This is a genomic window from Mesorhizobium sp. M0074 (genome assembly GCF_040322975.1).
Lineage (GTDB): Bacteria > Pseudomonadota > Alphaproteobacteria > Rhizobiales > Rhizobiaceae > Mesorhizobium.
Window position 1 is genome coordinate 115,343 of record NZ_JAMYUM010000002.1, and the last position, 57,160, is coordinate 172,502.

The following is a 57,160-nucleotide window of genomic DNA, read 5'->3' on the forward strand; positions in this document are numbered from 1 at the left end:
CTCGCGCAACGCGCTGAAGGCCAATTTCGTCAGCCGCACGCTCTCCGAAGCCGCGACGCGCTATCTGTCCGGCGGGGCCGCGCGCGCCGACCTCGACTACGCCACAGCCATCAGGGACTATGAGTCCGTGCTCGCGCTTTATGACGAAGCCGGACAGGTGGTGCTGTCGCTCGACGACGCCGACCGCTTGATTCGCACGCTGGACGAGCTCGGCAAGCTCTATACCACGGTCGGCAATATCGATGCGGCTGGCCGTGCCTTCGAGGCGCTGCAAGCCGATCTCGAGCGGCGGTCGCATCATGAAACCGATCCCAACGTGAAGCGCGACTTCACCGTCAGCCACGTCAAGCTCGGCAACGTGCGGATGGCGCAAGGCAATCTGCCGTCAGCGCTGCAGAATTATGAGACCGCCAAGACCATTCTGCAGGGCCTGACCGAGGCAGAACCGGACAATCTGGAGTGGTTCGGCGACCTCGCCATGGCCGACGACAAGATCGGCAACGTATTGGCGACGCAAGGCGATCTGGCCGGCGCCGCAGAGGTCTACCAGGAAAGCCTGTCGATCAAGAAGCAGCTCGCCGCCGGAGAGCCCGACCGTGCCGAACTGCAGCGCGACCTGACCATCACCTACGATGAGATCGGTCACCTTGCCCATATCGCAGGCCAACTGGACAACGCACAGGCGGCCTATGAAGAGAGCCTGAAGGTGCGGCTGGCGCTGGCGGCGGACAAACCGGGAGACGCCGACCGGCAGCGTGACGTCTCGGTCAGCCACGATACGATAGGCGACCTGCTGCGCGAACGCGACGACGCCGCCGGGGCGCTGGCGGCCTACAAGGAAGGTCTGGCGATCGTCAAACAACTGGCGAAACGCGATCCGGACGACACCGAGTTGAAGCGCGACCTGTCGGTCGGCAACGCCAAGATCGGCAATGCGCTGAGCGACCAGCAGAATTGGCCGGCGGCACTTTCGGCTTATCGTGAGGCACTTTCGCAGGCCAGCGCGCTCGCCGCCGGCGACCCGAACAACACCGAATGGCAGCGCGACCTGTCCGTGTGCATCGAGAAAGTCGCCGGCGTCCTGGCGATACAGGGCGACCACAAAGGCGCGCTGAAAGCCTATCTGGACAGCTACGCGATTGCGCAGAGGCTGGCCAAGCTCGATCCCGCCAATTCCGACTGGCAGCGGGACTTGTCGATAACGCTGTCCGAAGTCGCCACGCTGCGCCTCAGGCAGCGCGACGTCAGGGGCGCCCGGCAAGCCCTTCAGGACAGCCTGGCCATTCGCGAGAAACTTGCCCGGTCCGATCCGGACAACGCCACCTGGCAGCGCGACCTGGTGGTCGCCTATATCGACTACGCCCAAGTCGCAAAGGACCCGAAGGCTGTGCTTTCCAAGGCGCTCGACATGACGCTCGAGCTCGACCGGAGCGGGCGGTTGGCACCGCGCCACAAGTTCATGATCAAGTTTTTACGTGAGCGGCTGGCCAGGATCGAAGCCAGGCGCCGGTAGCCGGCTCACGCGATGGTCATTCCGTTCCGAAATGCCTGCAAACCTTGGAAAAACCGCCTTTTGCGCCTATATCTACGACATTAGAAATGCGCGATTCGAAGCCGATTTTTCGCGCTCTGCACACGGCATCAATCAGACAGGTTTTCATGAGCGACCAGACCGACATCGCCAACGGCGTTGAAGCCGAATACGGCGCCGATTCCATCAAGGTTTTGAAGGGCTTGGATGCCGTTCGCAAGCGGCCGGGCATGTATATCGGCGATACCGACGACGGCTCGGGCCTGCACCACATGGTGTATGAGGTGGTCGACAACGCCATCGACGAAGCACTGGCCGGCCATGCCGACCTGGTGACGGTGACGCTCAATCCGGACGGATCGGTGACGGTCATCGACAATGGCCGCGGCATTCCGACCGATATCCACACCGGCGAAGGCATTTCAGCGGCCGAAGTGATCATGACGCAGCTGCATGCCGGCGGCAAGTTCGACCAGAACTCCTACAAGGTCTCAGGCGGCCTGCACGGCGTCGGCGTGTCGGTCGTTAACGCCCTGTCGGCCTGGCTGAAACTGAAGATCCGCCGCAACGGCCATATCTACGAGATGAGTTTCACGCATGGCAATGCCGACGCGCCGCTGCGCATCACCGGCAGTTATGAACAAGACAAGGTCCCCGGCACCTATGAAGGGCGCAGCGGCAGCGAAATCACGTTTTTGCCGTCGTCCGAGACTTTCACCATGGTCGAATTCGACTACGGTACGCTGGAGCATCGGCTGCGCGAGCTCGCCTTCCTGAACTCCGGCGTGCGCATCGTTTTGACCGATGCCCGCCATGCCGACATCGTGCGCCATGAACTGCACTACGATGGCGGGCTGGAAGAGTTCGTCCGATATCTCGACCGGACGAAGAAGCCGTTGCTCGACAAGCCGATCTCGATCCGCGCCGAGCGCGACGGCATCACGGTCGAAGTCGCCATGTGGTGGAACGACAGCTACCATGAAAACGTGCTGGCCTTCACCAACAACATCCCGCAACGCGACGGCGGCACGCATCTGGCAGGCTTCCGCGGTGCGCTGACGCGCCAGATAACCGGCTATGGCGACTCCTCGGGCCTGACCAAGAAGGAAAAAGTGGCGCTGATCGGCGATGATTGCCGCGAAGGGCTGACCGCGGTGCTGTCGGTCAAGGTTCCCGACCCGAAATTCTCCTCGCAGACCAAGGACAAGCTGGTGTCGTCCGAGGTCCGCCCGGTGGTCGAAGGGCTTGTCAACGAAGCGCTCGGCACCTGGCTCGAGGAGCACCCGACCGAGGGCAAGGCGGTCATCGAGAAGGTCATCCAGGCCGCTGCCGCGCGGGAAGCCGCGCGCAAGGCACGCGACATCACCCGCAAGAGTTCGCTCGGCGTCACCTCGCTGCCCGGCAAGCTGGCCGATTGCCAGGAGCGCGATCCGGCGAAATCCGAGATCTTTATCGTCGAAGGCGACAGCGCCGGCGGCTCGGCCAAGGGCGGCCGTTCGCGCCAGAACCAGGCCATTCTTCCGCTGCGCGGCAAGATCCTCAATGTCGAGCGCGCCCGCTTCGACCGCATGCTCGGCTCCGACATGATCGGCACGCTGATCACCGCGCTCGGCACCTCGATCGGCAAGGACGAGTTCAACGCCGACAAGCTGCGCTACCACAAGATCATCCTGATGACCGACGCCGATGTCGACGGCGCCCACATCCGCACCTTGCTGCTGACCTTCTTCTTCCGCCAGATGCCGGAACTGATCGAACGCGGTCATCTCTACATCGCGCAGCCGCCGCTCTACAAGGTGACGCGCGGGAAGAGCTCGCAATACATCAAGGACGAAGCCGCCTTCGAGGAATTCCTGATCGGCTCCGGGCTGGAAGAAGCGTCGCTTGCGCTCAGCACAGGCGAGGTGCGGGCCGGGCAGGACCTGCGCAGTGCCATCGACGACGCCTTGGCTGTCCGCCAGCTCATCAACGGATTGCACACGCGCTATAACAGAGGCGTGGTCGAGCAGGCAGCGATTGCCGGCGCGCTCAACCCGGAGATCTTCACCGACCTCCGCCGCGCCAACGAGACGGCCGAGCGTGTTGCCCGTCGTCTCGACATTATCGCCGAGGATACCGAGCGCGGCTGGATCGGCCGCATGTCGACCTCGAACGAGGGCATTGGCGGCTATGTCTTCGAGCGAACGGTGCGCAGCGTCAAGGAGTTCGCGCATCTCGACCTGGCGCTGATCAATTCCGCCGACGCACGCCAGCTCGACCGCTATGCGCCGCGCCTGGCGGAAATCTACGGCGAGCCGCCGGTGCTGCGCCGCAAGGATGTCTCGGAAACCATTTCGGGGCCGCTGGCACTGCTCAATGCCGTGTTTGCCACCGGCCGCAAGGGCCTGACCATGCAGCGCTACAAGGGCCTTGGCGAAATGAACGCCGAGCAGCTCTGGGAAACGACGCTCGACCCGAATGTGCGCTCGCTGTTACAGGTCAAGGTCAATGACGCGACTGATGCGGACAGCTTGTTTTCACGGCTGATGGGCGACGAGGTCGAGCCAAGGCGCGAATTCATCCAGGAAAACGCACTGTCGGTCGCCAATCTGGACATCTGAGCCGCCATCCAGATACCCAGCCAGCAGGCATGAAGTGTATTGGTGCGCCAAGGCGCACCAATACGACTGCTGCAACGCAACAAAGATCACCAGGACCGCCGGAACGGAAAGGCTTTCAAGGCATTGTAGTCGATCACAATCGCCGCAGGAGGCATCCATGGGACGTGGCATTTTGCTCTGGCTTCTCGGAGTCCCAATTCCGATCATTATTCTGATCATGCTGTTCGCACGGTAGGGAGGCTTCGATGCAGTCCACCGTAACAGCTGTCGACGTTTCCGCCCCGACGGAATCCGCTTCCACTGCTGTCAGCTGGGGGCCAATCGTCGCCGGCGCCTTTGCTGCGTCGACGCTTACCTTCATCTTGATGCTGCTCGGCTCCGGGCTTGGGCTGAGCATGGTGTCGCCATGGTCCGGCTCGGGTGCGTCAGTCACCACTTTCGCCGTTTCCACCGCCGTCTGGCTGATCGTCGTGCAGTGGCTGTCGTCGGCCCTGGGCGGCTACCTCGCCGGACGCCTGCGCACCAAATGGGTCGGCATCCACACCGATGAAGTCTTCTTCCGCGATACCGCTCACGGCTTCCTGGCCTGGGCGCTGGCGACGCTGCTCGTCGCCGGCGTGCTCGGCACGGCGCTTTCGGCCGCGATAGGTACCGGTGTCCAGGCTGCTTCGACTGTGGCATCGGGCGCGGCAATGGGCGCTTCGGCAGGTGCTGCTGCAAACGCGGGTAGCGCCTCGACTGACAACGCCACATCGTATTTCGTCGATACGCTGTTCCGCCCGGCCGATCCGGCAAGGCTCGCTGCCGCCAATCCGGAGAGCGACGCCGCGGCAACGGCGCAGGCATCGCGCATTCTGATCGCGAGTGCCGCAGCAGGCGAAATATCGGCCGACGACAAGACCTATCTGTCGCGGCTGGTGGCCGCCCGCACAGGCCTGTCCGAAGCGGATGCCACCGCTCGCGTCGATGCGGTAATCGCCAGAGCGCAGGACGCCAAGGTCAAGGCCCAGCAGGCGGCCGACACCGCCAGAAAGGCAGGCGCCACCTTCTCGCTGATTGGCGCGCTGTCGCTGGTCGTCGGGGCCTTCATTGCCAGCGCGGCTGCAGCACTTGGCGGCAGGCAGCGCGACGACGAGGAAGCGATTTTCCTGACCAGTCGTTGATCGGTGACTAAGCGAACTCGGTCCGCTTCGGGAAGATTACGCCCGAAGGGGACCTTGCTTTGAACTGCCGCCGCGGCATTGTCGTGCGCTGCTCGCCGCCTACAGCTCAGCTTCCAGTTTGCGGCCGAGATCGACCGCATCGCGCAGCACGGCAAGGTGCGAGCGCGGCTGTACGCCGGCCGGCGCGTTGACCTCGACGCCGCTCGCCGTCAGCGACCAGTAGAGCCTGTGCGTGAAGACGCGGCCGCCCGAGCCGCGCAGCTCGACCTGGATGTTTTCCACGCCGGGACCAAAATTTTCCGTCATCCGCCCTGAAATCGGGTCGCCGGTCAGCCAGCCATTGCCCCTGTCGAAAATATTGGTCCAGCGCGTCGCGGCAAACACCGCGCCATGATGCACCGCCCGCTGCGGCTTGCCGGAATGGCTGCGCCCTTCCTGGTAGAGCATGGTCCCGCCCGCCGCCCTGTCGGCGATCGGCGGGCATGCCGAAAACAGGCGCTCGGCGATGCCGCGCCTGAATTCGGCGAGGTTGTAGGTCACCAGAAACTCGCTGTGGGTCAGCGGACTGCCGAGCGTGACGAAATCGCTGATCTTCCACGGCAGCGGATGATCGGCGTCGCCGTCGCGAAGCTGCCGGCAGAGCTCCCATTGGCTGCGCCGGAATGCGGGGAGGTCATCGAGGCTGTCGGGCCAAGCGGAGGCATCGGCGGCCAGCGTCGCCTTGTCGACGGCGTGGATCGCCTTCAGCCTCGCTTTGTCGCGAATGGCTTCCAACTTTCTAGGCCTGAAATCGGCCCACAATATCTGCAACAGATCATAGGCGATGATCGACCCGAGGCTGTGCGAGACCAGCACGATGCGGTCATAGGCATCGTCCATCATGAGACGCTTCAGCAGCTTGAGGCCACGCTCGCGGACCAGCGCCCGCTTCTCGACCGTTGCCGCTTCGGCCCGCACATAGGCGGCGACGTCGCCGAAATAAGGCAAGCCAAACTGGTCCACCGACCAGATGACGAACGACGCCAGAACCGTGACAAGCACACCGGTCGTCCAGGAGATGTAGCCTTGCCAGGTCGACGTTGCGAGCGCCAGCGCCGCGCCGAGGACGACGATGGTGGCCAAAAGCGTGACGACATAGAGTTTGAGCACATCGCGCGGAATATCGGCCGGCTTGCGCCAGAGCAGGGTCGTCACCCAGGCAGCAAGGCGGCTTCGGGTCGTGCCCTGGGTGATGTCAGCCCAGTAAAGCTCGTAGAAATCGGTGCGGCGGCCATCGACATCATAGGGCGTGGTGATCCGGCGGAGTTCGTGCGAATTGGTCCGGCTGTCGGGCGTGATCCAGCTCTGGTTGATCTTCGCACCCATCGGGTCGGCCGGATCGGGGACATGGGTATAGAACGGTGCACGGGCCGGATCGTGGCTCCATACGGCCTGGACAAACTCCCTCAACGTGTCCATGGGCCGCTGCTCGCCCATGCCGTGCACGACCACTACCGCCTGGCTGCGCTTACGTGGCGCCTTCTCTGCTGCGGTCAGATCGGCGGCCGGCGATGCAGCAGAACCAGGGTCGGGCACCAGCACCTCCACGATGACGCCGTTAGCAAGACGACGGGTCGGCATCGTAGCTTCAGAACCGGTAACAGCCAAGAAAAAGCCCGGCGCGGAGCCGGGCTGTATTCGACGATCGGCAGTGCGTTGGCAGCGACGCCGTTTCAGTGATCCATCGCTTTGACGATCTCCTCGGTCATCTTCTTGGCGTCGCCGAGCAGCATCATGGTGCCGTCCTTGTAGAACAGCGTGTTGTCGATGCCGGCATAGCCGGAGCCGAGCGAGCGCTTGACGAACAAGCAAGTGCGCGCCTTGTCGACGTCGAGGATTGGCATCCCGTAGATAGGTGAGGACTTGTCGTCACGAGCCGAGGGATTGGTGACGTCATTGGCCCCGATGACATAGGCGACGTCGGCCTGCGCGAACTCAGAGTTGATGTCCTCCAGCTCGAACACTTCGTCATAAGGCACGTTGGCTTCGGCCAAGAGCACGTTCATGTGGCCGGGCATGCGGCCGGCAACCGGGTGGATGGCGTATTTGACGTCGACGCCGTTGGCCTTGAGCTTGTCGGCCATCTCGCGCAGCGCGTGCTGCGCCTGGGCGACGGCCATGCCGTAGCCCGGCACGATGATGACCTTTTGAGCATTCATCATCAGATAGGCGGCATCCTCGGCCGAGCCCTGCTTGACCGTGCGCTCGATGCCGTCGTTGGCAATGGCTGATGTCTCGCCGCCGAAGCCGCCGAGGATGACCGAGATGAAGCTCCGGTTCATGCCTTTGCACATGATGTAAGACAGGATGGCGCCCGACGAGCCGACCAGCGCGCCGGTGATGATCAGCGCCAGATTGCCGAGCGTGAAGCCCAGGGCGGCCGCGGCCCAGCCCGAATAGGAATTCAGCATCGACACGACCACCGGCATATCGGCGCCACCGATCGGGATGATGAGAAGCACACCCAGCACCAGCGAGGCGGCAACGATCAGCCAGAACACCACCTTGGACTCGGCGGTGACGAGCAGCACGATCAGCACGATCAGCGCAATTCCCAGGGCCGCGTTGATGAAGTGGCGGCCACCGATCATGATCGGCTTGCCCGACATGCGGCCGTCGAGCTTCAAAAAGGCGATGACCGAGCCGGTGAAGGTGATGGCACCTATGGCAACGCCGAGGCTCATCTCGATCAGTGCCTGGGCATGAATATCGGCGACGGTGCCGATGCCGAAGCTTTCCGGTGCATAGATGGCGGCGGCCGCCACCATGACCGCGGCAAGACCGACCAGCGAGTGGAAGGCGGCGACCAGCTGCGGCATCGAGGTCATGGCAATGCGCCGTGCCGTGACCGCACCGGCCGAGCCGCCTATCAGCAGCCCGAGCACTATGAGGCCGAAGCGCCCGGCCGAAGGGGTCGCCAGCGCCAGCGTCGTGGCGATGGCGATGCCCATGCCGATCATGCCGTACATGTTGCCCTGGCGGCTGGTGGTCGGATGCGACAGGCCGCGCAATGCCAGGATGAACAGGATGCCGGAGACCAGATAGAGAAAGGAGGCGAAGTTGGCGTTCATAGCGGCCTACTTTTCCTTCTTCTTGTACATGGCCAGCATGCGCTGGGTGACGAGGAAACCGCCGAAGATGTTGACCGATACCAGCATCAGCGCAACGAAGCCGAAGCCGGTGGCAAGCCCTGAGGCCGAGATGCCGACGGCCAGCAGCGCGCCGACGACGATGACGGAGGAAATGGCGTTGGTGACCGCCATCAGCGGCGTGTGCAGTGCCGGCGTGACGGACCACACGACGTAGTAGCCGACGAAGATCGCCAGGACAAAGATGGCGAAGCGAAAGACGAAGGGATCGATGGCACCGCCGGACAGCGCGTGAGCGGCGTCACCCGCCGCCTCGGTGCCGGGCGCGGCCGCCAGGTTCTGCACCGCGAGCCGCACGGCAGCTGTCGCCTGGTCGAGCTGGTCGAGGGCTTTCTGCAGAGTCTGATCCATCACGCGATCCCTCCGGTGGTCTTGGGCTTCCTCGAAGCGGCCGTTTTCTTCGCAGCCGGCTTCGCCGAAGCCTCGGCAACCATCGTCCTGGCCGGAATGGCCGGTGGTTCGACATATTGGCCCTTTGGCGGCTCCTGCTCAGCCTTTGCGAAAGCCGGATGCACGATCTTGCCAGCATCGGTCAGCATCGTCGCCTTGACCAGTTCGTCGTCGTGGTTGATGGCAAGCGTCTTCGCCGCCTTGTCGACCAGCGTCTCGAGGAAGGCATAGAGGTTCCTGGCATAGAGAAGCGAAGCGGAGGCGGCGACGCGACCGGGAACGTTGAGATGGCCGACGATCTTTACCCCGTTGGCCGTGGTCACCACCTTGCCGGCTTCGGCGCCCTCGACATTGCCGCCGCGCTCGACCGCGAGGTCGACGATCACAGAGCCGGGTTTCATCGAGGCGACCATCGCCGCCGAGACCAGCTTCGGCGCCGGACGGCCGGGGATCAGCGCCGTGGTGATGACGATGTCCTGCTTGGCGATGTGCTCGGCGGTCAGCGCCGCCTGCTTGGCCTGGTATTCCTTCGACATTTCCTTGGCGTAGCCGCCGGCTGTCTCGGCCGCCTTGAACTCCTCGTCCTCGACGGCCAGGAATTTTGCGCCGAGCGAGGCGACCTGCTCCTTGGCGGCCGGGCGCACGTCGGTGGCGGTGACCACGGCGCCGAGGCGGCGCGCGGTGGCGATGGCCTGCAGACCGGCGACGCCGACGCCCATGACGAACGCCTTCGCCGCCGGTACGGTGCCGGCCGCCGTCATCATCATCGGTAACGCCCGGTCATATTCGGCAGCCGCGTCGATCACCGCCTGATAGCCGGCGAGGTTGGCCTGGCTGGATAGAACGTCCATCGACTGGGCGCGGGTGATGCGCGGCATGAACTCCATGGAGAAGGCAGTAACACCGGCCTTGGCAAGGGCAGCGACGGCAGCGTCGTTGCCGTAGGGATCCATGATCGCGATGATAGCGGCGCCGGACTTGTAGCCCTTCAGCTCGGCGTCCATGGGCCGGCGCACCTTCAGCACGACATCGGCCTTGGCAGCATCGCCGACCTTGCCGATCGCGGCGCCCACCCGGGCGAACTCCTGGTCGGGAATGCGCGACGCTGTGCCGGCGCCGGTTTCGACAATCACGTCGAAACCCAGTGCCGCCAGCCGCTTCACCGTGTCGGGGGAGGCCCCGACGCGCGGCTCGTTTGCGTCGAGCTCACGAGGGATGAAAACCGTCTGTCCCACCGCATGATCCTTTCGGCCGGAACCCTGTTACCGCAAGACACCGACCGACCCCGGCGGCGCCTTCGACAAAGGTTGGAGGAGTTATCGGAGAATAAAGGCGCCGATGGCCAGGATCAGCACGAACAGGATAGTCCCCGAGAAGAAGCCGCCCACAAAGAAGCCGAACGCCATGGCAAGAAGCACGGCGGCGCAAAATAGCGACCCATATTTGGCCAGCATCACAAAGCCGGCATAGGTGCGGTCGTGCTCGGCATAGTCCATCTTCGCGCCTAGTTCGACAGGACCGGTCGGCGTGTGTTCAGCCATTGGAATACCCCTTCGAAGACATCTTTCAGGCACATAGCGAAAAGCCGCGTTAAGGGCAATGGCGCTATTGCCGCATCGCCGCAGCCAACAATCTCAAGCAAAACTTGAAATCGCTGCGCGAAGCGCGGCGATACCAATCCCAATGGACGGCAGGTCCGCTACTGCCGATGTCGTTAGCCGGCGAGATGCGGGAACAGACCGAGCAGGCCGACAACGATCAGATAAAGGGCGACGATATAATTGAGCAGCCGCGGCATCACCAGGATCAGCACGCCTGCAATCAGCGAGATAAGCGGGGTAAGGGCGAGCGTGGAAATGGTCATATCGGTTCCTTTGATCGGATCGCTATCGAAGCGATGCTTGGCGGATGCCGGCCATGCCGACCTACCACCAGCACCCTTGCCCAGAACGCCGAAGCGACCGGAAGGCTCCATGGGCTCGTTCAGGCGGCTTCGCGAAAATACTTGGCGGTGGGCAGGATGGTCAGCGGGGCGAGTTCGCCGGCACCGGGCGTATCGAACAACATGCGCTGCTCCATCGGCGTCGAACGGAAAAACGGAAAGCGAGCGTAGGTTTCATTCTTGATCGCCAGGACATCGGCTTGATAAAGCAGCGCGAAACAGTTGATCACGCCGGCATAGGGCCGCGCATCGCCAATCGGTCGCGCCCGATAGATGCGCTTGTAGAAAGCCGCATGGTCCTCGCGGATCATGGATATGCAATAAGGCGCGCCGAAATGGAAGCAAGCCATGCCCGCAAGGCGCAGCGTCACATACGGGATCTGCGGGTAAAGCCGTGACCATTCGGCGTCCACGGCAAAACGGCTCGGGTCGATAAAGACTTCGCCGGCCGCCAGACGCGGCATCAACAAGTCCTTGTAGACGCTGAGCGCTGGTGATGTGGCGTTATCAGCAGACACGTTATGCAGGCGCATTGTGCTGACCAGCCGCCCCTCGATGTAGATTCCGAACGTATGGCAATTGGGCAGTTCGTCAAACTCGTCATGGACCTGACGGGACGCATTCTCGGGCACCAGATCGTTCATCCGATAGGAATTGTAGCGCAGCCTGTAAATGCTTTCGAAGTCCTCGCCGCTTTCACAGCGTCGGTACTCCGTCCGGTCAAGCAGCGCATAAACATGTTGCGCGAAGCTGGACATGGTCTCGGACGCATCTTTCCCACCAGCGCCCGCCGCATGGCCGAGCGAACTCAACTGGGCACACATGAACTCTATTCCCCGCGATTACCGCCACCAGCCGACACTACGGACGGGTCATGAGATGTAAAGATGAAAATAAATAGGAGCTCGTTTACCGCTCGTTAGGGTTAACAATTAATAAAATTATACTAAAATACGCGGTTTTTCAGCGCGAAGTCAGCGCCGCGGCGCCTTCCTTGCCGTCTGGATGTCCTTGGCGAAGGGCCAGACGGTGCTCGACATCGTCTCGATGCCGGACGCGCTGAGTGCCGACCCGAACAGAAAGCCCTGGACCAGGTCCGGCTTGACCTGCAATGCCAGGATCTTGAGCTGTTCGAAGGTCTCGACACCTTCGACGGTAACCGAAAGTCCCAGCGGCCGTGACAGGTTGACGATGCCCTTGAGCAATTCGAGCGACCGGCTGTTCTGAGTGACATCCATCAGGAACGAGCGGTCGATCTTGATTTTGTCGAGCGGCAGTTTGTGGAGATAGCTGAGGCTCGAATACCCGGTACCGAAATCGTCGAGCGCAATGCGCACGCCGAGCCGCTTCAACTCCTCGATATATTGGCGTGTCAGCGACTTGTCGTCGAGCAGCGCCGTCTCGGTGACCTCGATCTCCAGACGTCCGGCCGAGAGACCGGATTCAGCCAGCGCGTCGCGAACCTTCTGGATGACATCACGGTTGCGGAAATCCTTGGCCGAGAGATTGACCGACACGCTGGTCTGGGCCGGCCATTTGGCGCATTCCGTGCAGGCCGCATGCAGGACGAAGGTGCTGATGTCGGAAATAATTCCCATTTCCTCCGCCAGCGGAATAAAGATACCGGGGGAAATCGGCCCGAGATCGGGATGATCCCAGCGGCACAGCGCTTCGCAACTGGCGATACGCATCGTGCTCATCGCCACGATCGGCTGATAGACCACCCGCAATTCGTTGTTTTCCACGGCGCTGCGCAGGTCCGCCTTCATCAGCTGACGGCTGCGGAAGGCAGCATCCATGGAGGCCTCGAACAGCCGCCAACCGTTCTTGCCAAGCTCCTTGGCCTTGTAGAGTGCAAGGTCGGCTTTGACGATCATGGCGTCGACGTCGGTATCCTTGACCCGCGACAGCACCGCGCCGCCGCTGGCCTGGATGCGTAATCCGTGGCCGGCGACATCGACCTCGCCCTGTAGATTGACAAAGATCTCATCAACCTGGCCGGTCAGGTGGCTTTCATCCTCGATGCGCTCGAAGAAGATCATGAACTCGTCGCCGCCGAAGCGGCTGACGGTGATGCCTGGCCCAGCGACTGCCGCCAGCCGCTCGGCAACGGCGTAGATCAATCCGTCGCCGACCGGATGGCCGAGCGTGTCGTTGACGCTCTTGAAATCATCGAGATCGAGCACCACCAGCCCGCAGAGACGCTCGGGATCGCCTGAGGCCATGGCTTCCACCACCAACTCGTGGAAGTAGGCGCGGTTGGGCAGGCCGGTGAGACTGTCGTAGCGCGCCATGAAGCGGATCTTGTCTTCCGCCTCGACCCGGGCGGTCACATCCTCGAAAGTGACGACGCCCAGTTCCTGGCTGCCTTCGCGTGCCGAAAATTCATAGTGCTGGCCGTTGGTGAGCGAGACCAGGACCTTGCGGTCGCGGCCCTCGCGCAACGCACGCGTCAGCTGGGCTTCGATGTAACGGCAATCTTTCGGCGCCAGCATGCCGCCTGCAGCGCCGCGCATCAGCAGACCGTGGATCGAGCGGCCTAGCAGCGCATCGGCCGATTTGAGCGACATCAGGTGCGCGGCTTCGGCATTGGCCACCGCCACCCGGCCGTCGGGACCAAGCATGACAAGGCCATGCGACATGGTGTTGAGCGCGCGGTTGAAACGCTGCGCGATGCGGTTCGCCTTCTTTTCCTCCGACAGGGCGGTAAACAGGACTTCGCGGACGATGTCGGCGAACCGCTTGATCGCAAACAGAAAAGGGGCCGACATAAGACCGAGGATGATGTGGTAGATATCGCCGCGCAGGATAAAGCCAAGCGATATGGGCCATGTGGTGGTTATGATAAAAATCATGACCATGCGCGGCGACCCATAATTGCGGCCGGCAATCGACGTGACCGATGCCAGAGTGACGCAGACAGAGGCTATTTCGGCATAGTTGTCGTGGCTGTCATTTGCCAGATAGATACTGACGAAACAGAACGCGCCAAGCATGAAACCATGCATCGAACCGAAAATTATGTAATCGTTTTCGCGATCATGGGCTTCTTCCCACGTCGTCGGGGAAGGAAGTCGCCCGTATTTTCGGATGTTGCGAAGGCGCAGAGTACCGACAATGATGAGCCCAGCGGCAACTAGAAGATACGCCAAGTCCATGGTCTTCCAATAGACCAGAATGACGAGGAGCGTCTGCGCAACAAGGCCGATCGACAGCGTGAACCCGTCGCGAAACAGCGTTTCCACGAACGGAATGTAAACGTCGACCGGAATCTCGTTTTTTCGTCTCAGATTCACGCCTGGATCCCAACCCTGGGGAACCCAGCAGTGTCACATTGGCCTTAAGAAAGGTTTAGAGCAGCGGTTCGGGCTCTATTGGCATTCATTGGTGACGCAGCGGAAGCAGGAAAACTACAGTTCAGGTAAACAAGGCGTATCACAGCGCTGAATTATTCGGCGGCTTGAAGTTGCGGCCGCAGCGGCGCCGTCGAGAGGCGGTCGAGCAGACGCTGGCGTTCGCCGGCGGCTTTTTCGGCACTGGCCTGCTTGACGTGGCCAAAGCCGCGGATGAGCGCCGGTACCGAAACAAGCGCGGCAGCAACCTCGATCTTGCCCGGCGCCAGCGCGCCGGCGACAAGCTCCAGGTCGGCTTCATAGAGGGCAAGAAGCTGCCGCTCCATACGCCTCTCGGCGCTGTAGCCGAACAGGTCGAAAGCGGTGCCGCGCAGGCCCTTCATCGCCGCCAGCAGTCGGAACCCGTTCATCATCCACGGGCCAAAGCTCGATTTCTTCGGCTTCCCGTCACTGCCGCGCCTGCCCATGATCGGCGGTGCGAGATGGAATTCAAGCTTGCCGTAGCTCTGGAACTGCTTTGCGAGCTCTGCGGCAAAGGAGCCGTCCGTATAAAGCCGCGCCACCTCGTATTCGTCCTTGATCGCCATCAGCTTGAACAGGTTCTTTGCGGCAGCCTCGGTCACCACGGTCGACCCGGGCACAGCATTGGTTTCGGCCTTGCGCAGCGCCGCCAGTCTGTCGGCATAGCGCTTGCCATAGGCGGCGTTCTGGTAGGCGGTCAGGAAGGCGACGCGGCGAGCAATGATATCGTCCAGCGTCTCGGCAATGGCGGCATGCTGCGTGGCCTTGCCCGGCTGGGCAAGAAGGCTGCGCACGAAATCCGGCTGGTGGGCGGCGCGGCGGCCCCAGCGAAATGCCGCGATATTCATCGCTACCGCCTCGCCGTTGATCTCGATCGCCTTCTCGACCGCCTCCGCCGACAGCGGCAAGCCGCCATGCTGGAAGGCGAATCCGAGCATGAACATGTTGGCACCAAGCGAGCTGCCGAACAGCGCAGTGGCGGTGCGGGTAGCGTCGAAGAAATGCGTCCTGTCGTCGCCCGCGGCCGTTCTTATCGCTTTCTTCAGCCGCTCGACGGGCAGCGAGAAATCGGCCGAACGGGCGAACTCGCCCGGCATGATCTCGGCAGTGTTGGCGAGGAAGATGGTATGGCCTTCGCGCACCGCGGCCAACACCTTCTTGGCACCCGAAACGACGAGATCGCAGCCGAGCACGAGATCGGCCTTGCCGGCCGATACCCGAATGGCGTGGATTTCGTCCGGCGTGCGGGCGATGCGGACATGGGTGAACACCGAGCCGCCCTTCTGGGCGAGGCCGGCCATGTCGATCATGCCGCAGCCCTTGCCTTCCAGGTGCGCGGCCATGCCGAGCACCGCGCCTATTGTGACGACGCCGGTGCCGCCGACACCGTCGATGATCGCCGCCCAGCCTTGTTCACCGAGGGTGAATTGCGCCGGCGCCGGCACCCCCGCGAGCGGGTCGGCCGCGCCGGCTATGCCTTCGGCTTTCCTGATTTTGGCGCCGTGGACAGTGACGAAGGAGGGGCAGAAACCGTTGACGCAAGAGAAGTCCTTGTTGCAACTCGACTGGTCGATCTTGCGCTTGCGGCCGAATTCGGTCTCGACCGGCTGGATCGAGACGCAATTCGACTGCACGCCGCAATCGCCGCAGCCTTCGCAGACCAGCTCGTTGATGAAGATACGCTTGTCGGGATCGGCGAAGGTGCCGCGCTTGCGGCGGCGACGCTTCTCGGCGGCGCAGGTCTGGTCGTAGAGCAGCACCGAGACGCCTTTGACCGAACGCAACTCGCGCTGGACGAGATCGAGATCGTCGCGGTGATGGATGGTGGCGCCGGCGGGAAATTCCACCTTGCCGGTATATTTGTCCGGCTCGTCGGTGACGATGGCGATGCGCTCCACGCCCTCGGCGCGCACCTGTCTTGCGATCATGTCCACCGTCAGGCCGCCCTCGTGCGGCTGCCCGCCGGTCATCGCGACGGCGTCATTGTAGAGGATCTTGTAGGTGATGTTGGCGTCGGTCGACAGCGCGAAGCGGATCGCCAGCACACCCGAGTGGTTGTAAGTGCCATCGCCCAGATTCTGGAAGATGTGCTCGCGCTTCGAGAACGGCGCCTGGCCGACCCACTGCGCGCCCTCGCCGCCCATGGCGGTGAAGCCGACGGTGTTGCGGTCCATCCACAGCGCCATGAAATGACAGCCGATTCCGGCGGCGGCGAGCGAGCCGTCCGGCACCTTGGTCGAGGAATTGTGTGGGCAGCCGGAGCAGAAGAAGGGCGTGCGCGAGGCGATGTCTGACGTGTCGGCCAGCATCGCCTGGAACTGGCGCAACTTCGCCACCCGCGCGGCGATTTCTTCCGACGGGCCGATCGTTCGCAAAATCCTCTCGCCGAGCGCGATGGCAATATCGTTGGGGTCGAGCGCGCCCTTGGCCGGGAACAGCCAGTCGCCGCGCTCGTCCTTCTTGCCGACGATGACCGGCTGCGTCGCGGTGCCGTAAAGGTTCTCGCGCAGTTGCACCTCGATCAGCGAGCGTTTCTCCTCGACGACGACGATGGTATCGAGGCCGCGAGCAAAGTCGGCGATGTGTTGCAGGTCGAGCGGCCACGGGCAGCCGACCTTGAACAGCCTGATACCGATGCGACTGGCGGCCGCTTCGTCGACGCCGATATCCTCCAGCGCCTGGCGAACATCGAGATAACTCTTGCCGATGGTGACGATGCCAAGCTTGGCGCTGGTGCCGCCCGAATAGACGATCCGATTCAGCCCATTGGCGTGGATGAACGCTGAAGCGGCGGCGCGCTTGTGTTCATGCAGCCGCTCCTCCTGGCCGAGCATGTCGATCTCGTTACGGATATTGAGGCCGCCGGGCGGCATGTCGAAGTCCGGCACGATGATGTTCAGCCGTTCGAGCGCGGCATCGACCGAGGCCGTCGATTCGATGTTGTCCTTGACGCATTTGATCGCCGCCCAAGTGCCGGCAAAACGCGACATGGCAAAGCCGTAGAGGCCGTAGTCGATGATCTCCTGGACGCCGGCCGGATTAAGGATCGGCACCATGGTGTCGACGAACAGGAACTCGGTGGCATGCGCGTTGGTCGAGGATTCGGCCATGTGGTCGTCACCCATCAGAGCCAGCACGCCGCCATGTTTCGACGACCCGGCGAGATTGGCGTGACGGAACACGTCGCCGGAGCGGTCGACGCCCGGACCCTTGCCGTACCAGACCGAAAAAACGCCGTCATGGGTACCCTCGCCCAGCAATTCGGCCTGCTGCGAGCCCCAGCAGGCGGTGGCGGCGAGCTCCTCGTTGAGACCGGGCTGGAAGACGATGTCCGACTGCGCGAGCTGGTTCCTGGCCTTCCACAGCTGCATGTCGAGGCCGCCGAGCGGCGAGCCGCGATAGCCGGAGACGAAACCGGCGGTGTTCAGGCCAGCCCGGCGGTCGCGCTCGCGCTGCATCAGAAGCATGCGGATGACTGCCTGGGCACCCGACAGGAAGATGCGCTCCTTTGCCAGGTCGAACTTGTCGTCGAGCGCGACATTGTGCAGCGTCATCAGGCATTTCCTGTGCGGAGGCCGCGCCTGGTGGTGCGCGGCCAACGTCGGAGTCGAGTGCCCACAGTCTTTCTTCCCTTGCCGGGGAGGTCAAACAAAATCGAAGGTGCCAGGCGGTCCGCAACAAACGATCCGTGCGCGGCCGTGTGGCGCCACGAAACGCCTGTCGGGGAGGATGGCCGAGCATGAAAAATTCCGGCGGCGGTCAGTGCCGCTGGTGATGCATCATGCAGCCTTTGGGCAACTGGGCTTCGGTTCACCGGGCAGCTTGCCGTCGACATGGCCGGCCAAGTCCTTGTTGAGCTCGTAGACTGGCCCGACCACCAGAGGCCGGTCGGGCAGGACCGACTGGTCGAGCGAGGACGTCAGAGTGGTCGCGAAACTCTGCAGCAACTTGCCGCTGGAATCCTCGATGCGGATCGACACCGCATAGGGCTTGTCCTTGACAACGCAGGTAAGCGGCGGGCTGGTGAGCGTCACATGCGGCAGCTTCGGCCATATTTTCTGGGTGACGATGATCGGATCACCACCGGCCGGGTTCTGGAAGGAGACCACAGCGACCTGCCCCTCACCCACCGGCCGCAGCGGATTGAGGGTGATGACATAGGTGGCGATACCCAGCCGGTAGTTGAACTCGAACAGCTTCCCGGAAATGGCGAACAGCTGGTCCTTGCCGGAATCACGGCAGGCGCCGAGCGCGGCCGCCGCGAACAACGCCGCGACGACAATCATCGCGCGTGAGAATCTTCTAGACATTGGTGACCTCCCTGGCCGCGGTCCGGCGGCGATAGTGTCGGTTTGCCTTCTGGCGGTTGCCGCACACCGCCATGTCGCACCAGAGGCGGCTGGAATTGCGGCTTTTGTCGACAAACAGCCAGCTGCAGTTCGGACATATCCGCAGCCTGGCGATGGTGTCGCTACGCAGCAGCGACAGCGCCGAGACCGCAAGCGCGGCCTCGAAGGCAATCGGCGTCGCCGGATCACCGAACGGTTTTCCAGGCGTGCCGATTTCGGTGCGGCTATGAGCAAGGCCATCGGCGCAGGCTTCCAAGAATTTCGGCATATCGCCGGTCGCGATCGCACCTTTCGATACCGCGCCGCGAAACAGCCGATCGGTCGTCTCCCGGATCGACAGCACCACCGGTGCGATCTTTTCAGGCGCCGGCGCTACGAGCCGCCTGCCGCCGAGCTCGGCGGCGCGAAAGGCACTCGCGGCTTCGGCAAAGCGGGCGATCTCGGCCGGATCGTCGAAACGGTCGAAAGTTTTCTTCGGATCGTTCCGCAAAACGACGGTGTTCGCCGTATCGAGCGCCAGCATGCCACCGGTAAAGCGGTGCGGAGTCCAGGATACTGTCATATGGCGAATCTAACTGATAACTCGCGTTTGACAAGTTAGATTCCGGGTGCAACGCTCGTCACTGAGGCGATCGCCGTACTGAGAATATCGTTCGTCCCAAACCTCTGCCCCGATTGCGGGGCATGCATAGAGGGTCTTGCATGCTCTATTTCTTCCAGCAGGTTCTGAACGGGCTGCATTCGGGCGCGCTCTACGCATTGCTTGCCTTCGGCTACGTGCTGACCAACGGCATCCTGCACCGTACCAATCTTGCCTATGGCGCGCTGTTCGCCTTTTGCGGGCATACGATGATCCTCACCGCGGCGTTCGGCTATCAGGCGCTGTGGCTGACGCTGTTTGCATCGGTCGCGCTCGGCGTAGCTGCGGCATTCCTTTATGCGGCGCTGCTCAGCCATGTCCTGTCGCGAAGTATCTTCGAACCGCTGGCCGACCGCTCGCCCAACGCCATCGTGGTGACGACGCTCGGCATATTGCTGGTCTTGTCGGAAGCCAGCCGCATCGCCGCCGATACCCATGACCTATGGTTGCCGCCAATGCTGGCCCAGACCATCGTCTTCGCGCAGAATGCCAGCTTCAAGGCGACGTTGACGCTGATCCAATTGCTCGATTGCGCCGCCGTACTGGCGGCCATAGCGCTGGCTGCTTGGGGCTTCGCATATTCGAGCTTCGGCCGGAGCTGGCGCGCCGTATCCGACGATCCCAAGGCGGCTGCGATGTGCGGCGTCGATGTCCGTGCGGTGTTTCGGCGTGCGGTGCTTTTCGGCGGCCTTTGCGCGGCACTGGCTGGCGTGCTCGCCGCCTTCTACTACGGTAACATCAGCTTCGGCACAGGGTTGGTCTACGGGTTGAAAATCCTGTTCGTGACCGCAGTGGGCGGCTATCTTTCGCCTTTGCGGGCGGCACTGGGCGCCGCCGCTTTCGGCATGGCCGAATCGCTATGGGCCGGCTATTTTCCGCTCGAATGGCGGGACGGCTGGATGTACCTGTTCCTCGTCGCCATGCTTGTGCTGATCGGCGCCGGCCGCGACCAACAGAAGATCGCCTGAGCCGCACCCGACTTTGCTTGGGTGAAAGCGCCGCATGTCCTTGGACATGCAAAGGATGCGGCAGCATTTTGCCGCCCGTCATCTCACAACTGTGTTTATGCGGGCTGTCCCGTGTTGACCCGCCGGACCACGCACTGCATACCGTTGGTCCACAGCGACGCGACGGACAGGGAACCGCCGCGCTCTGACACAAGGGAGGAATGCATGGCAGGGCTTCTCGCTCTTTCCAGAACCATTGACCGTTTGAACGAATTCATCGGCAAATGGGTTTCGTGGCTGATCCTGCTGGCGATCCTGGTAAGCGCCGCCAACGCCGTCATCCGCAAGATGTTCGACATGTCCTCGAACGCCTGGCTGGAATTGCAATGGTATCTGTTCGGCGCCGCCTTCATGCTGGCCGCCGCCTACACGCTGAAGCAGAACGACCATATCCGCATCGATATCGTCTACGGCATGTTCTCGCGCCGCGTGCAGCACTGGATCGACCTTTTCGGTCACGTCTTCTTCCTGATGCCGTTCGTGACGTTGATGGTGGTCTATTTCGTTCCCTATGTGTCGCTGTCGTATCGCAGCGGGGAGATGTCGAACAATTCCGGCGGGCTGATCATCTGGCCGGCGAAGGCGATCCTGCTGGTCGGCTTTTTTCTGCTCGCACTGCAGGGCATTTCCGAAATCATCAAGAAAATCGCCATCATGCGCGGTCAGATGGACGATCCCACCCCGTTCATATCGGCGCATGAGCAGGCCGAACTCGAAGCCAAGGCGCTCGCCGAAGAGGTGCGCTCGTGATCGAGTTCATCGCCCAGAACATGGCGCCGATCATGTTCGCCTCGCTGGTCGTCTTCCTGCTGATCGGCTACCCCGTCGCCTTCTCGCTCGCCGCCAACGGCCTGATGTTCTTCTTCATCGGCGTGCTTCTGTCGCCCTATTCGGGCGGCTCGATCAATCTCGCCTGGCCGTTGCTGCACGCGTTGCCGGATAATTTCTATGGCAGCCGGGTGATGTCGAACGATACGCTGCTGGCGATCCCGTTCTTCACCTTCATGGGCATCGTGCTCGAACGATCCGGCATGGCCGAAGACCTGCTCGACACGATCGGCCAGTTGTTCGGACCGGTCCGTGGTGGCCTCGCCTATGCCGTGATTTTCGTCGGCGCGCTGCTTGCCGCGACGACCGGCGTGGTGGCGGCCTCCGTCATTGCCATGGGTCTGATTTCGCTGCCGATCATGCTGCGCTACGGCTACGACCGGCGGCTGGCATCCGGCGTCATTGCCGCGTCCGGGACGCTCGCCCAGATCATCCCGCCGTCACTGGTGCTGATCGTCCTGGCCGACCAGCTCGGCCGCTCGGTCGGCGATATGTATAAGGGAGCGCTGATCCCCGGGCTCATTTTGACCGGCATCTACATGCTCTACATCCTGCTCATGTCGATCTTCCGGCCGAAGTCGATGCCGGCCCTGCCGCTGGAGGCCCGCACGCTCGGCCACGGTGTGCTGTCGCTGCTGGCGGCGCTGCTGGCGGCGGTGGTGGTTTCCTATGCGGCGTATCGCTACCTTGCGCCGAACCATGGCGGCAACGCCGATATCCTCGGCGCCACCATCGGCGTCATCTTCATCTATGTCGTGGCGATTGTTGACCAGCGCCTGAAGATCAACCTGATGTCCAGACTGGCACAGCAGGTGATCATCGTGCTGATCCCGCCGCTGGCGCTGATCTTCCTGGTGCTGGGCACCATCTTCCTTGGCATCGCCACGCCGACGGAAGGCGGCGCCATGGGCGCCGTCGGCGCGCTGGCAATGGCGGCGATGAAGGGGCGGCTGTCGCTCGACGTGGTCAAGCAGGCGCTGGCCTCGACGACCAGGCTGTCGTCCTTCGTTCTGTTCATCCTGATCGGCGCGCGGGTGTTCTCGCTGACCTTCTACGGCGTCAATGGCCACATCTGGGTCGAGCACCTGTTGACGTCGCTGCCGGGCGGTGAAGTCGGTTTCCTGATTGGCGTCAACATCCTCGTCTTCGTGCTCGCCTTCTTCCTCGACTTTTTCGAGCTTGCCTTCATCATCGTACCGCTTTTGGCGCCAGCGGCTGACAAACTCGGCATCGACCTGATCTGGTTTGGCGTGCTTTTGGGCGTCAACATGCAGACCTCCTTCATGCATCCGCCCTTCGGCTTCGCGCTGTTTTATCTGCGCTCGGTCGCCGCGCGCGTGCCCTATCTCGACCGACTCACCGGCAAGCAGATCGCGCCGGTCACCACAGGGCAGATCTATTGGGGCGCAGTGCCCTTCGTCTGCATCCAGGTGATCATGATCGGCCTGACCATCGCCTTCCCGCAGATGGTGATGCACTACAAAGGCACTGTCGTCGATCCTGGCACCATCAACTACCAGGTGCCGGAAACGCCTGGCATCGGCTTGTCGCCGCTTGGCACGCCGCCGGCCAACGGCGGCACTGCCCCGGCCTCACCTTCCACACCGGATTTGTCGCAGCCGCCGAGCTTCGACGAAAAGCCGCCCGCGAAACCGGCGGCGCCGGCAATCGATCTGTCGCAACCACCGAGTTTCAACTGAGGAAGGCCCGGCAGCCATGAAGGCGGTTCGGTTGGAGCGAGTGGGCAGCCTCGCCGTGTGCGAGGTCGAGAAACCGACCGCCGGGCCGAACGATCTGCTGGTGCGCATCGAGGCGTGCGGCGTCTGCGGCACCGACAGGCATCTTTTCCATGGTGAATTCCCGTGCACGCCGCCGGTGACGCTCGGGCATGAATTCTCCGGCATCGTCGAGGCGGTCGGACCTGCCGTATCCGGCTTTTCCGTCGGCGACCGCGTCACCGGCGATCCCAACATTGCCTGTGGCCGATGCGAGCATTGTCAGGCCGGCCGGGTCAATCTCTGCGGCAATCTACGCGCCATCGGCATCCATTGCGATGGCGGCTTTGCCGAATATCTTGTCCTGCCACAGAAACAGGCCTTCGTCTTGCCAGGCGATCTGAAGCCTACGCATGGTGCTTTCTGCGAGCCGCTCGGCTGCTGCCTGCATGGCGTGGACCTTGCCGCGATCAAACCAGGCTCGTCGGTCGCGGTGCTCGGCGGCGGCGTGATCGGCCTGCTCACCGTTCAGCTGGCAAAGCTCGCCGGTGCGACGACCATTATCTTGTCGACCCGTCAGGCCTCGCGGCGGGCTCTTGCCGAGCAATTTGGCGCAACGGCGACGCTCGATCCCAGCGCCTTCGATGTCACCGATGCGATCGTCGGCCCGTCGGGTTTCATGCCGGGCGGCGTCGACGTGGTGTTCGAATGCGCCGGCGTGAAAGACACTGTTGAGCAGGCGATGCGGCTGGCCAAAGCGGGCGGCACCGTCGTCGTCGTCGGCGTGATGCCGCAAGGCATGAAAGTGGCGTTCGAACCGTTCGATCTGCTGTTCCGTGAGTTGAAGGTCCTGGGTTCCTTCCTCAACCCCTTTACCCATCGCCGGGCCGCCGATCTTATCGCCTCGGGGGCGATCGAAGTAGATCGGCTGATATCACGACAAGTCAGCCTCGACGAGGCGGTGGCGATCATTGCCAACCCGCCGGCGCCAGGTGAGGTCAAAGTCCTGGCAGTGCCTCAGAGCTGATCCATCGGGCCAGTTGCCACCGGCAGGCTTCGCGGTTCTGCGTCGCATCGATGGCTTCATCCTCAATCTGATAAAGCCGGGCTGATGAAGCCGGGGAAAGGCGACCCCGCCACCTATGCCGACGCCGGCTTACAACCGGGTGAAGGTCCAGCAACTGATGCGTGGCCGCATCAAGTCGACAGTGTTCTATTGCCATGCTCCGGGCGGGAATACCGGTGGAAGTCAGTGCGTCCGAGGCTGACAGGAAGGAACACAGGGCGTGCTCAGGGTCCTTTGACAAGAACCACGTCTTCCTGGAGCGGAATGCATTCAAATAAAACCGGGCATCCGCTTTGTTTTAGCCCATTTCTGCGACGCCGAGTGGAGCCACTCGGCGTCGCAGAATGTTCTAGAGCTTGCTGTTGCGCTGCTGGACCATCATGAAGGTGTCATAGTTGTACTCGGCCACCTGCGCCCAGAGATAATGCTCCTTGCGGAACGCCTTGATCGAATCCCAGATCTTCTTGAACGGCGCGTTCGAGGCTTCCATCTCGGCATAGACTTCGTTGGCCTTTTCGAAACAGGCGGCCATGATCTCCTGGCTGAACGGGCTCAACTTGGCACCGCCGGCAACCAGCCGCTTAACCGCCGCCGGATTGAGATAGTCGTATTTCTGCAGCATGTTGGCGTCGGCCGCTTGAGCGGCAGTATGCACCAGCGACTTGTAAGCCGGCGAAAGTTCGTCGTATTTCGCCTTGTTGAACATCAGATGGACAGTCGGTCCACCTTCCCACCAGCCGGGATAGTAGTAATAGGGCGCAACCTTGTAGAAGCCGAGCTTCTCGTCGTCATAGGGGCCGACCCATTCGGCGGCATCGATCGTGCCTTTTTCCAGCGCCGGATAAATGTCGCCACCGGCGATCTGCTGAGGAACCACGCCGAGCCTTTGCACCACTTTGCCGGCAAAACCACCGATACGCATCTTGAGGCCGGAAAGGTCGGCGACCGTTTTGATCTCCTTGCGGAACCAGCCGCCCATCTGCACGCCGGTATTGCCGCCCGGCAGCCCAAACAGACCCTGCGTCGCCAGGAACTCGTTGAACAGATCGATGCCGCCACCATGATAGTGCCAGGCGTTTATGCCGCGCGCGTTGAGCGAAAACGGAACCGCCGCTCCCAGCGCCCAGGTCGGGTCCTTGCCCCAGTAATAGTATGCCACCGTGTGGCAGGCCTCGACGGTGCCGGCAGTGGTGGCATCGGCGGCCTGCAGGCCGGGAACGAGTTCGCCGGCGGCGAAGACCTGGACCTGGAAGTTGCCGTCGGTCGCCTCCGACAGCATCTTGGAAAACACTTCGGCGCCACCATAGATCGTATCGAGCGACTTCGGGAAGGACGACGCCAGCCGCCAGGTCACTTTCGGATTGGACTGAGCGATGGCCGGGGCGGCAAGTGTCGCGGCAGCGGCCGCGGCGCCAACGCCGGCGGTGCCGGCCTTGCGGATGAACGAACGACGATCCATGAAGTTCCTCCCTTTTGGATCCACTGACCGACATTCGGGACACTTCGGCGCCCGGATCGGCTTCGAGCCGACAATACACAGGCAAGGAGTCGAGTCCAGCACGGCAGCCCGGTTTGAGCGGCGCATTTCGGGGAAATTCACGGCGTTGGGGCAGATCTTGCAACTATAGTCTAAGGTCGATTAACTGGCCTACGCGACACGCCGAAACTTGCCATGGAAATGCGCCTTCGGATCGCCTATTTTGCAGGCAGATAATTCGTTGCACCCGATGGGATCCGGACCAAATGCACCAGCCGCTCGTCGCAATATCGACCGACGTCCGCCAGTTCGACAATTACACCTGGCATGCCGCGCCACAGCAATATCTCGAAGCGGCGCTTTCGGGTGCAGGCGTGTTCCCGCTGCTGGTACCATCCTTCGCCGACCGGCTCGACTTCGACGAACTGCTTTCCGCCGTCGACGGCGTCATGGTCACCGGCTCCAAATCGAACGTTCATCCCTCGCTCTATGGCGGTGACGCCAGCGAAGCCAATGGTCCCTACGACCCCGCCCGCGACGCCACCACGCTGCCGCTGATCCGCCGGGCGGTGGAGCGCGGGGTGCCATTGCTCGCCATCTGCCGCGGCATCCAGGAGATGAATGTGGCGCTGGGTGGCACGCTGGCCACCGAAATCCAGGAACGCGCCGGTTCGCTCGATCATCGTGCGCCGGCAAGCGACAATCAGGACGAACGCTTCGCCATCCGCCAGAGCGTGGCGATAAAACCCGGCAGCTGCCTGGCCGGGGTCTTCGGCGCCGGCGACATCATGGTCAATTCGGTGCATCGCCAGGCCATCGACCGGCTTGGCCCAAAGCTGCAGGTCGAAGCGGTCGCCGCCGACGGCACTGTCGAGGCGGTTTCGGTGCGCGATGCACGGGCTTTCGCCGTCGGCGTCCAGTGGCATCCCGAATACTGGGTCAAATCGGACAGTATCTCGGTAAAGATATTTCGCGCATTCGGCGATGCGGTGCGCCTGCATCAGGCGGCGAAATCGGGTGCGCGCGCAGCCGCGGAATAGTCCTGCCGCGCTCGCTAGTTGCCGGCCGACGCCAGCGTCAGCAGCGGCAGCGCCGGCGCGTAGGATTCGTAACCATCGCCGTCGGCGACTGAGAACATGACGATCGGATCGGTGCCGTTGGCGCTGAAGGTGACCGTGCCGTCATCCTGCTCTCGCCAGAACTTCGCCTGCTCGACGCCGGGCAACACCCGGCGGCAATTTGCTGCGACCGTCAACAGCGACAGACCTTGCGAAATCTCGGCGCCGCGGCTGACCGCACAAGACCCCTCGTCGCCATGGGCTACCAGCCTGTAGTTGCCGGATGAAGGCGGTGACTCACTGGCTGCACGGCTTTCACCGCTACCGGCGTAAAACAGCTGGGCGCTGCCGAACAGCACAGCGACTGCCATCAATGCAGGAAGCGTCTTCATCCTGGTTCTCCGCGCATTTCAAGCGCGCCGGTTCGAAGAGATCAGGGAGGCGCGCTTCATCTTGCTGTCATGTCCTGTCAGGCGGACATACACCGCGAAGGGACCAGAATGATTCCGAAGGGTTAAGCTGAAGTTAATAGATATGGCAGCCCGCTTACGGCCTTGCCTTGACATTTGCCGTCTCCGGCACCGGCGTCAGCGCCTTTCGCTGCGAAAACCACGAGACCAGATTGTCGACGCACAGGTCCGCCATGGCGCGGCGGGTGTGCTGCGAGGCTGAGCCGACATGCGGCAAAAGCGAGGTGTTGGGCGCGGCAAGCAACGCCGCTGGCACATTCGGCTCGTCGGCAAAGACGTCTAGCCCGGCAGCGGCGATGCTGCCGCTGGCAAGTGCGGCGGCAAGGGCTGGTTCGTCGACCGTGCTGCCCCGGCCGATGTTGACAAAGACGCCGTTCGGCCCAAGAGCCGAGAGAATTTCGGCATTGACGGCCTTTTCCGTCGAAGCCCCGCCGGGCGCCACCGAGATCAGTGTGTCGACCGCCTCGGCGAGACCTTTCAGCGTCGGGTGATGGTCATAGGACAGGCCTTCGACGCGGCGCCGGTTGTGATAGGCAATGGGCAGCCCAAAAGCGTCGAGCCGGCGGGCAATGGCGAGGCCGATGCGGCCCATGCCAAAGATACCGACATGGCGCCCGCGCAAGGTCAGCCGGCTCAGCGGATAGTTGCCGTTGCGCAGCCAGCTTCCGTCGCGCAGCCAGGCCTCGGCGCGCGGCAGTTCGCGGATGGTATTGATCAACAGGCCGAGCGCCGTATCGGCGACCTCTTCGGTCAGCACATCCGGTGTGTTGGTGACCATGATGCCGCGCTGTGCGGCGTGGCGGACATCGACCGAATCATAGCCGACGCCGAAATTGGCGATGATCTCGAGCTTTGGCAGCGCGTCCATCAACGCGGCGCTTATGCCGCCAAAGGCGGCGATGCCGCGCACCGTATGACGCATCTCGTCGGTGACCAGCGACGGATCGGCGCGTTCGATCCGGACGCGGCTGAACACCCCGTCGATGCGGCCGACCGCATGATCGTTGAACTGGCCGGGCACCAGAATGGCGACAGCTTGCTGTTTGGTTTTTGTCATGCACGTTCCACCGGTTTGCCGGTCGACTGGCGCACATGCAGTTCCGGCTTGATCAGTTCCTGCGACGGCCGCACCGTCTGTCCGTTGAGTTTGTCGAGCAGCGCGCTGGCGGCGCGGCGGCCAACCTCGCGCTGGCCGTTCCAGACGGTGGTTAGCGCAGGCGTCGCGATCGCCGCCTCCTCGAGGTCGTCATAGCCGGTAACAGAGATGTCGATGCCCGGCACCAGCCCGGCGCGCGCAATGCCGTTCATCAGGCCGATGGCGACGAGGTCGTTCCAGCAGCAGGCCGCGGTCGGCCTGTCCTTCAGCGCCAGGAACTGCCCGGCGGCCTCGAAGCCGGCCTGCTTGGTGCGTGGGCCGGCGATGCGCCAGGACGGCCTGACCTCAAGCCCTGCCGCCTCCATGGCGTTGACATATCCCTGATAGCGGTCGCGGCCGGTCGAGGTCTGGTCGGTACCGCCGATCATTGCGATGCGCTTGTGGCCAAGCGAGATCAGATGATTGGTGGCAAGCCCGGTGCCATAGGCATCGTCGCCGCGAAACACCGGCACGTCGGCACCTTCGACGGTGCGTGCAATCAGCACTGCCGGGAGACCGTTCTCCTCGGCCATGATTATGTCTTCGGGCGGTGTGCCGATGGCCGGCGACATGATGACGCCGTCAGCGCCGAGTTGCAGAAGCGTGTCGATGAAGGTGCGTTGTTTCTCGAGCTGGTCGTAGTGGTTCGACAGGATGAAGGTTTGCCGGCTGCGGTCGAGTTCGCTCTCGATCGAACGCAATATCTCGGCAAAGAACGGGTTCATGATGTCGTGGACGACGACGCCGACTATGCCTGAGCGCGAGGTGCGCAGGCTGGCGGCGCGGCGGTTGTAGATATAGCCGATGGCGCGGGCATGTTCCTTGATGCGGTCGCGGGTGCCGCCGGCGACCAGCGGGCTGTCGCGCAAGGCCAGCGAAACCGTGGCCGTGGACACGCCGAGCGCATCCGCGATGGTGGAAAGCTTGATCTTCTGTGCCAGCGCCCTGCGCTCCCGAAGCAATTTAAACTGTTTAAAGGCCGGCTCTTATGCCATCGATCCCGCGCAAATCAAAGTTTTTTTGCCAGCGCTTCCGCCTCCGCGTCCAGCGTCGCGCGGTTGCGCACACGAAGCCGGTGCTCGCGGTGGACGATGTAGAGGCCGCTGGCGACGATGACTGTCGCACCGGCCAGCGTCCAGCGGTCGGGAAACTGGTTGAAGACGATCAGGCCGGAGATGATCATCCAGATCATCTGCGAATAGGGATAGGGGGCCAGGGCCGTGGTGGTGGCAAGGCGATAGGCCTGCACAAGAAGCCAATGGCCGATGGCGCCGAAGACGCCCAGCATCAGCAATATGAACCAGTGCCAGCCATCCTGCGGCAACGAAAGCGAAAACGGCAGTGTCGGCAGCAGCAGCACGGCCGGCGCCAACGCCGAAAACAGGATGAGGCTTTCCGAGGTTTCCGTCGCCGACATGCGGCGCGTCATGATGACGTAGAAACTGTTCGATAGCATCGAGCCGAGCGCAAAGAGATGGCCGACGCCAAAAACCCCGATGCCCGGCCGGGTGATGATGAGGACGCCGACAAAGCCGCTCATGATCGCCAGCCAACGCCGCCAGCCGGCCCATTCCCCTAGCAACGGACCGGCAAGCGCGGTGATCACCATCGGGCCGAAGAAGTAGATCGAGGTGGTTTCCGCCAGCTGCAGCGTCCGCAGCGCGAGAATGTTGCATATCGTCGATCCGAACAGGAGCAGACCGCGCGTGAGATGCGCCGGCAGGTTGGCGGGACGAAAGCGCAGCGGCTCACGCCATCCGTGCAGAAAGACGCCGACGATCAGCACATGGACCGCGAAGCGGGTCCAGGCGACGATCAGCGCCGAGACGCCGGCCAGCACAAGGTACTTGCTGCTGGTGTCGAGGAAGGTGAAAAACACATAGACGGAAAGCATGCACAGGATCGCCGCCGGCGATGTCGCGCTTTCGTCTTGTCTTGGGGGAGCATTCAATTTCAGGTCGGACGGGAAGCAAGGCGGTCCCTCACCAATGCGGCAATTGTCGCCTGCGGGCAAGCCAAAACAGTCTGGCACAACGACAGCCGCCGACAGGCTCAGTTTGTTTCCCAGTGGCCGACCTAGTGGCCGACGACTCAGGCGTGCATGCGGGCGCCCTTGGTGATCTTGTCGACGAGCTTCTTTTCGGCGCGAAGCGCGATGCCGACCACCTTGGCATCCTCCGGCGCAAATTCGGCAAAGACGGCGCGGTTGGCCAGATCATACCCGGTCGAAAACATATCCTCGACATAGAGCGAAACCGTCACACCACGCTCCAGCGCCCGCCGCTGGATCGCGCCGAGCGTCTGGCCGTCCGCCGAAAGCACGATGACCGGCTGGATCGACAGCGGGTTGTAGATATTGCCGGCGCGATCACGGTAGGGGTCGCCGATAATGTCGGGAAATTGCGCGACGATGCCGCTGGTCAGAAAGGCGGTGACATTGAGCTTTTGCCAGACGGGAAGATCATCCTTGAGCACGATTGCAAATTTCGTATCGAACATGCGACAGTTTCCAATCCGAAAAGGGGGCCAATCCGAGGCTGCGAGTGAAGCGATGGCGCACGATCTAGACCGGGAAGCCTTTCAGGGTCTTGGACGTTTGTGCGTGGATGCAGCCGAGAACTGCATCGTACCGGCACCCGGTGCTGCCGGGATGGAACGCATCGAGGCCCGGTTCCACGGCAATGCCTTCGATCTCCATCGCCACGACACCTATGCGATCGGGGTGACGCTTTATGGCGTGCAGCGCTTCCGCTATCGCGGCCAAACGCATCAGAGCCTGCCTGGCCAGATCATTATCCTTCATCCCGACGAACTGCACGATGGCGGTGCCGGCACCGAAGACGGCTTGCGATACAGAATGCTCTATTTGGAGCCGTCCCTGATGCTCGATTGTCTCGGCGGCGGATCACTACCATTTGTCGGGAATGCCGTGGTGACAGACCGCGATCTCCGGGCGACGCTGCTTTCGGCGCTCGGGCCGTTGAATCAGGAACTGGACGAGCTGTTTGTCGTCGATTTCATGACGCAGCTTATGCAAAGCTTGGCCCGGCACGCCGGTCAGCCGACGAAACCGGTAGCGAAAACTGCGTGGCGCGCCGCCAGCCTGGCGCGCGACTATCTGGAGGAAAATGTCGCGCGGATTGTACGTTCGGATGAATTGGAGGCGATAACCGGATTGGACCGTTATGCCCTGTCGCGGCATTTCCGCGCCACCTTCTCCACCAGCCCGCACCGGTTCCTGTTGATGCGCCGGCTTCAACGAGCCCGTCGGATGATGGAAGCCGACGAGCCACTGGCGCAAATCGCCATCGCAGCCGGCTTCAGTGACCAAAGCCATTTCAATCGGCATTTCAAAAAGGCGTTCGGCGTCACACCGGGACGCTGGTCGGCACTGACGCGACGGCCGTCAGCGGCGAACGCGTGACCTTATTCAAGGATCTTGTCCTCGATATCCAGTTCGTCATCGGGGAGCACCATTTCGCCGTTCGAAAGGTTCGCCTCGACACGGGCAAGCAGCTTGAACAGCGCTTTCTGATCCTTCTTGTCGAGACCCTTCAATGCCTGCTTTTCGGTCTTCTTCACCGATTTCTCGATGGCGTGGATGAATTCGCGGCCGGTGTCGGTGAGGAAAATATGCGCCTGGCGGGCATCGGCGGACGAGGCCCGTTTCTCCAGAAAGCCCTGCGCCTGCAGCCGGTTGATGGTTTTGGTGATGGTTGGCGGACGCACGCCGAGGCGGCCGGCAAGGTTGCCGGGCGTCTGCCCGTCCTCGCGGTCGAGCGCCAGCATGATCTGGTCCTGGCCGGCATAGAAACCATGCGCCAGAAGCCGGGCGGCGAGCGCCGTGCGCGCCAGCCGCGCCGCCGAATGCAGCCGGCTCATTGTTGCAGTCTTGTCCGCCTTGGCCATGCTCATCCCTCCTCGGCCGAACCGGAGCGGACAGCATAGAAGCAGGCCGCCGATTGGCAATGACGATCGAAAACATTCCGGCTCGGAAAATAGCTTTGCCGGCAAGCTTCGCGGTGTTCGCCGTGGCTAATGCCAGATGTTTATTTCAGTTAGATGACAAACGACTTTCCGCAATGGCTGGATGGGGACGTGACGAGGTGTTCTCAACCGGCTTTCACCGCGACCACCATCAACGCCTGATAGGCGTCCGCCATTTCCCGCAGCGCTGCCTGCGACAGCGGCCCGGCCTGCCGCGCAATGCCGTCCCGCGCGTTGGATGTATCGCGTTTGCCGGGGCGATCTTTATAGGGCGCGACGGTGGCGAATATCTGCTCGCTGAGGCCGTCGGGGAAGAACATCTGGCCGGTCATCACCGAGCGGTCGTCGGGGAAGATCTTGAAATGGATGTGGGTGGTGCGGCCGCGATACCAGCCGGGATAGATGGTGGCGAAAGAAGCGATGCCGCTTTCATCGGTTCTCTGCCAGCCGCGGAGAAAGCTCTGGCCGGACGTGTCGATATCCTGCCCGTCGCCCTGTCCGGGATAGCCGGAATAGGTGCCCTGGGCATCGCAATGCCAGATATCGACGCGTGCGCCGGGAAGCGGCCGGCAGGCGGCGTCGACGATTTGCAGCCGCACATTGAGGCCGATGCCCTTCTTGCCCTCGGTGATATCGGCGCGTTCGAGCTTCGGGTCGAAATAGAACGGCCCTTCGGTGACCTCGGGCGTGATGGCGCAGACGCCGGCACCGGCTTCGAACAAAGCAAGCCGGGCATAGGGCGAAACCTGCCCGGCCCTTGCACCGGCGGGCAGGAATATGCCGCCAGCGGTAACCGCAACGAGACCGAGCGCCTGCCGACGGCTTAGTGGCAAGGACATGTCGGACATCTGGCGCCTCTTCAACGCGAACAGCTCCGTAAATGACCCCGCCTATCTAGGGCCCGCTGTCAGGCGGCGCCAATGAAAGTTCGGTAATGTGAGGAAAGTTCGGCAATACCAGCCCCTCTTTGGCCCACCGGTTTGCCTCGTGCAAAAGCCGAGCACACATCCTATATGGAGCCGACAATCCCTATTCGAGGCACAATATGAGCGACGCACAGACGCAGATCCCCGTAACCGTCCTCACCGGCTATCTCGGCGCCGGCAAGACGACACTGCTCAACCGCATCCTTTCGGAAAACCATGGCAAGCGCTACGCCGTCATCGTCAATGAGTTCGGCGAGATCGGCATCGACAACGAGCTGATCGTGGAATCCGATGAGGAGATCTACGAGATGAACAATGGCTGCGTCTGCTGCACCGTGCGCGGCGACCTGATCCGCGTCGTCGAAGGCCTGATGCGCAGGCCTGGCCGCTTCGACGCCATCCTCGTCGAGACCACAGGCCTCGCCGATCCCGTGCCGGTGGCGCAGACCTTCTTCATGGACGACGACGTGCGTTCCAAGACCAGGCTCGATGCGGTGGTGGCGCTGGTCGACGCCAAGCACCTGCCGCTGCGTCTGAAGGATTCCCGAGAGGCCGAGGACCAGATCGCCTTTGCCGATGTCGTCGTACTCAACAAGACCGATCTGGTCACCCCCGAAGAGCTGAGCAAGGTGGAGGCGACGATCCGCGCCATCAACCCGGCGGCACGAATCCATCGCACCACACGCGCCAGCGTGGCGCTGTCCGAGGTGCTCGATCGCGGTGCGTTCGACCTGTCCCGGGCGCTGGAGAACGATCCGCACTTCCTCGAGGCGCATGACGATCACGACCATCATGATCATGATCATGACCACCATCACCATGATCACGACGGCCATGATCACCACGATCATGACGGGCATCATCACGCGCATCCTTCCGACATCCATGACGTGACGGTGCAGTCGGTGTCGCTGCGCGGCGGCGAGATGGATCCGAAGAAATTCTTCCCCTGGATCGAGAAGATCACCCAGATGGAAGGCCCGAACATCCTGCGGCTGAAGGGTATCATCGCGCTCAAGGGCGATGACGAGCGCTATGTCATCCAGGGCGTGCACATGATCATCGAGGGCGACCACCAGCGCGCCTGGAAGGATGGCGAGAAACACGAGAGCCGGCTGGTGTTCATCGGCCGCGATCTCGACGCCGAGCGGCTGAAGAAGAGTTTCGAGGCCTGCCAGGCGGCTTGATTTCCAGATCTTATAACGTTAGCGCTGCCCCTTCTTTCCTTCTCCCCTTGTGGGAGAAGGTGGCCGAGCGTAGCTCGGTCGGATGAGGGGTGCTCCAGCTTGGCATCGACGGCGCTCGTTCCAGCACCCCTCATCCGTCTTGGCGCTGCGCGCCAATCCACCTTCTCCCACAAGGGGAGAAGGCGGAGCCTCGCCGACAGCCCGGCGGGGTTAGATGACAAGCAGAAATCTCGAACGGAATGATCTCTCATGCCGACAGTCGCCCCGCTCGATCTCGAAGGCCACTGCCTCGCCGCCGTGTTTCTCGGCGACGTGCCGCATTTTGCGCTGGCCGACGGCACAATCCATTGGCTCGACCACGGCCACAAGACGGTGCAGGCCAATGACGGAATGCTCGCCGCCTTCCATGATGCGGCAAACGACCGACTGATCACCGGTGGTGAGGACGGCAGGATCTTTGCCGTGACCCCAGGCGGCAATACAACGGAATTGGCGACCGCAGGCAAAAAATGGATAACCAGCGTCGCCGCCGGGCCGCAAGGCGCTGTTGCCTATGCTTCGGGCAAGATTGCCTATGTGCGCTTTGCCGACGGCAAAACCAGGGAATTCTCGCATCCGCGCTCAGTCGAGGGGCTTGCCTTCTCGCCCAAGGGCATGCGCTTCGGCGTTGCCCGCTACAATGGCGCGACGCTGCACTTCCCGGCTGCCGACGGCAAGCCGGTCGAGCTCGAATGGGCCGGCGCCCACACCGGCATCGCCTTCTCGCCGGACGGCGGCTTCGTCGTCACCACCATGCAGGAAAACGCGCTTCATGGCTGGAAGCTCGCCGACGGCAAGCACATGCGCATGTCCGGCTACCCCGGCAAGGTGAAAAGCCTATCGTGGAGCGCCAAGGGCAAATGGCTGGCGAGTTCCGGCGCGCCGGCGGCGATCGTCTGGCCGTTTTCCGGCAAAGACGGGCCGATGGGCAAGGCGCCGCTGGAACTCGGCACGCGCGGCAATGCGATGGTCACCTCCGTCGCCTGTCACCCGAGCCAGGACGTCGTTGCTATCGGCTATGATGACGGGATGGTGATGGCGGTGCGCTTCGCCGACGCCAAGGAAGTGCTGTTGCGCCGGCCGGGCAAGGGCGCCGTCACTTCGATGATGTGGGACAAGGAAGAGCGCCGCGTCGCCTTTGGCAGCGCTGCGGGCGACTGCGGCGTCATCGATATTTCGGCGTAGCCTGTTACTTACTCGGCTCCGCAAGATACTTTGCCGGTCAATTCAGCCTGCTTGCCGTCCTTTTCGGCATCGGCCGTTACATCATGGATTGAGAGCAAATAGCGACCGTCATAGACGCCTTCGTCGCTGGCCTTGGTCAGGATCGCCAGTTCGACATAGCCGTAGGCGTTTTCGACCAGCCGTTCGTGGTAGACGAGCAGCCGCAATTCCTTGTTGTCGAGCCAATATTGCGTGAGGTTCTGATCCTCGAACAATGTCTCGCGCAGACTGTCGCCAGCCGGCCTGCCCAGAATCTCGAGCTCGCCGCTAAAATTGAAGGTCGGCCCGCCCATGCCTCTGGTGATCCCGGCACCGACCTGAAATTTGACGGCTGCATCCTCGGCGGAACACCAGATGCCGCCGGACGCCAGAGCCGCACCAACCGACGACAGCAGCGTTGCTGCGCAGACGATCGCCCGCACCATCTTATGCCCTCCAGCCGAAGTACCATTGGCGCCCGAAGGCGGCTCGCGGTCAAGCGCCTGTTTTCATTCAAATGACCGCTGACCCAACACAGGGCAGCCGCCCGGCCAATTGCGGTGGCGGATGCCGATTGTCTAAAGTGCGACTGAGAGGGCCGCCATGAACGTCATGAACCATTCAAAGACTTGCATCGGCGGCATCGGCCCGGCCCGGATCGTCGAGTTGCGCGCGACCGAGGCAGAAGTCTTCCGCCGGGCGCGGCCAAAATCGATGGCGAAAATCGGCAATGGCCTGCCCGGCTTCTTCGGCGGCGTGCCGATGCATTGGATGAACGACTGGCCGACGCCATTCCCGATCCTCGTCGATAGTGCCAGGGGCGCCATCATCAGAGATATCGACGGCAACCGGCTCGACGATTTCTGCCTTGGCGACACCGGTTCGATGTTCGGTCATTCGCCGCCGCCGGTCGCACGCGCCATCCGCAGGCAGGCCGGACGCGGCCTGACCTACATGCTGCCTGCCGAGAACGCGCTCGCCATCGGGCCGTTGCTGCAGCAGCGCTTCGGTTTGCTGTCGTGGCAGATCGCGACGACGGCGACCGATGCCAACCGCTTCGCGCTGCGGGTTGCCCGCGCCGTTACCGGCCGGGAGAAGATACTGGTCTTCAACGGCTGCTATCATGGCTCGGTCGACGAGACGATGGTGCGGCTGGTCGCCGGGAAAGCGGTGAATCGACCGGGACTGGCCGGCGAGTTCCGCGACCTGACGCGGGCGACTGATGTCGTCGAGTTCAACGATCTGCCGGCGCTCGACGCGGCACTCCGGGGCAACGATGTCGCCTGCGTCATCGCCGAGCCGGTGCTGACCAATTCCTGCATGGTGCTGCCCGAAGCCGGCTTTCATGATGGCTTGCGGCGTCTCACCCGTGCGACCGGCACGCTGCTTCTAATCGACGAGACGCATACAATCTCGACCGGTCCCGGCGGCTATACAAGCAAATACGGGCTGGAGCCGGACCTGTTCGTGCTGGGCAAGCCGATTGCCGGCGGCGTACCGGCGAGCGTCTGGGGCATGAGCGAAGACGTTGCGGCCCGCTATGCCGCTTATATCAGCCGGAAAGAGCCCGGCTACTCCGGCATGGGGACAACGCTGTCGGCCAATCCGCTGCAATTCGCAGCGATGCGCGCCACGCTCGAATACGTCATGACCGACGAGAACTACAGCCATATGGACCATCTGGCGCAGCGGCTCGACGCCGGGCTGACCGCCGTCATCGATCGCTATCGTCTGCCCTGGCATGTTGCTCGCGTCGGTGCCCGTGTCGAGTTCATCTGCGCGCCGGGCCCGCTGAGGAACGGCGGCGAAGCGGAAGCTGCGCACGTGCCGGAGCTCGAGGCGGCAATCCATGTCGCGCTGGTCAATCGCGGCGTGCTGATCGCACCCTTCCACAACATGATGCTGATCTCTCCTACGACCAGCGCCGCCCAGGTGAACCGGCTGATCACTGCCTTCGGCGCGGTTGCGGCAAAGCTTACGGCGTGAGACAAGCTTGCGGCATGAAACAAGCGCCCAAGCAAAGTTTGAACCTGGTCACGGCATCCCCTTCGGGCTCGACGCCCGCCGAGGCGCAGGCCTTTCTCGACGCTCATCCCGAGATCGAAGCGTTCGACATCGTGCTGACCGACGCCAATGGCGTCGGGCGCGGCAAGATCGTGCGCCGGCATGAGTTGATGAGCATCTACGAGGGGGGCCGGCACATGCCGATCTCGATCCTCGGCCTCGACATCACCGGCGAGGATGTTCACGAGACCGGGCTGATCTGGACGACGGGCGACGGCGACCTGCGGGCGTGGCCGATCCCCGGCACACTGGTGCCGCTGTTCGCCACCCAGCCGCCGCGCGGCCAGGTGCTGATGGCGATGTACCATCTCGATGGCCAGCCGATGTCGTCCGACCCGCGGCTGGCACTCGCCCGCCAGGTAGACATCCTCGCGGCCAAGGGCCTGCATCCGGCCGGCGCCTTCGAGCTCGAATTCTTCCTGCTCGCCAACGAGCGCGATGCCGAAGGCAAGGTGCAGCCGGCGCACGCGGTGCTTGACGGACGCCGCTCGGCCAAGACGGAGGTCTATTCCGTCGACCATCTACACGGCATGGAGCCGCTGTTTTCCGACATCTACGCCGCAGCCAAGGTGCAAGGCATCCCGGCCGAGACGGTCATCTCGGAATATGCGCCCGGCCAGTACGAGCTGACGCTCAACTACCGCAAGGATGTGATGCGGGCGGCCGACGATCTCGTGATGCTCAAGCGACTGGTGCGGGCGCAGGCGCGCCGTCATGGTGTCACCGCTTGCTTCATGGCCAAGCCGATCGAGAAATATGCCGGCTCGGGCATGCATTTTCATGTCTCGCTGCTGGATGATGCCGGCAAGAATGTCTTTGCCGAAACCGGCGGCGAAAGCTGGTCGCTGCCGCTGCTGCGCGGCCTCGGCGGACTGATCCAGACGATGGCGGAATCGATGCTGGTCTTCGCGCCGCATGCCAATTCATGGCGGCGCTTCGTCTCGCAATCCTATGCGCCGGTGGCGCCGACCTGGGGCGTCAACAACCGTTCGGTGGCACTGCGTGTGCCGGCCGGCGATGCCAAGAACCGCCGCATCGAGCACCGGCCATCGGGCGTCGACGCGAATCCTTACCTAGTGGCAGCAACGGTGCTGGCCGGTGTCGTCAAAGGCCTCGACGAAGGCCTCGATCCCGGTCCCGAAACCACCGGCAATGGCTACGAATCGGCCGTCACGCGCACGACGATGCCGGTCGACTGGCGTGCCGCGATCGAGGCGGCAAGGGCGTCGACCTTCCTCAAGGGCGCATTGGGCGAAGACCTGCACCGGACGTTCGTGGCGATCAAGCAGTCGGAATATCTGCGCGTGGCGCGCACGGTCAGCGAACTGGATTATCACCTCTATCTGCACGAGGTGTAGGGCATCACATCGTCGGCCATCCGCCGGTGAAGGCCCATGCGGAATAATTTCAACGGAACCTTCGGCGGGCTTTGCTCATTGCGTGTCTGATTGCAGGAGCGAGCAAGGCCGCCTTAGTCATGATCGCCAGGATGCAGACAACCCCGACGCCGCACCATGCCAAAGTGCAGGCAAGACGCTTGCCTGCAAGCAAGTCTCCGGAAACGACAGAAATCGACGCCAGGACGATTCCTGAACTGCGCGAAACGGCCAAGATCTGCCGCCGCTGTCCGCTATGGCACGACGCCACGCAGACCGTGTTCGGTGAGGGCCCTGATAAAGCTAAGGTGATCTTCGTCGGCGAACAGCCGGGCGACCAGGAGGACCTGGCGGGCAAGCCCTTCGTCGGTCCGGCGGGCAAGGTGTTCGACGCGATCCTGGACGATGCCGGCGTCGATCGGCTGAAAGTCTACGTCACCAACGCGGTCAAGCATTTCAAGTTCGAGCCGCGCGGCAAGCGGCGCATCCACTCCAAGCCAAACGCCGGCGAGGTGCAGGCTTGCCGCTGGTGGCTCGACAAGGAAATCGATCTGATCAAGCCCAATCTGGCGGTGGCGCTCGGCGCAACGGCGGCGCAGGCGCTGCTTGGCAAGGTGGTGCCGATCATGAAGATGCGCGGGGCCGTCGTGGAGCGCGACGATGGCTTGCGTGTCTTCGTCACCATCCACCCGTCCTTCATCCTGCGCATTCGCGAGCCGGCGGACAAGCAGGCAGAACGCGACCGGTTCCTGCAGGATATGAGAGCGGTGAAAAAGCTGATGGCCGCCTGAGCTATTTGATCAATATCGCCCGGAGATCGTTGACGTTTGTGCCGGTCGGACCGGGTACGAAAAGGTCATCTACGGCATTGAATGCCGTCCAGGCGTTGTTGCCGGCAAGCATGGCCTTGGCATCGACGCCCGCCTTATGCATCCGCGACACTGTCGAGCCGTCGGCGAAGGCGCCGGCATTGTCTTCCGAACCGTCAATGCCGTCGGTGTCGGCGGCCAGTGCGTGGACGCCCGCCATGCCGCTGATCCCAATGGCGAAGGCGAGCAGGAATTCCGAGTTGCGGCCGCCTTTGCCTTTCGCGCGCAAGGTCACGGTCGTCTCGCCGCCCGACAGGATCAGCACCGGTTTTGCGAATGGCCGGTTGCGCGTCGCCACTTCGCGCGCGATTGCGGCGTGGACGCTGCCGACCTCACGCGCCTCGCCCTCGATGGAATCGGAGAGAATGACCGCTTCGATACCTTGGTACCTGGCTTCGGCCGCAGCCGCTTCCAGCGATACGCCGGCCGAGGCGATCAGATGTACCTCGTTGCGGATAAAACGCGGGTCGTCCGGACGTGGCGCATCGGCGGCCGGCGAATTGATGTGCGCCATCACTGAAGCCGGTAGTTTCATGTCATAGGCGGCGATCGACGCTAATGCATCTTCGCGGCTGCCTATATCCGGCACGGTCGGACCAGAAGCGACCAGAGCCGGATCGTCGCCCGGAATATCAGAAACAACCAGCGAGACCACCTTGGCAGGATAGGCGGCGGCCGCCAGCCTGCCGCCCTTGATCGAGGACAGATGTTTGCGGATGGTGTTCATCGCGGCGATCGGCGCGCCGGAGGCGAGCAGCGCCTCGTTGACGGCGATCTCGTCGGCTAGCGTCAGACCTTCGGCAGGTGACGGCAGCAGCGCCGAGCCGCCGCCCGAAATGAGCGCCACGACGAGGTCGTCCGCAGTCAGTCCCTGGACTTTTTCGAGCAGCCGCCGGGAAGCTTCGAGCCCCGCAGCATCCGGCACCGGATGCGCCGCCTCGATGATCTCGATGCGCCGGCAGGCCGCGCCATAGCCGTAGCGGGTGACGACCAAACCTTCGATCGGCCGGTCCCACACTTTCTCGAAAGCCGCCGCCATCTGCGCCGAGCCTTTTCCTGCACCGATGACGATGGTCCGGCCCTTCGGCCTTGCCGGCAAATGATCCTTGATCGACCTCTGGGGATCGGCGGCGGCAACGGCGGCGTTGAAGATCGAAATGAGGAAAGGCTTGGGATCTACCTCTGTCATTTTGCTTCCGCCGGCAATGCCAGCTCGCGCGCGTCGATGCGGAGATGCTCACACAGCGTATCCACGACCACTCCGTGGTCCTCGCGCTCCGGTAGACCGGAGACGGCGATCACGCCGATGACGCCAGCGCCCTTGACAGTGATGGGAAAGCCGCCACCGGCCAGCACATAGTCGGCAATGTCCAGCCCCTCGCCGGGCTTGAAGCTGCGGTCGGGGCGCTGCTGCTCCAGCACAATGCGGTAGGTGCTTTTCAAGAACCGCCGCACGACGTTGATCTTGCGCCGCGCCCAGTCCGGATTGGAGGCGTTCGAGCCGGGCATTGCCGCATAGAACAGCGGCCGGTCGAAAGTTCTGATATCGACGATGATCGGCAGGTTTTTCTTGAGAGCCCGGTCGCGGATCGCCGAGCCGATCTCGAAAGCGACGGCTTCATCGAAGGCCGAAAAGACAAGCGTGGCTTCCTGTTTCTTGATCAGAGCGATATCGTCCGCAACGGCCATGTCGTTCCCCTGTCGATCTCGCCTGTTGCTTTGGCGGATGGCTGCCGCCCGGTCAAGCCGGCCGCATACGACGGCTACACCCCTATATCCGCCTTGGCCGCCCGGCCGGCGACATAGACCTCGCGCACGGCGCGGTCGTCGCCGAGCGTCTGCAGCAGAAACAATTCCTCGGCGAGCGTGTCCGCCGTCTCCACCCGCAGCCGCATCGCCGGCGTGGCGCGGGCGTCGAGCACGATGATATCGGCGTCGCTGCCTTCCTCCAGGGTGCCGATCTTTTCCGCAAGCGACAGCGCCTCGGCATTGCCGCGGGTCAGCTGCCAGAAGGACTGGAACGGATTGAGCTTCTCGCCGCTCAGCGCGATCACCTTGTAGCCCTCGTCCATGGTGCGCAGCATCGAATAGTTGGTGCCACCGCCGACATCGGTGGCGGCGGCGATGCGAAGCGGCTTCTGGCGGCGGCTATAGCGCTGATAATCGAACAGGCCCGAGCCGAGAAACAGGTTGGAGGTCGGGCAGAACACCGCCACCGAGCCGCTATCCGAAAGCGCATCCGCCTCGCGTTCCGACAGGTGGATGCAATGGCCGAACAGGCTTCTGCGCCCGAGCAGCCCATAGTGTTCGTAGATGTCGGTGTAGTCCCGCGTCTGCGGGTACAATTGCTGCGTGAAGGCGATCTCGGCGTGGTTTTCCGACAGATGCGTCTGCATGTGCAGATCAGGATATTCGCGGCAGAGCGCGCCCGCCATCTCCAATTGCTCGGGCGACGAGGTGATGGCGAAGCGCGGCGTGATGGCATAGTGCTGGCGCCCCTTGCCGTGCCACTCATCGATCAACGCCTTGCTGTCGTCATAGCCCGATTGCGGCGTGTCGAGCACGCCGTCCGGCGCGTTGCGGTCCATCATCACCTTGCCGGCGATGTTGAGCATGTTGCGGTCGTGCGACTCGGCAAAGAACGCTTCGGCAGATTCCTTGTGTACCGAGCAATAGGCCGCGACTGTCGTGGTGCCATGCCGCAATACTTCATCCAGGAACAGCCTGGCGATACGGCGGCCATGCTGGGCGTTCTGGAATTTTGTCTCTTCCGGAAAAGTGTAGGTGTTCAGCCAATCGAGCAGCTCGGCGCCGAAGGAAGCGATGACCTGCATCTGCGGAAAATGTGCATGCGCATCGATGAACCCGGGCAGCAGCAGATATGGCCTGTGGTCGATCTTTTTTGTTCCCGCGCCAGCCTTTTTCTCGACCTCGGCATAGGCACCAGCGGCAACGATCCTGCCGTCGCGCATCAGCAGGCCGCCATCTTGCTCGTAGCGCCAGGCGGAATGGTCGTCGATGGTTTCTGGCCAGCGCAAAAACGACAGCGTGCGGCCGCGCAGCAGCGTGCTGGTCATGCTATTTCCCCGCGCCTTCGAACCAGGCTACCAGCAGTGCCCGTTCCTTGTCGGTGATCTGGGTGACGTTGGCGGGCGGCATGGCGTGGCTGCGTCCGGCCTGCAGGTAGATCTCGCCGGCGTGCTCGGCGATGCCGGCATCGGTATCGAGCATCACGCCCTTAGGTGCGTGGTAAATGCCCTCGTAGGACGGCTCCGCCGCATGGCACATCGAACACCGGCCAAGCACCGTATCACGCACGGCGGGAAAATGTGCCGAGGCGACGTAGACCTGTGCCGCCGAGGACGTTTTGACTTCGCCGGTCAGCAGCTTCGGTGCCGTCGACAGCCAGATGATGACGACGAACAGGACGGCGGCGGCCAGCCAGGTCCAGGTCGGATTGCCTTTGCGCGCATGCCTGGTGTTGAAATAGTGCCGGATCAGCACGCCGATGATGAACACCAGCGAGGCGATGACCCAGTTGAACTCTGTGCCGAACGCCAGCGGATAATGGTTCGACAGCATCAGGAACAAAACCGGCAGCGTCAGGTAGTTGTTGTGCAGCGAGCGCTGTTTGGCGATCTTGCCATATTTCGGATCGGGCTTACGGCCGGCGATCAGGTCGGCGACGACGATCTTCTGGTTGGGGATGATGACCATGAAAACGTTGGCCGACATGATCGTCGCAGTGATGGCGCCGAGATGCAGGAAAGCGGCGCGGCCGGTGAACAGGTGGGTCAGGCCCCAGGCGATGAACACCAGCACGCCGTAGAGCACCAGCATCAGGCCGGTGTCGCTGTTGCCAAGCGGCGAACGGCACAAGAGATCGTAGACCACCCAGCCGACGCCGATCGTCGCCAGCGACAGCAAGATGCCTGTAGGCACCGACATGGCAAGCACATTCGGATCGATCAGGAACAGGTCTGCCCCGGCATAGTAGACGACGCACAGCATGGCGAAACCCGACAGCCAGGTGGCGTAGGATTCCCACTTGAACCAGGTCAGATGCTCGGGCATCTCAGCCGGCGCCACCAGATATTTCTGCACATGGTAGAAGCCGCCGCCATGCACCTGCCATTCCTCGCCGAAGGCTCCGGCAGGCATGCCCGGACGCTGGCGCAGCCCGAGATCGAGCGCGACGAAATAAAAGGACGATCCAATCCAGGCGATACCGGTGACGACGTGCAGCCAGCGCACGGCGAAACTCAGCCAATCCCAGAATATCGCGAAATCCATCATGAAAAAATCGTCCCTGCCGATCCACTGACTTTACGGACTGGAGCGCAAACGGAAAGAGCCGAGCTGCACGATGACTTTCAAAAAAATTTGGAAAATACTAGGCTCGTTACACGCTGCCACATGAGAGCCACGGAAGCCGCATGGCCTATCTCGACAACATCGCCGTTTTCGTCCGCGTCGTCGAGCTCGGCAATTTATCGGCGGCTGGGCGCGACATGCGCATTTCGCCGGCGGTCGCCTCTAACCGGATCAAGGAGCTCGAGAAGCACCTGGGAGTCAGGCTGTTCAACCGCACGACGCGACAATTGATGCCGACCGAGCACGGCACGGTGTTCTACTCTGGCGCCAAGCAGGTGCTGGAGGCGGTCACCGAGGCGGAAGCGGCGGTCAGCGCGTTATCCGGCCAGCCGCGCGGCACCATAAAGGTGACAGCGCCGCTCGGCCTCGGGCGGCGGCTGGTAGCATCCGGAATCCCGGATTTCCACGACAGGTACCCAGATATCGAGGTGCGGCTCCGGCTTTCCGATCACAATGTCGATATCATGAAGGAAGGCATCGACGTTGCGTTCCGGCTGGGCATTATCGAGGATTCCAGCCTCAGGATGCGCGGCATCATGGAGTGCGAACGCGTGCTGGTAGCGGCTCCGCAATATCTGGACGTGCGCGGCGAGCCGAGCGAGCCGCAGGAGTTGATCGGCAAGAAACACGATTGCCTGATGCTGCGCTATTCCGGCGCGCGCGAATATGTCTGGACGCTGCAGACGCCGAATGGGCCGCAAAAGTTCGAGGTGCACGGCCCCTACGATACCGATGATGGCGACGTGCTGACCGGCTGGGCGCTGTCCGGCCGCGGCATCATCAACAAGCCGCGCTTCGAGGTCGAGCCGTTTATCCGCGACCAGCGGCTGAAGGTGATCCTGAGCAACACGCCGCCGACGCCGGTGCAGTTCGCCGCCGTCTACCCGCACAAGAAGCTGCAGGATCCGAAGGTGCGGCTGCTGCTCGATTTCATGGCCGAGCGCTGCCAGCGGCTGATCAGGGATATTCTGGCCGGCAAATGATCGCCGGCTGGCCGGTTGCTTTCCGTCCAGCCGGCGAGATAATTCTCCAGGAATCTCGCTCAACAGGGAAAAGCGATGGCCAACGGCGCCACAATGTGTCTCGCCGTTTCACTGTCTCCGGAAGCCGCCCCTTCCCATCCGCCCGACGCCGGCCCGGACTTCAGTCTGCTGACGCGGTTCGTGCAAGAAGCCGAAGCGGCCGGTCTGGACATGGTGTTGCTGGGCGATTCCGCACCGGTTGCAGGCGGGCCGAACCGCCAAATGCGATTCGAAGCAACGACCTTGGTGGCAGCGCTGGCGACGGTGACAAGCAGGATCGGCCTCGTCGCGGCAGCGTCGACGGTCGCCCACCAGCCCTACAACCTCGCACGCCGTTTCGCCTCGCTCGATATCATCAGCCATGGCCGCGCCGGCTGGAACGCGAGCATGTTTCCCGATCCGCGCGAGGCGGCCAATTTCAGCCGACCGGAAGGGTTTTCCGGCGACGATTTCCGCCTGCGCGCCGAGGAATTCATCGGCATCGTGCAAGGCTTGTGGAAAGGCTGGGACGCAGACGCGCTGCTGTTCGACAAAAGTGGCGGCCGCTTCTTCGATCCTGAAAAGATGCATTTGCTCGACCACAAGGGCGAATATTTTTCCGTGCGCGGGCCGCTCAACGTGGCGCGGTCGCCGCAGGACACGCCGGTGCTGGTCATGTCCGGCCTGTCCGAGCCCGACACGGATATCGCCGCCCGCACCGCCGATGTCGTCCTGCTGGATGAGGCATCGATCGAGCCGGCGAAGGCTGGCGATCTGAAGCGCCGTGCGCTTGCCTTCGGGCGCAGTCCGGAGGCGCTGAAAGTGCTGATGAACGTTACCGTCAGCGCCGAAATAACCGCCGCGCCGGACCTGTTTGCGGACGGGCTCGAAGAGTGCTTTCGCTCGAAAGCCTGCGACGGTTTCAACATCGCCATGCCGTTCACATCGGCGCTCGACGATTTCGTCGGTCTCGTGCTGCCGGAGCTTCGCCGCCGCGGCCTTGACCGGTCCGGCTACAGCGCGGCGACACTGCGCGCCCATCTCGGGCTTGCAGGGGAGGATCGGCAATGAGCGCCGGTCGAGGCCAGATGAAGCTCGGCGCCTTCCTGTGGGCGACAGGCCACCACATCGCCGCCTGGCGCCATCCGCAGGCGCATGTCACGGCTGGCATCGACATCGACCATTACGTCCAGTTGGCGCGGACGGCGGAAGCAGCCAAGTTCGACATGATCTTCTGCGAGGACGCCGCCGGCGTGCGCGAGGCCAATGTCGACATCGCCAGCCAAACGTCGCGCTCGATCGGCTTCGAGCCGATAAGCCTGCTTGCCGCGCTCGCCGTCCAGACGGAGCGCATCGGCCTCGTCTCCACGGCGTCGACGAGCTATAACGAGCCTTACGGACTGGCGCGGACCTTCCTGTCGCTCGACCATCTGAGCGGCGGCCGAGCCGGCTGGAACCTCGTCACTTCGGCGAGCCAGATCGAGGCCGCCAATTTCGGCTCGACCGGACTGCGCCCACATGCGGACCGCTACGAACGCGCGCGCGAATTCGCTGCCGTGGTTACCGGCCTTTGGCGAGGCCAGGGTGGACACGAAGGCAGAAGTTTTTCGGTGCGCGACCCGCTCGATCTGCCGCGCTCGCCACAAGGTGCACCGGTCATGGTTCAGGCGGGAGCGTCGGATGAGGGCCGCGATCTTGCCGCCCGGACCGCCGATGTGGTGTTCACTGCGGCGCAAACATTCGAGGAGGCAAAGGCCTTCTACGACGACCTCAAGGGACGGCTGGCGCCCCATGGGCGCGAGCCGGAGGACGTCAAGATCATGCCCGGCGTCGCGCCGGTCGTCGCGGCAAGCGAAGCGGAAGCCCGGGCAAGACATGATGAACTGCAGGAGCTGATACCGGACGATGTCGGTGTCGCGCTGCTTTCCAGCTATCTCAGCATATCCGATCTCGCGCGCTATCCCATCGACGGACCGCTGCCCGAGCTGCCGGCCAGCGAAGGCATGCAGAGCCGGCAGGCGCTCGTCATCGAGCAATCCCGCCGCGACAAGCTGTCCATTCGCCAGCTTGCCCGTCATTTCGCCGGCGCGCGCGGTCATTGGCGCGTCGTCGGAACTCCGGCCCAGATCGCCGACCAGCTCGAGGCACGCTTCGAGGGCGGCGCGGCAGACGGTTTCAACGTCATGCCATCCTATTTTCCCGGCGAACTCGAAGCCTTTGCCACGCTTGTCGTGCCGGAGCTGCAGCGGCGCGGGCTTTTCCGGAAGGATTATGAAGGTAGCACGCTGCGCGACCATCTGGGCTTGAAAACGCCGGCGTAAAACGACGAGCGGAACGAAAGTCGGAGATCGCCGTTTTGGGATGCTGTGCCGCGGCGATGAGGCGTCTGCGCGCATATTCGATTGACCATCCCAAACTTCGCCCTCTTTTCAAACCACGCGGACGCAACCGCCACAGGAGCCGATCATGGATGCCATCGCCACCCGCAATGACCTGCAATCCAATGCCAAGAAAGAGTGTATCGATCTTCTCAATGCCCGCCTCGCCGACGCCATCGATCTGGCCTTGATCACCAAGCAGGCGCACTGGAACGTCAAGGGACCGCAATTCATCGCCATCCACGAGATGCTCGACACGTTCCGCGAGGAGATCGACGGCCATGTCGACACCATTGCCGAGCGCGCCGTACAGCTCGGCGGCACGGCGCTCGGCACCTCGCAGGAGGTGTCGAAGGCGACTATGCTGGAGGCCTATCCGACCGACATCCACAAGACCCGAGACCATCTGGCGGCGCTGATCGACCGCTATGCCGCAACCGCCAAGCGGGCACGCGCGGCGATCGACGAGGCGGCTGGCGCGGGCGACGCCGACGACATCTTCACCGCCTATTCGCGCTCGCTCGACAAATTGCTGTGGTTCCTTGAGGCGCACACGCAGGAGAAGGAATAGCCAAAACGTCAGCCAGCCATCGCCTTGCGGTGAGAGGCTTTGGACTGAGCGGACGGTGCCGCCGCATGGCCGGCCAACGCTGTCATAATCTCGGCTACGGCGAGTGCGGCGATCACCTGCGGGCGCTTGTCCTTAACGGCATCGCCGCCGATCGGCGAGACGAGGTGGGCAAATTCCGCCTCGCTTCCGTCCGCCGATTTCAGGAACCAGTTCCGGAACGTCGCCTTCTTGGTTCTCGAGCCGATCATGCCGACATAGGCGGCATCCCGGCGTTTCAGAGCCTCGGCGACGATCAGGAAGTCCAGCGCGTGGTCATGTGTAAGGACGACGAAGGCGGATCCAGCCGGGGCTTCGCGCACCATCGCCTCAGGCATCGGCGTCAGCTTGGTTTCGACCGCTTCCGGCATGCCTTTGAGCGCCTCGGCTCGCGTCTCGACAACGACGACATGCACCGGCAGCAAGGCCATCGCGGAGGCCAGCGCCTGGCCGACATGGCCGCCGCCGAGGATGTAGACATGCGGTCGCTGCGCTTCCTCGGTTTCCGCCGCCGCAACCAGCTTGGCTTCAAGCGCGGGGTCGACTAGCTGGATCAGCAGCTCGACCCTACCGCCGCAGCACTGCCCGATGTCCGGGCCGAGCGCGATGTCGAGGGTGGCGCGGATATCCCTCCCCCTTGAGGGGAGGGTGGCGGCGAAGCCGCCGGGTGGGGTCGCCGCGGCAGTGCTCGACGCGCTGGCGGTACCTTCTGAGACGACCCCCTCTGGCCGCTCCGCGGCCATCTCCCCCTCAAGGGGGGAGAAAAGCATCTGTCGCGCTTTGTCGATCGCCATGTATTCGAGCTGGCCGCCGCCGATCGTACCGAAAGTGGCCGATCCTGAGACGAGCATGAAGGCACCCGTCTCGCGCGGCGTCGAACCTTTTGTCCGGGCCACCTCAACGAAGGCGACCCGGCCGGCGCCGGCAAGAAAGGCTTTCAGGCTCTGCACTTTCGCGTTCATCATTTGCGTTCCCTATCGGGAAATATAGAGTTTTTCGGCCTGAATTGCACGTTTTCCGGGATTCAAGTGCCGGTTTTGGCTTCCCGCTTCAGCCGTTCGATCGCCATCAGCACACGCTCCGGCGTGGCCGGCGGGTCGAGGCGCGGGCAGATCTTGTGGCTGGCAACGCTCGCAACTGCGTCCGACAGCGCATGCAGCACCGACATTGCGAGCGGAAAGGGCGGCTCGCCGACCGCCTTGGAGCGGTGCACCGTCGGCTCGCCTGCTTGCGCCCAGTCGGCCAAAGTCACATTAAAAATCTTCGGCCGGTCCGACGCGAGCGGGATCTTGTAGGTCGATGGCGCATGGGTGCGCAGCCGCCCCTTGTCGTCCCACCACAGTTCCTCCGTCGTCAGCCAGCCCATGCCCTGGATGAAGCCGCCCTCGATCTGGCCGAGGTCGATGGCGCGGTTCAGCGAGCGGCCGGTTTCGTGCAGGATGTCGGTGCGCTCGACGACATATTCGCCGGTCAGCGTATCGACCGAGACTTCCGAGCACGCGGCGCCATAGGCGAAATAGTAGAAGGGATGGCCCTCGCCCTTGTCGCGGTCCCAATGGATTTTCGGCGTCTTGTAGAAACCCGCCGCCGAAAGCTGGATGCGCGCCATATAGGCCTGCCTGACGAGATCGGCGAAGGCGATCTCCTGGTTTCCGATGCGCACGCGGTTGGGCAAGAACAGCACCTGGTCGCGCGGCACCTGGTATCTCTCGACGGCGAAATTGATCAACCGGTCCTTGATCTGGCGGGCGGCATTCTGCGCCGCCATGCCGTTGAGATCGGAGCCGGAAGACGCGGCGGTGGCCGAGGTGTTCGGCACCTTGCCGGTCGTCGTCGCGGTGATCTTGACCTGATCGAGGTCGATCTGGAACTCTTCCGCCACGACCTGCGCCACCTTGACATAGAGGCCCTGCCCCATCTCGGTGCCGCCGTGGTTCAGATGCACCGAACCATCGGTATAGACATGCACCAGCGCGCCGGCCTGGTTGTAGTGGGTGGCGGTGAACGAGATGCCGAACTTGACCGGCGTCAGCGCCAGTCCGCGCTTGATGAAGCGGCTGTTGGCATTGAAAGCATCGATGGTGCGGCGGCGCCTCGCATAGTCGGAACTCGCCTCCAGCTCGGCGACGATGCGGTGGATGATGTTGTCCTCGACCGTCTGGTGATAGGGCGTGATGTTTCGGTCGCTGGTGCCGTAGAAATTCTTTTTGCGGATTTCGAGCGGGTCCTTGCCGAGGGCAAACGCAACTTCGTCGATGACGCGCTCGGCGCCGACCATGCCTTGCGGGCCGCCGAAGCCGCGAAAGGCGGTGTTCGATACCGTATTGGTGTAGAGCGGCGCCGATTGCGCGTGCACCGCCGGCCAGAAATAGGTGTTGTCGCAATGGAACAGCGCGCGGTCGGTGACCGGGCCGGAGAGGTCGGCCGAGAAGCCGCAGCGCGCCGCGAACATGAAATCGACGCCCAGAATATTGCCCTCGTCGTCGAAGCCGACCTCGTAGTCGACGAGGAAATCGTGGCGTTTGCCGGTGGCGATCATGTCGTCGTCGCGGTCGGGCCGGATTTTCACGGCCCGATGATGTTTCTTCGCGGCGATAGCGGCCAATGCCGCAAACTGATTGCCTTGCGTTTCCTTACCGCCGAAAGCGCCGCCCATCCGGCGGATTTCCACCGTCACCGCGTGGCTCGGAACACCGAGCGCGTGGCTGACCATGTGCTGGATTTCGCTCGGGTGCTGGGTCGAGGAATAGATGGTGACGTCGTGGTCCTCGCCAGGGATGGCCAAGGCGATATGGCCTTCGAGATAGAAATGCTCCTGGCCGCCTATGCGCATCTTTCCCTTCAGCCGGCGCGGCGCCGCCTTGATCGCAGCCGCTGCATCACCGCGCTTCAGCGTCAGCGGCGGCGTGACCAGCTTATCCATCCGTGGATCGAGCTCACCGACATCGGCGACGAACGGCAATTCCTTGTATTCGACCTTGGCCAGCCTCGTTGCACGGCGCGCCTGCTCGCGGGTTTCGGCAATGACGCAGAAGATCGGCTGGCCAAAGAATTGCACCTTGCCGTCGGCCAGCACCGGCTCGTCGTGACGGCCGGTCGGCGAAATGTCGTTCTCGCCTGGCACGTCGCTCGCCGTCAGCACGTCGATGACGCCGGGTGCGGCGCGCACCGCCGAAAGGTCCATGCTGGTGATGGTGGCATGCGTCGCCGTCGAAAGCCCAAGGCAGCCATGCAGCGTGCCGGCCGGTTCCGGCATGTCGTCGATATAGACGGCCGTGCCACTGACATGCTTGTGCGCGGAATCATGGCGCTGGTCGGTGGCGACGCCGCCGGCGATTTTTTTTGCCTTCAGGTTTGGCGTGGCGTGCTTGTTCATCATGCCGCCTCGTGCCGTGATACCTGGATCGGCGCCCGGGTGCCGGTGGTTTCGGCAAAGAAGCGCAGCAGCAGGTTGCGCGCCGCCAGCGCCCGGTATTCGGCGCTTGCCCGCATGTCGGTCAGCGGCGTGAAATCGTCGGCATACGCGGCCATCGCCGCCTCGACCGTCGCTTCCGTCCAGGGCTTGCCAAGCAATGCCTTTTCGACGCCAAAGGCTCGCTTCGGCGTTGCCGCCATGCCGCCGTAGGCGATGCGCACATCCGCCACCGTGTCATCCTCGGCGAGCTTCAGGATAAACGCGCCTAGCGCTGCTGTGATGTCTTCGTCGCGGCGCTTGGTGATCTTGTAGACGGCAAATTTCGTCTCGCTGCCTGGCACCGGGACATGCACGGCCTCGACGAATTCGCCGGGCTGCCGGTCCTGTCGGCCATAAGCGATGAAAAAATCCTCCAGCGGGATCGTCCGCCGCTTGTCGCCGCGGCGCAGCGTCAGGCGGGCACCGAGTGCGATCAGCGGCGGCGGCGTGTCGCCGATCGGCGAACCGTTGGCGATATTGCCGCCGATGGTGCCCATGTTGCGCACCTGATCGCCGCCGATGCGATCGAACAGCGGGCCGAGCGCCGTGATGCGTTTCGCCAGCATCGAGAAGGCTTCGCTATAGGTGACACCGGCGCCGATCGAGATGACGCCTTTGTCCTCGGAAATCCCGCACAGACCGTCGAGATTGCCGATGAAAATCGCCGGCGCAATATCGCGCATGTGCTTGGTCACCCAAAGGCCGACATCGGTCGAACCCGCGACGATAGTGGCTGCCGGCTCCTTGACCAGCACGCTGGCCAGATCGTCGGCATTGGCCGGCACGATCAGCCGCATGCTGCCGGAGCCGATCTCGATGCGCGAACCGTCCTTCATCGCTTCGAGCTTAGCCGTGACTGACTTGCGCTCCGCCGCCAGCGGATCCTTTGCCGCCGGGCCGTAGCTGGAGATGGCACGTGCGGCGCGCATGATCGCCTCGTAGCCGGTGCAGCGGCAGAGATTGCCTTGCAGCGCCTTTTCGATGGCGGCGTCCGACGGCTCCGGCGTCCGCATCCACAGAGCATAAAGCGACATGACGAAACCCGGTGTGCAGAAGCCGCATTGCGAGCCGTGGAAATCGACCATCGCCTGCTGCACGGGATGCAGTTTTCCTGCGTCGCCGCGCAGATGCTCGACGGTCACTACATGCGTGCCGTCTAGCGAGCCAAGGAAGCGGATGCAGGCATTGACGCTTTCATAGACCAGTGTTCCACCGGAGAGCCTGCCGACCAGCACCGTGCAGGCGCCACAGTCGCCCTCGGCGCAACCTTCCTTGGTGCCGCGCAGCGAGCGGTCGAGCCGCAGCCAGTCGAGCAGGGTCTGGTCGGGTGCAACCGTGCCGAGCGCGACGTCCTCGCCATTGAGGATGAAGCGGATTTCGTTGCGTGTCTTGATCCCTGCCATCTCAGCTTCCCCGGTAGGTCGAATAACCGTACGGCGACAGAAGCAGCGGCACATGATAGTGCATCGGCTCGGCCATACCGAAGCGGATCGGCACATGGTCGAGGAAGGCCGGTTCCGGCAGTTTTGTCCCTTGCCGGCGCAGATAATCGCCGGCCGCAAAGACCAGCTCGTATTCGCCGGTACGGAATTCCGCGCCGGCAAGCAGCGGAGCATCGCAACGGCCGTCATCATTGGTGACGACCGTTTTCAGATGCGTCCGGGCCTGACCGTCAAGATGATAGAGCTCGATCGACAGACCGGCCGCCGGTTTACCGGCCGCAGTGTCGAGGACGTGGGTCGTCAGGCGCCCGCCTTCGGCTTTCGACGTTTCCGCCACTGGCTGCTCCATTCCCTGCACAGTCGAACACTATTCATGAATTGTGCGCCAATTAAAGGCGATGCATAAGTCCCGGTCGAGCGGACCGCGACAAAAACACTTTCAAAAATTTCGGGGGAATGCGCAGGCACTCCTTTCGACTATCCTGATCACAATTTCCGGCAGGAGCGAGAATGCGTTACGAACGAGACATGCGCGGCTACGGAGCCAATCCGCCGGATCCGAAATGGCCCGGCGGGGCGCATGTCGCGGTGCAGTTCGTCGTCAATTACGAAGAGGGCGGCGAGAATTGCGTCCTGCACGGCGACAAGGCTTCGGAGGCTTTCCTGTCGGAGATCGTCGGCGCCGCGCCCTGGCCCGGCCAGCGCCACTGGAACATGGAATCGATCTACGAATACGGCGCCCGAGCGGGCTTCTGGCGATTGCTGCGCCTATTCAGCGCGGCGCAAGTGCCGGTCACCTGCTATGGCGTCGCCACGGCCCTGGCGCGTTCGCCCGACCAGGTTGCGGCGATGCAGGAGGCCGGCTGGGAGATCGCTTCGCACGGGCTGAAATGGATCGACTACCGCGACCATGCGCCAGAAGACGAGCGCCGCGACATGGAGGCGGCGATCCGGCTGCATTATGAGGTGACAGGGGCGCGGCCGACCGGCTGGTACACCGGCCGCACCTCGATCAACACGGTGCGGCTGGCGGCGGAAGAGGGCGGCTTCGATTATGTGTCGGACACCTATGACGACGAACTGCCCTACTGGTTCGAGCATGCGGCACCGGACGGGTCGGCGAAGCCGCAGCTGGTCATCCCCTATACGCTCGACGCCAACGACATGCGCTTTGCCACGCCGCAAGGCTTCAACTCGGGCGACCAATTCTTTGCCTATCTCAAGGATAGTTTCGATACGCTCTATGCCGAGGGCAAGGCAGGACGGCCGCGCATGATGAACATCGGCCTGCACTGCCGCCTCGTCGGCCGGCCGGGCCGGGTCGCGGCACTGAAGCGCTTCATCGACTACGTCAAATCACACGACAAGGTCTGGCTGGCACGGCGCATCGACATCGCAAAACATTGGCAGGAGACGCATCCGTTCCGGTTGCCGGCGCTGCGCCCGTCGAAAATGGAATTCGAGGCCTTCGTCCATACATTTGGCGGCGTGTTCGAGCATTCGCCGTGGATTGCCGAGCGCGCTTATGAGCTGGAGCTCGGCCCGGCGCATGACAGTGCCGGCGGCCTGCACAATGCGCTCTGCCGCGTCTTTCGCGCGGCAAGCGAGGCCGAGCGGCTTTCCGTGCTCAATGCCCACCCCGACCTTGCCGGAAAACTGGCGCAGGCCAAGCGGCTGACGGCGGAATCCTCGAGGGAACAGGCTTCGGCCGGCCTCGACGCGCTGACCGACAAGGAGCGCGAGCTGTTCGCAAAACTCAATGCCGCCTACGTCACCAGTTTCGGTTTCCCCTTCATTATTGCGGTGAAAGGCAAGACCAAGGGGGAGATCCTGGCCGAGTTCGAGGCGCGTATTGGCAACAGCCACGATGTCGAATTCGAAACCGCCTGCAGACAGGTCGAGCGCATCGCGCTGCTTCGTCTCAAGGACATGCTTCCGCAATAGGCTTTGGCTGCCGCGATAGGCCCTGGCTTCCGCAACAGGCTTGAATTTATGGATATGATGAAAATGGCCGAGCGAACCTATTATGCGCCGCAGGGCGGACATCCCGGCCAGAGCGAATTGCTGACCGGCCGCGCTGTGTTCACACAGGCCTATGCCGTCATCCCCAAGGGCGTGATGCAGGACATCGTCACCAGCGCCTTGCCGTTCTGGGATGGGACACGCGTCTGGGTGCTGTCGCGGCCGCTGTCGGGTTTTGCCGAGACGTTTTCGCAATATATCGTCGAGCTCGCGCCTGGCGGCGGCAGCGACCACCCTGAGCTTGACGCCGCCGCCGAAGGTGCGCTGTTCGTGGTCGAAGGCGAGCTAAGCGTTTCGCTTGCCGGCAAGAAACATAGCTTAATGCCGGGCGGCTTTGCCTTCCTGCCGCCGGCGAGTGGGTGGACGGTGCACAATGAAAGCGGCGCCGCCGTCCGCTTCCACTGGATCCGCAAGACTTATGATGCAGTCGACGGCATCGAGCCGCCGCAAGCGTTCTTCGTCAACGAACAGGAAATCGCGCCGACGCCGATGCCGGGTACCGAAGGCCGATGGGCGACCACGCGCTTCGTCGATCCGGCCGACATGCGTCACGACATGCATGTCACCATCGTCACGCTCGAGCCGGGCGCGGTCATTCCTTTCGCCGAGACGCATGTCATGGAGCACGGGCTCTATGTGCTGGAGGGCAAGGCGGTCTATCGTCTCAACCAGGATTGGGTCGAGGTCGAGGCTGGCGACTATATGTGGCTGCGCGCCTTCTGCCCGCAGGCTTGTTATGCCGGCGGGCCAGGCAAATTCCGCTATCTCCTCTACAAGGACGTCAACCGCCACGCCAAGCTTGGCAGCGCCGGCGTCGCGAGACCTACACCATGACCCGCATCGTCGCGCGGCCGCTGACCCGCGAGAATTTCGCCGAATTCGGCGACGTCATCGATATGGGCGGCGACAACCACTATCCGATCAATGGCGGCAAGGCCGAGCGCTACCATGACCTCGCCACCGCGGAAGCACGAGGGCCGAATGCGCGCGTGCTGATCTCGATGGTGCGTGGCACGCCCTATGAGCTGCCGTTGAAGCTTACCATGGTGGAGCGCCATCCGTTTGGCAGCCAGGCCTTCATCCCGCTGTCACCACGGCCGTTCCTGGTCGTCGTCTGCCATGACGGCGAGGAGGGCCCGGGCGAGCCGCATGCCTTCATCACCGCGCCCGGGCAAGGCATCAACTATCCGCGCAATTTGTGGCACGGCGTGCTGACGCCGATCGGCGAGCCGCAGGACTTCCTGGTCGTCGACCGTGGCGGCGACGACTCCAATCTCGAAGAGTGCCATTTCTCGCACGCCTACGAGATACATCTTCCCGATGGGAGCCGGTGATGACCGACATTTCGCTGATCGACCGCCTGCTCGATGTCATAGAGCACGACATCGTGCCGAAGACGGCCGAGGGCGTCGCGCATGGCAACAAGTTGTTCGGCGCGGCGATCCTGCGCAAGGACGACCGCTCGCTGGTGCTTGCCGAAACCAATAACGAGACCGAAAACCCGCTCTGGCACGGCGAGGTGCACTGCCTGAAGCGCTTCTACGAACTGCCGAAAGCCGAGCGCGTCGACACCAGGGAGGCTATCTTCCTCGCCACCCACGAGCCCTGCTCGCTCTGTCTGTCGGCGATCACCTGGACCGGCTTCGACAATTTCTTCTATCTGTTCAGCCACGAGGACTCGCGCGACAGCTTCGACATCCCGCACGATTTGAAGATCCTGAAAGAGGTCTTCACCCTCGATCCCGGCGGCTACAATGCCGAGAATGCCTATTGGAAGAGCTTTTCGATCCGCAAATTGGTGCGCTCGCTGCCGGACCCCGAGCGCGGTCGGCTGGAAGCGCGCATCCACACAATATCAACGCGCTATGACGAATTGTCCGGCGCCTATCAGGCCGGCAAGGACGAAAACGACATTCCGCTGAATTGACGCGGATTGACCAGCCGAATTCGTTGACTGGCCCATGACGCGCTCTCACGGGCTCCATCATCTGGCGCTCCTGGAGTTCGCCCGCATGAAAATCGTCACTGAATTCCCCCGAAAGATCGTCGAATTTCCGGATATGGGGATCATCATGCCGGACGGCTGCCGGCTGTCGGCGCGGGTGTGGATGCCGGCCGATGCTGCCGACGACCCAGTGCCGGCAATCCTCGAACACCTGCCCTATCGCAAGCGCGACGGCACGATCTATCGTGATCAGCTGACGCATCCCTATTTTGCCGGCCACGGCTACGCCTCGATCCGCGTCGACATGCGCGGCAATGGCGATTCCGAAGGGCTGATGGACGACGAATATTCCG

At 63.0% G+C, this 57,160-nt stretch carries 51 protein-coding genes (2 of these 51 cut by a window edge); 23 read left to right on the top strand and 28 right to left on the bottom strand.

Translation table 11 applies throughout. The annotated features are described in order from the left end of the window. From NKJ73_RS03555 to NKJ73_RS03565, 3 genes are all read left to right on the top strand, one after another. A protein-coding gene (locus tag NKJ73_RS03555; RefSeq protein ID WP_352568376.1) for a caspase family protein crosses the window boundary here: on the top strand, positions 1-1,513 show its 3' portion. Its footprint begins 1,154 nt before the window's first position; the window shows 1,513 of its 2,667 coding nt (coding positions 1,155-2,667); its start codon lies off the left edge, out of view; the stop codon is at positions 1,511-1,513. A 146-nt stretch (positions 1,514-1,659) separates the two neighbouring features. Further along, entirely contained in the window at positions 1,660-4,131 is a 2,472-nt protein-coding gene (gyrB, locus tag NKJ73_RS03560) for a DNA topoisomerase (ATP-hydrolyzing) subunit B (RefSeq protein ID WP_352568377.1), read from the top strand. A 245-nt stretch (positions 4,132-4,376) separates the two neighbouring features. Then, on the top strand, positions 4,377-5,294 hold the full coding sequence (locus NKJ73_RS03565) for a hypothetical protein (RefSeq protein ID WP_352568378.1): 918 nt from the start codon (positions 4,377-4,379) through the stop codon (positions 5,292-5,294). A gap of 99 nt (positions 5,295-5,393) precedes the next feature. On the opposite strand, the gene NKJ73_RS03570 is transcribed toward NKJ73_RS03565, so the two are convergent. The 11 genes from NKJ73_RS03570 to NKJ73_RS03620 form a co-directional block, all read right to left on the bottom strand. Next, positions 5,394-6,914, bottom strand: a complete 1,521-nt coding sequence (locus NKJ73_RS03570) for a hypothetical protein (RefSeq protein WP_352568379.1) — start codon at positions 6,912-6,914, stop codon at positions 5,394-5,396. A 92-nt stretch (positions 6,915-7,006) separates the two neighbouring features. Further along, positions 7,007-8,404, bottom strand: coding sequence for an NAD(P)(+) transhydrogenase (Re/Si-specific) subunit beta (locus tag NKJ73_RS03575; RefSeq protein ID WP_352454727.1), 1,398 nt, complete (start codon positions 8,402-8,404; stop codon positions 7,007-7,009). Between the two features lie 6 nt (positions 8,405-8,410). After that, on the bottom strand, positions 8,411-8,833 hold the full coding sequence (locus tag NKJ73_RS03580; protein ID WP_036238371.1) for an NAD(P) transhydrogenase subunit alpha part 2: 423 nt from the start codon (positions 8,831-8,833) through the stop codon (positions 8,411-8,413). After that, positions 8,833-10,107: a Re/Si-specific NAD(P)(+) transhydrogenase subunit alpha gene (locus NKJ73_RS03585; protein WP_352568380.1), complete on the bottom strand. Its 1,275-nt coding sequence runs from the start codon at positions 10,105-10,107 to the stop codon at positions 8,833-8,835. Before NKJ73_RS03585 ends, NKJ73_RS03580 begins: the two co-directional genes overlap by 1 nt. An 81-nt stretch (positions 10,108-10,188) precedes the next feature. Beyond that, entirely contained in the window at positions 10,189-10,413 is a 225-nt protein-coding gene (locus NKJ73_RS03590; RefSeq protein WP_023676259.1) for an aa3-type cytochrome c oxidase subunit IV, read from the bottom strand. Positions 10,414-10,586: 173 nt separating this feature from the next. Further along, positions 10,587-10,736, bottom strand: a complete 150-nt coding sequence (locus tag NKJ73_RS03595; RefSeq protein ID WP_013528205.1) for a DUF3096 domain-containing protein — start codon at positions 10,734-10,736, stop codon at positions 10,587-10,589. Positions 10,737-10,855: 119 nt separating this feature from the next. After that, positions 10,856-11,638, bottom strand: a complete 783-nt coding sequence (locus NKJ73_RS03600; protein ID WP_023676258.1) for an N-acyl amino acid synthase FeeM domain-containing protein — start codon at positions 11,636-11,638, stop codon at positions 10,856-10,858. A gap of 150 nt (positions 11,639-11,788) precedes the next feature. After that, positions 11,789-14,110: a putative bifunctional diguanylate cyclase/phosphodiesterase gene (locus NKJ73_RS03605; protein WP_352452207.1), complete on the bottom strand. Its 2,322-nt coding sequence runs from the start codon at positions 14,108-14,110 to the stop codon at positions 11,789-11,791. Positions 14,111-14,262: 152 nt separating this feature from the next. After that, complete coding sequence (locus NKJ73_RS03610; protein ID WP_352568381.1) at positions 14,263-17,742, bottom strand: indolepyruvate ferredoxin oxidoreductase family protein; 3,480 nt, start codon at positions 17,740-17,742, stop codon at positions 14,263-14,265. A gap of 225 nt (positions 17,743-17,967) precedes the next feature. Further along, complete coding sequence (locus tag NKJ73_RS03615) at positions 17,968-18,498, bottom strand: hypothetical protein (RefSeq protein ID WP_352452209.1); 531 nt, start codon at positions 18,496-18,498, stop codon at positions 17,968-17,970. Continuing rightward, entirely contained in the window at positions 18,491-19,099 is a 609-nt protein-coding gene (locus NKJ73_RS03620; protein WP_352454730.1) for a CGNR zinc finger domain-containing protein, read from the bottom strand. Before NKJ73_RS03620 ends, NKJ73_RS03615 begins: the two co-directional genes overlap by 8 nt. A 140-nt stretch (positions 19,100-19,239) precedes the next feature. Here NKJ73_RS03620 and NKJ73_RS03625 point away from each other — a divergent pair, with 140 nt between their 5' ends. From NKJ73_RS03625 to NKJ73_RS03640, 4 genes are all read left to right on the top strand, one after another. Further along, complete coding sequence (locus NKJ73_RS03625) at positions 19,240-20,145, top strand: branched-chain amino acid ABC transporter permease (RefSeq protein WP_023676253.1); 906 nt, start codon at positions 19,240-19,242, stop codon at positions 20,143-20,145. Positions 20,146-20,349: 204 nt separating this feature from the next. Further along, the gene (locus tag NKJ73_RS03630) at positions 20,350-20,934 is read left to right on the top strand and encodes a TRAP transporter small permease subunit (protein ID WP_352568382.1); all 585 of its coding nucleotides are present in this window, start codon (positions 20,350-20,352) and stop codon (positions 20,932-20,934) included. Next, complete coding sequence (locus NKJ73_RS03635) at positions 20,934-22,712, top strand: TRAP transporter large permease (protein ID WP_352568565.1); 1,779 nt, start codon at positions 20,934-20,936, stop codon at positions 22,710-22,712. Before NKJ73_RS03630 ends, NKJ73_RS03635 begins: the two co-directional genes overlap by 1 nt. Before the next feature lie 16 nt (positions 22,713-22,728). Further along, entirely contained in the window at positions 22,729-23,754 is a 1,026-nt protein-coding gene (locus NKJ73_RS03640; protein ID WP_352568383.1) for a zinc-dependent alcohol dehydrogenase family protein, read from the top strand. A gap of 388 nt (positions 23,755-24,142) precedes the next feature. Here NKJ73_RS03640 and NKJ73_RS03645 read toward each other — a convergent pair whose 3' ends face one another. Next, positions 24,143-25,252: a TRAP transporter substrate-binding protein gene (locus tag NKJ73_RS03645; RefSeq protein ID WP_352492671.1), complete on the bottom strand. Its 1,110-nt coding sequence runs from the start codon at positions 25,250-25,252 to the stop codon at positions 24,143-24,145. 284 nt (positions 25,253-25,536) lie between these two features. On the opposite strand from NKJ73_RS03645, the gene NKJ73_RS03650 reads away from it, so the two are divergent. Continuing rightward, positions 25,537-26,310: a gamma-glutamyl-gamma-aminobutyrate hydrolase family protein gene (locus NKJ73_RS03650; protein WP_352568384.1), complete on the top strand. Its 774-nt coding sequence runs from the start codon at positions 25,537-25,539 to the stop codon at positions 26,308-26,310. Positions 26,311-26,324: 14 nt separating this feature from the next. Here the strand turns inward: NKJ73_RS03650 and NKJ73_RS03655 are convergent, their stop codons facing one another. The 5 genes from NKJ73_RS03655 to NKJ73_RS03675 form a co-directional block, all read right to left on the bottom strand. Further along, complete coding sequence (locus NKJ73_RS03655; RefSeq protein WP_352454732.1) at positions 26,325-26,720, bottom strand: hypothetical protein; 396 nt, start codon at positions 26,718-26,720, stop codon at positions 26,325-26,327. Between the two features lie 154 nt (positions 26,721-26,874). Further along, a complete protein-coding gene (locus NKJ73_RS03660; RefSeq protein ID WP_352568385.1) occupies positions 26,875-27,855 on the bottom strand; it encodes a 2-hydroxyacid dehydrogenase in 981 nt (326 codons plus the stop codon). Beyond that, positions 27,852-28,874 (bottom strand): LacI family DNA-binding transcriptional regulator, encoded by a 1,023-nt coding sequence (locus tag NKJ73_RS03665; RefSeq protein ID WP_023676245.1) that lies wholly within the window; start codon positions 28,872-28,874, stop codon positions 27,852-27,854. Before NKJ73_RS03665 ends, NKJ73_RS03660 begins: the two co-directional genes overlap by 4 nt. 68 nt (positions 28,875-28,942) lie before the next feature. Next, positions 28,943-29,827, bottom strand: a complete 885-nt coding sequence (locus tag NKJ73_RS03670) for a DMT family transporter (RefSeq protein WP_036238364.1) — start codon at positions 29,825-29,827, stop codon at positions 28,943-28,945. 197 nt (positions 29,828-30,024) lie between these two features. Beyond that, the gene (locus tag NKJ73_RS03675; RefSeq protein ID WP_352568386.1) at positions 30,025-30,432 is read right to left on the bottom strand and encodes a DUF2000 family protein; all 408 of its coding nucleotides are present in this window, start codon (positions 30,430-30,432) and stop codon (positions 30,025-30,027) included. Between the two features lie 52 nt (positions 30,433-30,484). On the opposite strand from NKJ73_RS03675, the gene NKJ73_RS03680 reads away from it, so the two are divergent. After that, positions 30,485-31,357: an AraC family transcriptional regulator gene (locus NKJ73_RS03680; protein ID WP_352568567.1), complete on the top strand. Its 873-nt coding sequence runs from the start codon at positions 30,485-30,487 to the stop codon at positions 31,355-31,357. A gap of 2 nt (positions 31,358-31,359) precedes the next feature. Here the strand turns inward: NKJ73_RS03680 and NKJ73_RS03685 are convergent, their stop codons facing one another. Next, complete coding sequence (locus NKJ73_RS03685) at positions 31,360-31,842, bottom strand: MarR family winged helix-turn-helix transcriptional regulator (protein ID WP_352568387.1); 483 nt, start codon at positions 31,840-31,842, stop codon at positions 31,360-31,362. Positions 31,843-32,045: 203 nt separating this feature from the next. Continuing rightward, positions 32,046-32,768, bottom strand: coding sequence for an intradiol ring-cleavage dioxygenase (locus tag NKJ73_RS03690; RefSeq protein ID WP_352568388.1), 723 nt, complete (start codon positions 32,766-32,768; stop codon positions 32,046-32,048). 197 nt (positions 32,769-32,965) lie between these two features. Here NKJ73_RS03690 and NKJ73_RS03695 point away from each other — a divergent pair, with 197 nt between their 5' ends. Both NKJ73_RS03695 and NKJ73_RS03700 read left to right on the top strand, forming a co-directional pair. Then, complete coding sequence (locus NKJ73_RS03695; protein ID WP_352568389.1) at positions 32,966-34,033, top strand: CobW family GTP-binding protein; 1,068 nt, start codon at positions 32,966-32,968, stop codon at positions 34,031-34,033. Between the two features lie 249 nt (positions 34,034-34,282). Then, on the top strand, positions 34,283-35,257 hold the full coding sequence (locus NKJ73_RS03700) for a WD40 repeat domain-containing protein (protein ID WP_352568390.1): 975 nt from the start codon (positions 34,283-34,285) through the stop codon (positions 35,255-35,257). A gap of 8 nt (positions 35,258-35,265) precedes the next feature. On the opposite strand, the gene NKJ73_RS03705 is transcribed toward NKJ73_RS03700, so the two are convergent. Then, a complete protein-coding gene (locus tag NKJ73_RS03705; protein WP_352568392.1) occupies positions 35,266-35,721 on the bottom strand; it encodes a hypothetical protein in 456 nt (151 codons plus the stop codon). Positions 35,722-35,878: 157 nt separating this feature from the next. Between NKJ73_RS03705 and NKJ73_RS03710 the strand changes: the two genes are divergently transcribed. The 3 genes from NKJ73_RS03710 to NKJ73_RS03720 all read left to right on the top strand — a co-directional run bounded on the left by NKJ73_RS03710 (position 35,879) and on the right by NKJ73_RS03720 (position 39,506). Further along, positions 35,879-37,261: an aspartate aminotransferase family protein gene (locus NKJ73_RS03710; protein ID WP_352568393.1), complete on the top strand. Its 1,383-nt coding sequence runs from the start codon at positions 35,879-35,881 to the stop codon at positions 37,259-37,261. 14 nt (positions 37,262-37,275) lie between these two features. After that, positions 37,276-38,697 (top strand): glutamine synthetase family protein, encoded by a 1,422-nt coding sequence (locus tag NKJ73_RS03715; protein ID WP_031211659.1) that lies wholly within the window; start codon positions 37,276-37,278, stop codon positions 38,695-38,697. 86 nt (positions 38,698-38,783) lie between these two features. Further along, positions 38,784-39,506 (top strand): UdgX family uracil-DNA binding protein, encoded by a 723-nt coding sequence (locus NKJ73_RS03720; RefSeq protein ID WP_280952098.1) that lies wholly within the window; start codon positions 38,784-38,786, stop codon positions 39,504-39,506. A gap of 1 nt (position 39,507) precedes the next feature. On the opposite strand, the gene NKJ73_RS03725 is transcribed toward NKJ73_RS03720, so the two are convergent. The 4 genes from NKJ73_RS03725 to NKJ73_RS03740 all read right to left on the bottom strand — a co-directional run bounded on the left by NKJ73_RS03725 (position 39,508) and on the right by NKJ73_RS03740 (position 43,880). Then, the gene (locus NKJ73_RS03725) at positions 39,508-40,773 is read right to left on the bottom strand and encodes a glycerate kinase type-2 family protein (protein ID WP_352568394.1); all 1,266 of its coding nucleotides are present in this window, start codon (positions 40,771-40,773) and stop codon (positions 39,508-39,510) included. Further along, positions 40,770-41,273, bottom strand: coding sequence for a heme-degrading domain-containing protein (locus NKJ73_RS03730; protein WP_352568395.1), 504 nt, complete (start codon positions 41,271-41,273; stop codon positions 40,770-40,772). The genes NKJ73_RS03725 and NKJ73_RS03730 overlap by 4 nt, the downstream gene beginning before the upstream one ends. A gap of 74 nt (positions 41,274-41,347) precedes the next feature. Next, positions 41,348-42,661 (bottom strand): guanine deaminase, encoded by a 1,314-nt coding sequence (gene guaD, locus NKJ73_RS03735; protein ID WP_023676231.1) that lies wholly within the window; start codon positions 42,659-42,661, stop codon positions 41,348-41,350. A gap of 1 nt (position 42,662) precedes the next feature. Further along, positions 42,663-43,880 carry a urate hydroxylase PuuD gene (locus NKJ73_RS03740; RefSeq protein WP_352568396.1) on the bottom strand — a complete coding sequence of 406 codons (1,218 nt, stop codon included), beginning with the start codon at positions 43,878-43,880 and terminating at the stop codon, positions 42,663-42,665. Between the two features lie 140 nt (positions 43,881-44,020). On the opposite strand from NKJ73_RS03740, the gene NKJ73_RS03745 reads away from it, so the two are divergent. The 4 genes from NKJ73_RS03745 (at position 44,021) to dps (ending at position 47,908) form a co-directional block, all read left to right on the top strand. After that, positions 44,021-44,941, top strand: coding sequence for a LysR family transcriptional regulator (locus NKJ73_RS03745; protein WP_023676229.1), 921 nt, complete (start codon positions 44,021-44,023; stop codon positions 44,939-44,941). Between the two features lie 75 nt (positions 44,942-45,016). After that, positions 45,017-46,030, top strand: a complete 1,014-nt coding sequence (locus NKJ73_RS03750; protein WP_031211656.1) for an LLM class flavin-dependent oxidoreductase — start codon at positions 45,017-45,019, stop codon at positions 46,028-46,030. After that, entirely contained in the window at positions 46,027-47,280 is a 1,254-nt protein-coding gene (locus NKJ73_RS03755) for an LLM class flavin-dependent oxidoreductase (protein WP_023676227.1), read from the top strand. Before NKJ73_RS03750 ends, NKJ73_RS03755 begins: the two co-directional genes overlap by 4 nt. Before the next feature lie 145 nt (positions 47,281-47,425). Continuing rightward, positions 47,426-47,908: a DNA starvation/stationary phase protection protein Dps gene (gene dps / locus NKJ73_RS03760; protein ID WP_352568397.1), complete on the top strand. Its 483-nt coding sequence runs from the start codon at positions 47,426-47,428 to the stop codon at positions 47,906-47,908. Positions 47,909-47,916: 8 nt separating this feature from the next. Here dps and xdhC read toward each other — a convergent pair whose 3' ends face one another. From xdhC to uraH, 4 genes are all read right to left on the bottom strand, one after another. Beyond that, positions 47,917-48,906, bottom strand: coding sequence for a xanthine dehydrogenase accessory protein XdhC (gene xdhC, locus NKJ73_RS03765; protein ID WP_023676225.1), 990 nt, complete (start codon positions 48,904-48,906; stop codon positions 47,917-47,919). Between the two features lie 62 nt (positions 48,907-48,968). Continuing rightward, entirely contained in the window at positions 48,969-51,320 is a 2,352-nt protein-coding gene (xdhB, locus tag NKJ73_RS03770) for a xanthine dehydrogenase molybdopterin binding subunit (protein ID WP_023676224.1), read from the bottom strand. Further along, positions 51,320-52,801, bottom strand: coding sequence for a xanthine dehydrogenase small subunit (xdhA, locus tag NKJ73_RS03775; protein WP_352568398.1), 1,482 nt, complete (start codon positions 52,799-52,801; stop codon positions 51,320-51,322). Before xdhA ends, xdhB begins: the two co-directional genes overlap by 1 nt. A 1-nt stretch (position 52,802) precedes the next feature. Beyond that, the gene (gene uraH, locus NKJ73_RS03780; protein WP_023676223.1) at positions 52,803-53,177 is read right to left on the bottom strand and encodes a hydroxyisourate hydrolase; all 375 of its coding nucleotides are present in this window, start codon (positions 53,175-53,177) and stop codon (positions 52,803-52,805) included. A gap of 173 nt (positions 53,178-53,350) precedes the next feature. Here uraH and puuE point away from each other — a divergent pair, with 173 nt between their 5' ends. The 5 genes from puuE to NKJ73_RS03805 all read left to right on the top strand — a co-directional run. Beyond that, entirely contained in the window at positions 53,351-54,784 is a 1,434-nt protein-coding gene (gene puuE / locus NKJ73_RS03785) for an allantoinase PuuE (protein ID WP_023676222.1), read from the top strand. A gap of 63 nt (positions 54,785-54,847) precedes the next feature. Further along, positions 54,848-55,696 carry a bifunctional allantoicase/(S)-ureidoglycine aminohydrolase gene (locus NKJ73_RS03790; protein ID WP_502896636.1) on the top strand — a complete coding sequence of 283 codons (849 nt, stop codon included), beginning with the start codon at positions 54,848-54,850 and terminating at the stop codon, positions 55,694-55,696. Continuing rightward, positions 55,693-56,196: an ureidoglycolate lyase gene (locus NKJ73_RS03795; protein ID WP_352568400.1), complete on the top strand. Its 504-nt coding sequence runs from the start codon at positions 55,693-55,695 to the stop codon at positions 56,194-56,196. Before NKJ73_RS03790 ends, NKJ73_RS03795 begins: the two co-directional genes overlap by 4 nt. After that, complete coding sequence (locus tag NKJ73_RS03800; RefSeq protein WP_031211650.1) at positions 56,196-56,789, top strand: nucleoside deaminase; 594 nt, start codon at positions 56,196-56,198, stop codon at positions 56,787-56,789. The genes NKJ73_RS03795 and NKJ73_RS03800 overlap by 1 nt, the downstream gene beginning before the upstream one ends. Positions 56,790-56,874: 85 nt before the next feature. Then, a protein-coding gene (locus NKJ73_RS03805; protein WP_352568401.1) for a CocE/NonD family hydrolase crosses the window boundary here: on the top strand, positions 56,875-57,160 show its 5' portion. 1,697 nt of this gene lie beyond the right edge of the window; the window shows 286 of its 1,983 coding nt (coding positions 1-286); its start codon is at positions 56,875-56,877; its stop codon lies off the right edge, out of view.

What these genes read in the sequence shown, in the direction of transcription:
- NKJ73_RS03590 (WP_023676259.1), bottom strand. Translation starts at nt 10,413, where the DNA reads ATGGCTGAACACACGCCGACCGGTCCTGTCGAACTAGGCGCGAAGATG.
- NKJ73_RS03655 (WP_352454732.1), bottom strand. Translation starts at nt 26,720, where the DNA reads ATGAAGACGCTTCCTGCATTGATGGCAGTCGCTGTGCTGTTCGGCAGC.
- NKJ73_RS03650 (WP_352568384.1), top strand. Translation starts at nt 25,537, where the DNA reads ATGCACCAGCCGCTCGTCGCAATATCGACCGACGTCCGCCAGTTCGAC.
- NKJ73_RS03645 (WP_352492671.1), bottom strand. Translation starts at nt 25,252, where the DNA reads ATGGATCGTCGTTCGTTCATCCGCAAGGCCGGCACCGCCGGCGTTGGC.
- NKJ73_RS03640 (WP_352568383.1), top strand. Translation starts at nt 22,729, where the DNA reads ATGAAGGCGGTTCGGTTGGAGCGAGTGGGCAGCCTCGCCGTGTGCGAG.
- gyrB (WP_352568377.1), top strand. Translation starts at nt 1,660, where the DNA reads ATGAGCGACCAGACCGACATCGCCAACGGCGTTGAAGCCGAATACGGC.
- NKJ73_RS03740 (WP_352568396.1), bottom strand. Translation starts at nt 43,880, where the DNA reads ATGATGGATTTCGCGATATTCTGGGATTGGCTGAGTTTCGCCGTGCGC.
- NKJ73_RS03660 (WP_352568385.1), bottom strand. Translation starts at nt 27,855, where the DNA reads ATGACAAAAACCAAACAGCAAGCTGTCGCCATTCTGGTGCCCGGCCAG.
- NKJ73_RS03670 (WP_036238364.1), bottom strand. Translation starts at nt 29,827, where the DNA reads ATGCTTTCCGTCTATGTGTTTTTCACCTTCCTCGACACCAGCAGCAAG.
- NKJ73_RS03610 (WP_352568381.1), bottom strand. Translation starts at nt 17,742, where the DNA reads ATGACGCTGCACAATGTCGCGCTCGACGACAAGTTCGACCTGGCAAAG.
- NKJ73_RS03725 (WP_352568394.1), bottom strand. Translation starts at nt 40,773, where the DNA reads ATGACAGAGGTAGATCCCAAGCCTTTCCTCATTTCGATCTTCAACGCC.
- NKJ73_RS03755 (WP_023676227.1), top strand. Translation starts at nt 46,027, where the DNA reads ATGAGCGCCGGTCGAGGCCAGATGAAGCTCGGCGCCTTCCTGTGGGCG.
- NKJ73_RS03730 (WP_352568395.1), bottom strand. Translation starts at nt 41,273, where the DNA reads ATGGCCGTTGCGGACGATATCGCTCTGATCAAGAAACAGGAAGCCACG.
- dps (WP_352568397.1), top strand. Translation starts at nt 47,426, where the DNA reads ATGGATGCCATCGCCACCCGCAATGACCTGCAATCCAATGCCAAGAAA.
- NKJ73_RS03575 (WP_352454727.1), bottom strand. Translation starts at nt 8,404, where the DNA reads ATGAACGCCAACTTCGCCTCCTTTCTCTATCTGGTCTCCGGCATCCTG.
- NKJ73_RS03715 (WP_031211659.1), top strand. Translation starts at nt 37,276, where the DNA reads ATGAAACAAGCGCCCAAGCAAAGTTTGAACCTGGTCACGGCATCCCCT.
- NKJ73_RS03595 (WP_013528205.1), bottom strand. Translation starts at nt 10,736, where the DNA reads ATGACCATTTCCACGCTCGCCCTTACCCCGCTTATCTCGCTGATTGCA.
- NKJ73_RS03615 (WP_352452209.1), bottom strand. Translation starts at nt 18,498, where the DNA reads ATGTCTAGAAGATTCTCACGCGCGATGATTGTCGTCGCGGCGTTGTTC.
- NKJ73_RS03675 (WP_352568386.1), bottom strand. Translation starts at nt 30,432, where the DNA reads ATGTTCGATACGAAATTTGCAATCGTGCTCAAGGATGATCTTCCCGTC.
- NKJ73_RS03795 (WP_352568400.1), top strand. Translation starts at nt 55,693, where the DNA reads ATGACCCGCATCGTCGCGCGGCCGCTGACCCGCGAGAATTTCGCCGAA.
- NKJ73_RS03630 (WP_352568382.1), top strand. Translation starts at nt 20,350, where the DNA reads ATGGCAGGGCTTCTCGCTCTTTCCAGAACCATTGACCGTTTGAACGAA.
- NKJ73_RS03705 (WP_352568392.1), bottom strand. Translation starts at nt 35,721, where the DNA reads ATGGTGCGGGCGATCGTCTGCGCAGCAACGCTGCTGTCGTCGGTTGGT.
- NKJ73_RS03565 (WP_352568378.1), top strand. Translation starts at nt 4,377, where the DNA reads ATGCAGTCCACCGTAACAGCTGTCGACGTTTCCGCCCCGACGGAATCC.
- NKJ73_RS03685 (WP_352568387.1), bottom strand. Translation starts at nt 31,842, where the DNA reads ATGGCCAAGGCGGACAAGACTGCAACAATGAGCCGGCTGCATTCGGCG.
- NKJ73_RS03800 (WP_031211650.1), top strand. Translation starts at nt 56,196, where the DNA reads ATGACCGACATTTCGCTGATCGACCGCCTGCTCGATGTCATAGAGCAC.
- xdhC (WP_023676225.1), bottom strand. Translation starts at nt 48,906, where the DNA reads ATGAACGCGAAAGTGCAGAGCCTGAAAGCCTTTCTTGCCGGCGCCGGC.
- NKJ73_RS03710 (WP_352568393.1), top strand. Translation starts at nt 35,879, where the DNA reads ATGAACGTCATGAACCATTCAAAGACTTGCATCGGCGGCATCGGCCCG.
- guaD (WP_023676231.1), bottom strand. Translation starts at nt 42,661, where the DNA reads ATGACCAGCACGCTGCTGCGCGGCCGCACGCTGTCGTTTTTGCGCTGG.
- NKJ73_RS03570 (WP_352568379.1), bottom strand. Translation starts at nt 6,914, where the DNA reads ATGCCGACCCGTCGTCTTGCTAACGGCGTCATCGTGGAGGTGCTGGTG.
- NKJ73_RS03700 (WP_352568390.1), top strand. Translation starts at nt 34,283, where the DNA reads ATGCCGACAGTCGCCCCGCTCGATCTCGAAGGCCACTGCCTCGCCGCC.
- xdhB (WP_023676224.1), bottom strand. Translation starts at nt 51,320, where the DNA reads ATGAACAAGCACGCCACGCCAAACCTGAAGGCAAAAAAAATCGCCGGC.
- NKJ73_RS03580 (WP_036238371.1), bottom strand. Translation starts at nt 8,833, where the DNA reads ATGGATCAGACTCTGCAGAAAGCCCTCGACCAGCTCGACCAGGCGACA.
- NKJ73_RS03695 (WP_352568389.1), top strand. Translation starts at nt 32,966, where the DNA reads ATGAGCGACGCACAGACGCAGATCCCCGTAACCGTCCTCACCGGCTAT.
- NKJ73_RS03790 (WP_502896636.1), top strand. Translation starts at nt 54,848, where the DNA reads ATGGCCGAGCGAACCTATTATGCGCCGCAGGGCGGACATCCCGGCCAG.
- NKJ73_RS03625 (WP_023676253.1), top strand. Translation starts at nt 19,240, where the DNA reads ATGCTCTATTTCTTCCAGCAGGTTCTGAACGGGCTGCATTCGGGCGCG.
- NKJ73_RS03745 (WP_023676229.1), top strand. Translation starts at nt 44,021, where the DNA reads ATGGCCTATCTCGACAACATCGCCGTTTTCGTCCGCGTCGTCGAGCTC.
- NKJ73_RS03600 (WP_023676258.1), bottom strand. Translation starts at nt 11,638, where the DNA reads ATGTGTGCCCAGTTGAGTTCGCTCGGCCATGCGGCGGGCGCTGGTGGG.
- NKJ73_RS03620 (WP_352454730.1), bottom strand. Translation starts at nt 19,099, where the DNA reads ATGACAGTATCCTGGACTCCGCACCGCTTTACCGGTGGCATGCTGGCG.
- NKJ73_RS03690 (WP_352568388.1), bottom strand. Translation starts at nt 32,768, where the DNA reads ATGTCCGACATGTCCTTGCCACTAAGCCGTCGGCAGGCGCTCGGTCTC.
- NKJ73_RS03680 (WP_352568567.1), top strand. Translation starts at nt 30,485, where the DNA reads ATGGCGCACGATCTAGACCGGGAAGCCTTTCAGGGTCTTGGACGTTTG.
- NKJ73_RS03750 (WP_031211656.1), top strand. Translation starts at nt 45,017, where the DNA reads ATGGCCAACGGCGCCACAATGTGTCTCGCCGTTTCACTGTCTCCGGAA.
- puuE (WP_023676222.1), top strand. Translation starts at nt 53,351, where the DNA reads ATGCGTTACGAACGAGACATGCGCGGCTACGGAGCCAATCCGCCGGAT.
- xdhA (WP_352568398.1), bottom strand. Translation starts at nt 52,801, where the DNA reads ATGGCAGGGATCAAGACACGCAACGAAATCCGCTTCATCCTCAATGGC.